Raw genomic sequence first — 57,671 nt, forward strand, 5'->3', positions numbered from 1 at the left:
GCGGAAGTATTAGGAATTTCAAAAGTTGGAGTGCATGATGATTTCTTTACAATTGGTGGACATTCATTAAAAGTATTACGAGTCTTAACATTGTTAAAAGAAGATTTCTCACATTTAACAATTCAAGATTTCTTTAAAGAAAGAACGATATATGGATTAGCTCGAATTGAGCGAGAAGTAAAAGTAGAGAAAGAAGAAGTATTTCGTGAATATAAAGTGATTCACGAACCAGATACTATCACGTATGCAAACGTTTTGGAAGAAAACCAGATTTCAAATGTCTTTTTAACAGGAGCTACTGGTTATTTAGGATCACACATATTATATGAATTGTTGAGAGATACATCTGCTACTATTTATTGTTTAGTAAGACCAACTAAAGATGTGCAGCAAAGAATTATAGATACATTAACAGGCTACTTTAATGATATATGTGAAGAATGGTTACAGCGTATACAGGCCGTAGCTGGTGATCTTGGAGAAGAGTATCTTGGGATGAGCGAAGAAGAATTTATGTTCATCAGTTCTAAGATGGATACGATAATTCATTGCGGTGCAGATGTAAGACATTTTGGAGATGTAAAACAATTTGAAAATATAAATGTCCAAGGAACTAGCCGTATGCTAACATTAGCGGAGAAAGGTGCTACATTCCATTTTATTTCTACAATTGGTATCCCGTTAGAATTAGCGGTAGATCAATGGGATACATACATGAAAACTGGTGATTTTAATTACAGTGTAGACTTAGAGAATGTATATTCAAATAGTAAACTACAAGCGGAAAACATTGTTCGTGAAGCAATGAAAAATGGTTTGCGTGGAAATATTTATCGTGCAGGTAATTTAGCATGTCATTCAGAAACAGGTTCGTTCCAACAAAATATTGAAGGAAACGCATTTTATCGTCTTATTAAAACAATGCTATTAATTGGGAAAGCACCAAATGTGAAGTGGAAAGTTGATTTCACACCAATTGATTTTGCTAGTAAATCAATTGTATCGTATTTGCAAGATGCGCAAATTATAGGAGAGACGTTACATATTTGTCATCCACATCAAATTGAGTTTGAACAATTTATACAGCTAATTGGAGAGTGTGGATACAATCTTGAAATGGTTCCACTTTCAGAATATGTAAATACCGGACTTGCATTAGCGAAGGGAAATGAAGTAATAGCAGAGTTAATTGCTTCTCAAGTTGCAGGAGATGGAGCGCAGCAATCTGAAATTGTAATGGGTACGCGTAGAACGAATAAATGGATTAAGAAAAAAGAATTGATAGTACCAGCAATTAATAAAGAATTTATTCAGCAGTTATTAGCTCATGGTGAAAAAGTTGGTTATTTTCCAAAAATAATGAAATGATTATGCATGCTTTTGTTTGTTCAATAAAATAAATCATGCTACAATGAAAACGAATTAAGGACCGGGGAGCCAATTGGCTGAGAGGATGTAAGTAAACATCGACCCTCAACCTGATCTGGATAATGCCAGCGTAGGGAGTTACTTAAAGTGATGTAGCATATGTTATTCTGTAATAACTTGCATACAAGGCTTTCCTACGCAGTAGGAAAGCCTTTTCTTATTTTTGAAATTTATTTTTATAAGGGGGATTTTATTATGTCACAACAAGTTACAATGTCATTTTCAGTAGTACCACAAGCAAAAACGAAAGATGTATATTCTGTTGTCGATAAAGCAATTGAAGTTGTGCAACAATCGGGAGTTCGTTATGAAGTAGGGGCAATGGAAACAACTTTGGAAGGAGAATTAGATGTACTTCTTGATGTCGTTAAACGTGCGCAACAAGCTTGCGTCGATGCTGGAGCAGAAGAAGTGATTACTTCTATTAAAATCCATTATCGTCCAAGCACTGGTGTAACGATAGATGAAAAGGTTTGGAAGTACCGTGATGAATATGCAAAACCAGAAGCAATCTAAACTTATTACAACTATTTGGCTTATCCTTCTCATTGCGATATGGGAAGGATCTGTTTCATTATTTAAAATCGAACCGTGGATTTTACCAAAGCCTTCTGCCATTGTTCAAGAATTAATTGGGATGAAAGATTTACTATTACCAAATACGATGCAAACACTGCAGGAAGTTATAATTGGACTATTTTTTGCAATTTTATTGGGGACGAGCATCGCAATTATTATGGACGTTATACCGTTATTTCGTATTTTAATAAATCCATTGCTTGTTATTTCGCAAACAATTCCAATTGTTGTACTTGCACCGCTATTTATTATTTGGTTTGGATATGGGATGTTGCCGAAAGTAATGGTCGTAATACTCGTTTGTTTCTTCCCAATTGCGCTTAGTATTTTAGAAGGTTTTCAAACAGTAGATAAAAACATGCTGAAACTGTTACAAACAATGAAGGCGACAAAATGGCAAGTTTACCAGAAAGTAAAATTTCCAGCAGTACTTCCATACTTTTTCTCAGGTTTAAAAATTGCAGTTACATATAGCGTAATGGGGGCAATTATCGGAGAATGGCTCGGTGCAAGTGAAGGATTAGGCGTTATGCTTACGAGGGCTACAAAATCCTTTTTGACTGCCCGAGTATTTGGGGTTGCAGCAATCATCGTTATGGTGACATTATGCCTGTATTTTATCGTAGAGTTTATGGCAAGAATAACAGCACCATGGATATATAGAAAGGACGGCAGAAAATGAAAAAAGGTTTGAAAGTTATGTTAGCTGCCTTAGTAGCGGTAGGTGTGGCTGGATGTAATCCGGCGAAGAAAGAAGAAAGTGCAAGTAAAGATCAAAAAGTAAAAGTAGTATTAGATTGGTTTCCAAATACGAATCATACTGGCTTGTATGTAGCGCAAACGAAAGATTATTACAAAAAGCAAGGATTAGATGTAGAAATTATTCAACCAGGTGACAATGTAACAGCAGAGCAAATGATAGCATCAGGAAAAGCAGACTTCGCAATAAGCGCACAAGAAAATGTAACGTTAGCTCGTGTAGAAGGAATTCCTGTTGTATCTGTAGGAGCGATTATTCAGCATAACACTTCAGCGTTTGCATCGCTTAAGAAAGATAATATGACGTCACCGAAAGATTTTGAAGGTAAACGTTACGGCGGCTGGGGAGGACCAGCGGAAGAAGCGACATTAAAGACGATTATGGATAAACATCAAGCTGATTTTAATAAAGTTGAAAAAATCATCTTAGGACAAACAGATTTCTTTAAATCAATTGGCCGTGATGCAGATTTTGAATGGATTTATTACGGTTGGGATGGGATTGAAGCGAAGCGTCAAGGAAAAGAGTTAAATACGATTATGGTGAAGGACTTAGATCCAGCGCTTGATTTCTATAGTCCTGTTATTATTACGAGTGAAAAACATACGAAGCAAGATAAAGACTTTGTGAAAAAGTTTATGAGTGCAACGACAGAAGGTTATAATTTTGCAATTAAGGAACCGAAAGAAGCTGCTGATATTTTAATTAAAGCTGTTCCAGATGTAAATAAAGATTTAGTTCAAGAAAGCCAAAAATGGTTAAGTACGAAGTATCAAGATGATGCTAAAGCATGGGGAGTACAGAAGGAAGAAATTTGGACGAATTACATGAATTTCTTATATGACAACAAAGTTATTAAAAAGAAAATCGATGTAAAAGATGCTTTTACAAATGAATTCCTTCCAAGTGAAAAATGAGCGGATTACAAATAAAAAATATAGTGAAATCTTTCGACGGAAAGAATGTATTAGAGAATATTAGTGCCTCTATACAAGAGGGAGAGTTTGTTTCCTTTGTAGGACCGAGTGGTTGCGGGAAAAGCACATTATTAAACATGATTGCAAATGTTGAAAAACCAACAAGCGGGAACGTAACGTATAACGATAAGCAAGTACAAGAGCAAGATGTTGTTAGTTATATGCCACAACAAGATTTATTACTACCGTGGCGATCAGCTTTGCAAAATATCGTTCTTCCGTTAGAAATTGAAGGAAAGCCGAAAAAACAAAGGCTGACAGAAGGAATGGAAGCATTAAAGCAGTTCGAACTAGATGAATATGCAGACCATTATCCAGATGAATTATCTGGTGGTATGCGTCAAAGAATTAGTTTTCTGCGCACATATTTATGTGAAAAGCCAATTATGCTGCTTGATGAGCCTTTTGGTAAATTAGATGCATTTACAAAAATGGAAGTACATAGCTGGCTTTTAAACTCTTGGCATCAAGAAAAGCAAACAATCGTTATGGTGACACATGACTTAGATGAGGCAATCTTGCTTTCAGATCGCGTATTTATTTTATCTCAAAGACCAGCGTCAATAGTTGGCGAGGTACAAGTGAAATTACCTAGGCCGAGAACGATGGATATGTTAACATCACTCGAATTAAAAAAGGATAAAGAAGAGATTTTAAGTGTGTTAGCTCCTTATATGAAAAAATAGAAAAAGCTGATGTTTTAATTTTAGACGAACCGACTAATCATTTGGATGTAGAAACTAAGATGGCTTTACAGGAAGCGTTACAACAATACAAAGGAACGGTTTTAATTGTCTCACATGAACCTTCTTTCTATGAATCGTGGATAACAAAAGTATGGAATATAGAAGATTGGAATGCTGAACAATATGAATAAAGAAAAGGCATTAGCTTTTATGAGCTAATGCCTTTTCTTTGTGATTAACATGATTTTCGAGAACTCTTACATGAGAATTGTATGAAGAAGCACTCTTATGGTGCGCTTATAAGCGTGCTTTTTCTTTTGTTATATTTATAATAATACGAAAGCCTTTCCCTAACAGGTGACTATCTTTCTTTATATATATAGATAGTTCAAAATGGAATAAAAATAATTCCTTTATGTAAAGGATAATATGGATATTATAGGAAGACAATAGAAATTAAAGGAAATTCATGTAAAATTCAAATGAACTTCATATAAACTTCATATTAAAAATTAAATATAATTATAATAGGTTATTGTGATATTTTTGATTTTTCATAAAATTAAAAGTTTGAATTTAGGAGGTATTGCTCAAACCTAAATTCAAACTTTATTGAAGTAATTAATGGATATTACGTCTAGTTTTCGCTAATGACGGCATTTAAAAGTTCGGCAGGATTACCTGTTCCTGCACCGCCAATTGTAATAGATCCACCAGAAGGAATTTCACCATTCCATCCTGCGTTCGTAATTACATAATGATTATTTGTTTTACTACTAATTTTAGAATCCCAAACTTGTGTTAAATTGCCGCTATAATCAAATTCTAATTTCCAATTTTTAATAGGAGTCGTTCCATTATTTTTGATTATAATCGAGAAGTTATAACCGCTGCCCCAATTTGAAGTGACTGAAAATGTAGCAGTACCATTTCCATCAGGAGGTGTCGTATTAGCTTCATCCGTTTTGACAGTAAGAGCGGTAGGTTGTGATTTATTTCCAGCAGCATCTTTGGCAATTACCGAAAATTTGTATTCCGTATTAGGTTTTAAGTTTTTAATTGTAATGCTATTTGTTGTTGTACTCCATTTCTCTTCTCCAGCAGTAATTTCATATTCCGTAACTCCTACGTTATCAGTAGATACAGTCCAGTTTAATTGAACTGAGTTTGAACTTTTATTCGTAACTACAATGTTTTTAACATTCGTTGGTGGCTCAGTATCTTTTTGACTAATAGGTCCACCAAGTAATTCTTTTACTAGCGTATCAAGTAATTTTGGACCACTGCAACTATATTTTGGACTTGTACGGCAATCTCCGCTTAGTTCCCAAAACATTGCTCCACTTAAACCTTTCGTCTTTATATAGTCTGTTTTGTATTTCATAGATTCATTGTCATCGTAGCTAATAAATGTGCCTGTAGTTGCATTATATAAGTAAGGTACTTTAGCTGTGTCATTCCAGTAGCGTACAAAACCATTTTTATTAACGTAATTGGCTGCTAAATCACCGTAATCATACACACCTGTGTCACCGGTAGAGTAATCATCCCAAGTACCTTTAGAAGCAAGTTTCCCATCACTACCTGGTTTGCAAGGTTGATATTGTCCGTTATTTTCTTTGCCACAACTTTTCCAGCCACGTCCGTAAAAGGGTACGCCTAATACTAGTTTATCGACTGGAACACCTTCATTTGTATAAACATTTATAGCACCATCTACGTAAAAATTCGTATTTGCTGCTGGGTCATTTGGATCCTTATATAGAGCTGCATTATGATTAGAAGTAGCTTCCCATCCGCCGTGGAAATCATATGTCATAATATTAATCCAATCGAGTATTTGAGAAATTTTCTTTAGTTCTGTATGATCAGCGTAGCGTTGACTTGCACCTGAAGCGATTGTTAGTAAATATTGTTTGCCATCTTCAGCACCTGCTTTATTCAAAGCATTTCGGACGTCTTGAAGAAGGAGAGTGAAATTTTGTTTATCTTCAGGACGATAACTACCACCAGGAATCGTTTCAACGCCCGGATATTCCCAGTCTAAATCTACGCCATCAAACCCATATGCGCGAAGAAAAGCTACTGTAGATTCAGCAAATACTTTTCTTGTTTTTTCATCAGCGGCCATATCAGAAAAGCGGTTAGACCAAGTCCAGCCACCAACGGAAATAATTGTTTTTAAGTGAGGATATTTAGCTTTTAATCGTTTTAGTTCCCCGAAATTTCCGCAACGGGCATATTTATCGCAATCTTCCCAAGTTGTCCCTGAGCCAGGATACGATTTGGTAACATCAGCCCATGGTTCCCCGAGTACGAGAGTACCATTAGGAACCTCTTTATTTTGCAATGGTACACCAGATTCTTTACAGTTCCACGTTTGTTTATTTGGATTATCAGGATGAGTAGAAGGGTTTCCATGTTTTCCATTCCAACAAATATCCGCGAAAGCATAGTTAAGGTGAGTAAGTTTTGATGCATCAATGTCAGCAACTTGATAATTACGTCCGTAAACGCCCCACGAAGGAAAGTACCCAACAATTTTTTGACTTTGCTTTGGTGAATCTGCTAATGCGAGATTTGGAGTAATAAAATTTGTGAGAAAAAGAGGTAAGAAAAGTAGTAGGGATAGTAATAGCAGTGTGAATTTTTGAGACCTCATAGCCATTTCTCCTTTCAAAATAAAAGATATATTTAAAGGCATACGCCAATAAATCAAAATGAATCTAGACGTGTGAAACGTCTAGATAAAATGATCAGACATCACGAAGTCTATACAAGGGAGCTGGGGGTGATTAAATCGTAACAAATGTAAGATTTAGTGTAAACGCTTTATTAAGTTGAAAAAGACTTTCTCAATACAAAAAGGCTTAAATACAAACTATATATGAAAACGAAAAATCGGTATGGGAGGAAAAAGCTCATTATAAATAAATTTGAGAAAAAATTGTATGGAGCCAATTATTAAAGACGTAGAAAGATAAGGAAATATCATGTAAAATAATAGTAAAAATATGTAAAGGAGGGAATAGTGTGGATGTGTTTTTGAACATTGCTGAAGAAAAAATTCGACAAGCAATACGGAATGGTGATCTTGATTATCTTCCGGGAAAAGGAAAACCACTACAATTAGAAGATCTTTCAATGGTACCTCCAGAACTTAGAATGAGTTATAAAATTTTAAAAAATGCGGGAATGATTCCACCAGAAATGGAACTACAAAAAGATATATTAAAAATAGAGGATCTAATTGCTTGCTGTTATGATGAAGAAGAGAGAAAGAAATTACGAGAAGAGTTAACAGCAAAAACGCTTCGTTTTCAGCAGGTAATGGAAAAGAGAAAGATTAAAGATAGTTCAGCTTTTCGTATGTATCAAGACAAAGTATTTCGTAAATTACGCTAAGAGGGATAAGATGACTACATTTAAAACGATAGAAGAATTAGTGAACTATATCGAAGAACAACAATTGGTACTTCTGTTTATTAAAACGGAAAATTGTGGTGTTTGTGATGTTATGCTAAGAAAAGTAAATTGCGTATTAGAGAATTATGATTACGTAGAGAAAATAGAGATATTACTACAAGACATGCAAGAGATTGCGGGGCGATATGGAGTATTTACAGGGCCAACAATTTTATTATTTCATAATGGAAAAGAAATTTTTCGTGAATCACGCTTCATTTCACTTGAAAATCTAGAGAGAATCATTCAATTATTCGAGGAATAGGGGAGGCTTTTATATGGGATTTATTATTGTCATACTATTATTTGTTGTAGTTGGAATAATCGTAACAGCAGTTCGATCGAACAAAAAGAAGGTGAACTTGGCGAAACAAAATAACATACATAATTCATCTAACAGCTCATCACCATTATTTTTCTTTGCTGGATCGGATAATGATAGCTCGCATGATGGCGGTTCACATGATTGTGGAGGGTCTTTTGGGGGAGATAGCGGGGGAAGCTGCGGTGGCGGTGGTGATTGATGAAAATGCGCCTTATATAGGCGTATTTCTTTTTAAACAAACGTTTGATTAGTTGGCTTACATATGCATAAACACAGTTAAACAAACGTTTGATTAATATTTTTAACATACTAAGGGGAATGGAAATGAAAAGGGAACCGAAAGTGAAAAATAAGGGGAAAATAGTGTTATTTTTATTAGCTGCGGGAGGCGTGTTTTTTGTTAAATTAGCATTTAAGTTTGGAACCATACATATGATTCGAACTTGGTTTGAAAGTACGTTTTCTTAAATAAGGAATATAGCCTCTTGCGATAGAGGTTTTTGATTTGTTATTATTAAACTGAACGGTCGGTTTAAAGAGGTGTGAATATGAGAAGAAGCGCAGAAGAGATAAAGAAAGAAATTGCATATAAAGCAGAAAGTCTATTTTCACAGAAGGGCTACGCAGCTACATCTATGGAAGAGATTTGTGAAATTACAGAGCGAAGTAAAGGAAGTATTTATTATCACTTTAAAAGTAAAGAAGAATTATTTTTATTTGTAGTGAAACAGCATACGTATGATTGGATTGAAAAATGGAATGAAAAAGAGAAGTTGTATAGCACTAGTACTGAAAAACTATATGGTCTCGCGAAATATCATGTAGAGGACATACAGCAACCAATTTCAAATGCAATAGAGGAATTCTCTATGAGTCAAGTTGTAAGTAAAGAGATTTTGGAGGAACTATTAGCTTTAACTAGAGAATCATATGTTATGTTTGAGAAATTAATTGAAGCAGGTATACAGTCTGGAGAGTTCCGTGAAGATAATACTCGTGATCTTATGTATATTGTGAATGGATTATTATCAGGGCTTGGAGTACTTTACTACGAGCTAGATTATAAAGAGTTGAAGCGTATTTATAAAAAGGCAATAGATGTATTGTTAAAAGGAATGGCAGCTGAATAATAGGTCAGTTGCTTTTCTTACAAAATAAAATAGACCGAACGGTCGGTTTGTAAAAGGGGGATGAAAATGAACGCTTTATTTAAAAACCGAGCATTTATGCTCGTTATGGCATCTGATATTTTACAACAATTTGCAATTTGGATCAGAAATATGGCTCTTTTATATTTCATAATGGAGCGAACGAATAATGATCCGGTTTCTGTTTCTTTGTTATCAGTTATGGAATATGCACCTATTTTTATTTTCTCGTTTATCGGTGGTGCGCTAGCTGATCGCTGGAATCCGAAAAGAACAATGGTCGCTGGAGATGTATTAAGTGTACTGTCTATTATAGGAATTGTCCTGTTGTTAAAGCTGGATTATTGGCAGGCTATATTTTTTGCAACACTCATTTCCGCGATTGTAGGCCAGTTTTCTCAGCCCTCATCTTCGCGCATATTTAAGCGCTATGTAAAAGAAGAAGAGGTAGCAAATGCAATTGCATTTAACCAAACATTACAGTCATTATTTCTGATTTTTGGACCAGTGTTAGGATCGCTTGTGTATACACAACTTGGTTTATTTACGTCACTATATAGCTTAATCATTTTATTTTTGTTATCTGCTATCGCCCTTTCATTTTTACCAAAATGGGTTGAAAAAGAGCAAGTGGCGAGAGATTCATTAAAAAATGATATAAAAGAAGGTTGGAAGTATGTTCTTCATACGAAAAATTTACGTATGATTACGATCACTTTCACCATTATAGGCTTAGCTGTTGGATTAACAACTCCATTAGAGGTGTTTCTTGTAATAGAACGCCTTGGAATGGAAAAGGAAGCAGTTCAATATTTAGCTGCAGCTGATGGAATAGGTATGTTAATTGGTGGTATTGTTGCTGCAATTTTCGCTTCAAAAGTGAATCCGAAAAAAATGTTTGTATTCGGTATGGGCATATTAGCAATGTCATTTTTAGTAGAAGGGCTATCTACATCATTTTGGATTACTAGTTTCATGAGGTTTGGAACAGGTATTTGTTTAGCTTGTGTTAATATTGTTGTCGGTACGCTTATGATTCAACTTGTACCAGAAAATATGGTTGGAAGAGTAAATGGGACGATTTTACCACTGTTTATGGGGGCAATGCTAATTGGAACTTCACTAGCTGGAGGATTAAAGGAACTAACTTCACTAGTTACTGTGTTTTGTATAGCAATGGCACTTATTTTATTAGCGATAGGGCCAGTTCTACGTATGCAAATAAAAAAAGAAGATGTTGCTAATAAAGAGGCACTAACAAATTCGTTAGCTTCGAAATAACTATTGTAAGGGAGCAATATTGCTCCCTTTTTCTTTGAGGAACTTTTGACAACTATATGAGCCAATTATATACTGATGTTGTAAAAACGATTTTACAGGTTAGGAGCAATGGTGTGAAAAATCAAATCTATGAATTACGTACTGAAAATAATATTTCACAAGGCGCATTAGCTGATAAATGTAAGGTTTCTAGACAAACGATAAATGCAATTGAGAATAATAAATATGATCCAAGTTTAGCGTTAGCATTCCGTTTAGCTGAAGTATTAGGAACAACTGTTGATAAATTATTTTTGTACAAGCAGTAGAGTCGTTCATTATAAGTCGCACCTTTAAAAATAAAAAAGATCCTCTTCTTATGAGAAGAGGATCTTTTCTTATAGCGTTTTAGTCTTTGGACTAGGTGGTGTAACGGATGTATTATTTTCTGGAACTCTAGTTAGTAAAAATCCTCCGATAATAAACAGAACAATAATACTAAGAACACCAGCGTTTGTTTTTCCTGTTAATTGGGTTGTAACACCGACTAATACTGGACCCATAATCGCGGCAAACTTGCCAAATATATTATAAAATCCGAAGAATTCATTTGCAGATTCTTTAGGTACTAGTTTTGCAAAGTATGAACGACTTAGTGCTTGAATACCACCTTGAGATGTAGCAACTAACATTGCTAAAATCCAAAAATCAAGTGTCGTTTTTAAGAAATAAGCATATGTGCAAATAATGATATAAATAATGATACCGACATATAACATTTTTTTACCAGTAAATGTTTCAGATAGTTTTCCATATAGTAAAGCAAATGGACAAGCGACAATTTGTGTTACAAATAATATGATTAATAGATTCGTTGCACTAATACCGAGATCGGTTCCGTAAGCGGTAGACATAGTAATAATCGTATCGACTCCGTCAATATAGAAAAAGTAAGCGATTAGAAACATAAATACAGTTTTATATTCTTTAATATTTTTAAAAGTATCAGCAAGGCGTTTGAAGCTCATTCTAATAGGTCTTGGATGACGTTCAATATAGTGCGTTTGCTCTACGTTTTTTAGCATTGGAATTGTAAATAATCCCCACCAAAGAGCTGTTATTGCAAAGGAAATTTGACTAGCAATGCCGACCGATAAGGGAATAGTTCCTTTTTGGGAAAGAATAATAAGAGCGATACAACCGATAAAAGGAATTGTACTCCCGATATAACCTAATGCAAATCCTCTTGTAGAAATTCGGTCCATTCTATCTTCAGAAGTGACGTCTACTAAAAATGCATCATAGAAAATGTTTGCTCCAGCAAAGCCGATTAAGGCTAGCATATAGCACCCTAGCAATAAGTACCACTGAGAGGTTGGAACGACTGCTAACATACTTGTAAATACGATACCGAGTCCAAAGAAGAATGTGAAAAAACGTTTTTTAAATCCTTTATAATCAGCAACTGTGCCAAGAATAGGAGCAAGTATAGAAATTAAAAGTGTTGCGAATGAGTTTGCATATCCCCAATATGCTGTTGAAGTTGCCCCGGATAGTCCAGCTTCTTTTGCAGCTGCTTTAAAGTAAATTGGAAATAATGCAGTTGTAATGACGAGCGAGTATACAGAGTTCGCCCAATCGTATAATATCCAGCTTTTTTCTTGTCTGGACATTTTTTTCATATAATGTTCCCCCTTAAATTTGTTTTACTAACAGTGTACAAAAATAAAAATTATAAAAAGAGAAACAATGATGAATTTTACATAACTTTTACATATATACACAGTTCTTTACAATTGGAGTAAATCCTCTACAATTGCTCCGTCTGTTTCACCTAAGTGTAAACCGAGTAGTCTAGCGATAGTTGGACCTTCATCAATAAGTCTCATATACGGTATGGTAATGCCGCTTTTTATTCCTTTCCCAGCAGCGATAAAAATTGTTTCATAGTTAGGTTTTGTTGGAGAGTATCCATGCGTACCAAATGTATATTTTTTACTAGGCGTAACATCTTTTTCGGTAATTTCTTTTATAAAATCTCCTGTATAGTTTTCAGTGAAATAATACCCTTCTCGTGCTTCTAACATGAATAAACAATTACCGTCTGCACCGCAGTCTTTGGCAGCTTCATCATGAAGTATAAATTCAATTCCGTTTTGTTTATTTTGAAGTAGTTCTTCAAGGAGTAGTTGTACCTCCCGAATTGTATCCGTATCATTTTTGTCCTTTACATATACATAGGCAGAGCCGTCGCAACTTTGGCAATAGGCTTTCCAGTCTACTAATTTTCCTTTTTTATTAAGAGATATAAGTCCTCTTTGATGGAATAGCACATTTAATTGGATGGATTTGTTTTCACTTAAAGCGCTATGATCACCAAGGGCAATAATTGTACTTTCTTCGTATAGGTCACTGTCTTTTAAAGTTTGAATAATTTTCCCGAGCCGCTCATCATGTCTATGAATTGCAGCAATTGTTTCGTTAGATTCAAATCCATGATAATGTCTTTGCGTGTCTAAATCAGTGAAATGTACGAACATAACATTAGGCTTTTTCGTCTGAATGGTGTGTACAGCAGAGGCGAGGACGAAATCATCCAGCTCTGGTTGTGATAAACCATTTCTTATATGGCCGAAACGACGATTTAAATCTAATTGGTATAGTGGGCTACCGCTAAATAAGGAAACTAACACTTGGTTTTGCCACGGTCTATTGGGGAAAATTTCTGGTAAATTGTAATCAATGTTTGCTCTCCCAGTAACAGGCCATAGAAGGGCAGCTGTCGTTAAATTTGCTTTGCGCGCTTCATCATACAATGTTGTTCCTTTTATTGATTTTCGATACCAATGCCAATCAGGTGATTCACGCCCTGGTTGAAGTAACGTATTGCTAACAACACCGTGCTTGTTAGGGTAATTACCGGTTACGATTGTTGAGTGGCTTGGATATGTTACAGAAGGATAAATTGGTTCTACTTTTTCGACAACCGTGCCCTTTTTTATTAGAGATTGGAAATGAGGTAGTTTTTGTAGTATAGGAAAATCTAAAGCTGATAAACAGTCGAATGATAAAATAATGACATGGTTTGTTAATGCTTTATCCATAAAGTTCCCTCCTGATTATATAAAACCTATTCTTATATATTACTATTAATACCTAGTAATAAAAATATATTTTTAGGTGAAAATTTATTATTTATTTTCAGAAAAATTAAACATATAATTAAGTATAAGGGAATCTATGGAAGGAGGAAACACTATGGATTGGTTAGATGGATTTGGTATCTTTTACATCATTGGCGGAGTCACGATTATCCTTGTATTTGCTATTTCATATTTACTAAAGAAACGGTTTCCAGACAAACAGTTCGATATTATATTTGCACTTAGTTTAATACTTCTTTGCTTAGCGTCCTTTCCCGTTACAATGATTGTTATTGGTGGGTGGGAAGGAATGGGATATGGATTTATTGGTTTCTTCGTCCTACTTGGTACACTTATCGGTATGATTGCGCATCAACTTGTGAAAATTACGCGGAAAAGCTACGTATAAAACTGCAAAAAATGAAAAGAATATATAAAAATAAGAAAATTAGCTATTGTTTTAAAAAAGAATTTGTATTATGATAATCAACAAATTTATTTCGTTATAACGATGAAAAAGGACTAGTACATGTTCAACCTTTTTAGCAGAGAGAGAATCCGTCAGGCTGAAAGATTCTTAAAAAGGCAATATGGAACCTGCCTTTGAGTTCTGCATATGCAGCGGGAATTTCCCGTTATCAAAAAGAGAGCATGCGCAATTTTTGTGCATGAATCAGGGTGGTAACGCCGACAAAGCTCGGTCCCTATTTAGGGACGCGGGCTTTTTTGTATTTTCTAGAAGGAGGAAGACTGACTATGGCAAAAGAACAAGTGCAAGCCATTACGAAGATGGAAGAGGACTTTGCGCAGTGGTATACCGATATTGTAAAAAAAGCCGAACTTGTTGATTATTCAAGTGTAAAAGGATGCATGATTTTACGTCCGTATGGTTATGCCTTATGGGAGAATATGCAGAAGGTGATGGATGAGAAGTTAAAAGAAACTGGCCATGAAAATGTATATATGCCAATGTTTATCCCAGAGAGTTTATTGCAAAAAGAGAAGGATCATGTTGAAGGATTTGCTCCTGAAGTAGCATGGGTTACGCATGGCGGAGATGAAAAGTTAGCGGAAAGACTTTGTGTACGTCCTACATCTGAAACTTTATTCTGTGAGCACTTTTCAAAAATTGTGCAATCCTATAATGATTTGCCAAAGTTATATAATCAGTGGTGTTCAGTAGTTCGTTGGGAGAAGACAACTAGGCCATTCCTTCGTACGACTGAATTTTTATGGCAAGAGGGTCATACAATCCATGAAACGGCAGAAGAATCGCAGGCTGAAACATTAAATATTTTAAACTTATATGCTTCTTTCTGTGAGGATTATTTAGCAATACCAGTTATTAAAGGACAAAAAACAGAAAAAGAGAAGTTTGCTGGAGCAAAGGCAACTTATACAATTGAAAGTTTAATGCATGATGGAAAAGCACTTCAAACAGGAACCTCTCATAACTTTGGAACGAATTTCTCTAAAGCATTTGATATTAAGTTTTTAGATCGTAACGGTAAGTGGCAATATGTGCACCAAACATCTTGGGGTGTATCAACAAGAATGATAGGCGGGCTAATAATGGTTCATAGTGATAATAATGGACTTGTAATGCCACCAAAAGTCGCTCCAGTGCAAGTTGTTATTGTACCAATTGCTCAGCATAAAGAAGGAGTTTTAGCAAAAGCAACAGAGTTACAAGCACATATTCAAAAGGTTGCACGAGTAAAAATAGATGCTAGTAATAAAACACCAGGCTGGAAATTTAATGAGTATGAAATGAAGGGGATTCCAATTCGATTAGAAGTTGGCCCTAAAGATATTGAAAAGAATCAAGTTGTACTTGTAAGAAGAGATACGAAGGAAAAAGAGTTTGTACCAATGGATCAATTAGAAGAACGTATTCCAGCATTACTTGAAGAAATTCATATTGCTTTATTTAATAAAGCAAAAGCATTTCGCGATGAGAATACGTATGTTGCGACAAATTTCGAAGAGATGAAAAAAATAGCTGACAAAAAGCAAGGCTTTATTAAGGCAATGTGGTGCGGGGAATTAGCTTGTGAAGAAAAACTAAAAGAAGAAGTTGGCGTATCTTCACGTTGTATGCCTTTTGAGCAAGAGCATTTAGCTGAAGAATGTATTTGTTGTGGTAAAGAAGCTAAACAAATGGTGTATTGGGGAAAAGCGTATTAATACTTTTTCTGATAGGTGATAAAAGGACTTTGGGCTGCATAATAAAATGTAATCCAAAGTCCTTTTTAGTTTTATACAGTATTTCATGTACTTTTTAGATGGAAGGATGTTGTTCTTATTTTACGTTTTTACGACGAATAAACAGTAACATACCAATTAGGAATGTTGAAAGCCCCATTAAAATAGATATAGGGTAATGCGTTGCAGTATTAGGTAATTTATCACCTTGTTTTTTCGTATTACCTTTTACATTACCCCCTTGAGAACCGTTGCCCTCCTGAGAATTGCTATCGCCTTTAACACGATTGCCACCTTGAGAGCCATTACCCCCTTGAGAACTGCTATCACCTTTAACACGATTGCCGCCTTGAGAGCCATTGCCGCCAGAACCGTTACCGCCAGAACCGTTACCGCCAGAACCATTGCCACCAGAGCCATTGCCGCCAGAACCGTTACCGCCAGAACCGTTGCCACCAGAGCCATTGCCGCCAGAACCATTACCGCCAGAACCGTTGTCACCAGAGCCACTGCCGCCAGAGCCGTTGCCACCAGAACCATTGCCACCAGAACCATTGCCACCAGAGCCACTGCCACCAGAACCGTTACCGCCAGAACCATTGCCACCAGAACCGTTACCGCCAGAACCGTTGTCACCAGAGCCACTGCCGCCAGAGCCACTGCCACCAGAACCAGTATCGTCCTGAGAGCCGTTATTTCCTGGAGGTATATTATTATCCTTTGAGTTTCCTTCTGCAAAATGATCGCTATTTTGTACAATAGCGTTTGTTAATGGTTGGAAGTTTTCAGTTGCAGCATTACCGATATTTAAACCGCTAAAAAAAGATAAAGAGAGTGTTGATGCTAAAATGAAGATTTTCGTCATGGTTTTCCTCCTAAGAGATTAATGTTCCATCTAAAATACATCCCTTTGTAATATTTCTTAGGAAAAAGAGTTTTATGCAAAAAAAACTATATATAGAAAAAGGTGGTGTATTTGTCAAAGCAGAAAAGAGTTAATGTAGATTTCCTACAAATAGTAGAGGGGGAGAATTTACATTCATAACGGTAGAGGAAGTGGCAGCAGATGAAAGAGTATATAGCGTTTGATATTGGCGGTACGCAAATTAAGTATGGTATTGTTTCAGAAATAGGGAGAGTATTAAAGCGTCAAACAGTTGCAACAGAAATTCATTTAGGCGGAGAACAAATTATTCAAAAACTTATATATGTATCCAAAAAAATAATGAATGAACATACTATTGCCGGAATCGGTATTAGCACTGCGGGAATTGTTGATATTAATAAAGGAATTGTGACGGGAGGTGCGGATCATATTCTGGGATATAGTACTATTCCTATTATTGATAGATTGCAAGAGATATTAAAAGTTCCAGTATCGATTGACAATGATGTGAATTGTGCAGCGTTTGGAGAAAAGTGGAATGGTAGTGGAAGAGAGAAAGATAACTTTATTATGCTCACCCTTGGAACAGGGATTGGGGGAGCAATTTTTATAGATGGAAAATTGTACCGAGGACATTCATTTAGTGCTGGTGAATGGGGGAATATGTTAATAGAAGGAAAAACGTTTGAAGAGGTTGCTTCGATTGCAGGATTAATTCGACTTGTAAGCAAATATAAAGGCAAAGGCAAGTGGAATGGGAAAAGAATTTTCGAGTTGTATGATAAAGGAGATCGGGAAGTTGCTCAAGCAGTTGGGATTTTCTTTAAACATTTGGCAATCGGAATTAGTAATCTTGCTTATATTTTTAATCCAGAAACGATTATTATTGGTGGAGGAATTACCGATAGAGGAAATGAGTTTTTAAAAGAAGTAAAAGAAGAGGTCAGTAAATACTTAAATCAAGAGATTTATAATAATTGTGAGATTGAACTTGCGCAAAACGGTAATTGTGCAGGAATGATTGGTGCTATTTACCACTTCTTACATCATCATAAGTAAATTATATGAATGTTTTCATATAACTGAGAATTTATCCTTTTTATCGCTAGGTAAATAATGCTACAATATAAGAGAAGAATACAATATTTTCCGATTTGGAAAATGCTTTGTAGAAAGGGAGAAACTTCATGCCTATTATTTTAGAAAAAGGTCAAAAGATCGATTTAACGAAAGGACAACCAAAAGTAGCAAAACTACAGGTTGGCTTAGGCTGGGATCCAATTGGGCAATCAGGTGGATTTCTGTCTTCATTATTTGGAAGTAAACCAAATGTAGATTGTGATGCATCTGTTGTTATGTTAGAAGGAGATCGTTTTTTAAACAAAAATGATTTAGTTTACTTCGGAAATAAACTTTCTACTTGTGGTAGTATTATTCATTCAGGAGATAATTTAACAGGTGAAGGCGCTGGTGATGACGAAACAATTTTCGTAGAATTACATAAAGTTCCAAGCCGTATTAATCGTTTAGTATTCGTTGTAAATATTTATGACTGTGTAAATCGTCGTCAAGATTTCGGGATGATTCGTAATGCATATATTCGTATTCAAAACCCGCAAACTGGTGAAGAATTAGCACGCTATAATTTATCGGATAATTATGCTGGCAAAACAACTCTAATTGCAGGTGAAATGTATCGTCACGGAAGTGAATGGAAGTTTTCAGCAGTTGGAGAAGGCACGCAAGATAAAAACTTAAGTGAGATTGTATCACGTTATCAATAAAATAACCGAGGAGGAATTGTATATGGCATCAATTTCATTGAAAAAGGGACAAAAGGTAGACTTAACAAAAACGAATCCAGGTCTTTCGAAAGTTCTTGTAGGACTTGGTTGGGACACGAATCGTTATGACGGACAAAACGATTTCGACTTAGATGTTAGTATTTTCTTAGTAGGCGCGAATGGTAAAGTTTCAGGAGCTGAAGATTTCGTTTTCTATAATAATCCAAAAGGTGCGAATGGTGCTGTAGAGCATTTAGGAGATAACCGCACTGGTGAAGGTGAAGGCGATGACGAAGCGATTAAAGTAGATTTGAAAAATGTTCCTGCTCACATCGAACGTATTTGTTTCACAATTACAATTTATGATGGAGAAGGCCGTAGCCAAAACTTCGGACAAGTTTCTAATTCTTTCGTACGTATTCTTGATGAAGAAAAGAATGCAGAATTAATTCGTTACGATTTAGGAGAAGATTTCTCTATTGAAACAGCCGTAGTAGTAGGTGAATTATATCGTCATGCAGGTGATTGGAAATTCAATGCAATCGGAAGTGGATTCCAAGGTGGATTAGCGTCTCTATGTAATAACTTTGGTTTAGATGTAGAGTAATAGATTTGATTTATATATCCATCGGTGAAATGTATGTTTACTGATGGATATATTTTTAAAGATAAAAATATAGAGGTGAATATAGATGGTTATTCAATTACAAAAAGGCCAGAAAATCGATTTAGGTAAGACAAGCCCTGGTTTAACAAAAGCAGTAATTGGTCTTGGATGGGATATTAAATCTTATGACGGCGGAGCCGATTTCGATTTAGATGCATCTGCCTTTTTATTAGATGCAAACGGAAAATGTACGAAGGAAACTGATTTTATCTTCTATAATAATTTACAGTCTCCTTGTGGATCTGTTTTACATACAGGAGATAACCGTACAGGTGAAGGTGAAGGTGACGATGAGCAACTTGTTGTGGACTTGAAGAAAGTTCCAGCAGATGTGCACAGAATTGCTATTACAGTTACGATTTATGATGCAGAAGGCCGTAGTCAAAACTTTGGGCAAGTAGGAAATGCGTTTGTTCGTTTAGCGAATGAAGAAACGAGTGAAGAAGTTCTTCGTTTTGATTTAGGGGAAGATTTCTCCATCGAAACAGCAGTTGTCTTTTGTGAATTATACCGTCATAATGGACAGTGGAAGTTTAATGCAGTAGGAAGTGGATTCCAAGGTGGTTTAGGTGCGCTTGTAAGAGCGTATGGCTTGGATGCATAGAAAGGAAACGATATTCGTTTCCTTTTTTTGACCTTTCTATAAATCTAGCAAAGAATAGGGGATAAAGGTAAGATGAGTATTTTGCAAGGAATCCTTGATACGTATGCTCAGTTTTTCGACTTGGACATGTGGATTAAAGTGTTGCAGGATCCAGTATCTTGGGGATTAATTGGTACACTTGTTGTACTTGAAGGATTATTATCTGCTGATAACGCACTTGTGTTAGCGGTAATGGTAAAACATCTTCCGGAAGAAAAACGTAAAAAAGCATTATTCTATGGACTTATTGGAGCTTATGTGTTCCGCTTTATTGCGATTGGAATCGGAATGTTCTTAATTAAATTATGGTGGGTAAAACTTCTTGGTGCACTTTACCTTGCTTGGTTATCAGTAAAATACTTTATTGATAAGCGTAAAGGTGCAAGTGAAGAAGACGAAGCTCACGGTATGAATCAAAATAGTATTCTCTTTAGAATGTTTGGTGTCTTCTGGGGAACAGTTGCGATGGTTGAATTAATGGATATCGCATTCTCTGTAGATAGCGTACTTGCTGCATTTGGTGTATCTAATGAAGTTTGGATTTTACTATTAGGCGGAATGCTAGGTATTTTAATGATGCGTGGTATTGCTGGTGTATTCTTAAAATTGTTAGAGCGTATTCCAGAGCTTGAAACGACAGCATACATTTTAATCTTAATTATTGCAGCAAAAATGTTACTGTCTTTAATCGAGATTGAGATTAGTCATACACTATTCTTTATTATTTTAGTTGTAGCATTTGGAGCAACATTTATACTTCACTACATGAAGAATTCTGGACAAGCTAGAGAAGAAGTTGCAGCTACTAAAGAAGACAATAAATAATTGAAATGGGTTTGCTCGTTTTGCGAGCGCCCATTTTTTATAACCAAAAATAGTTTATAATAGAAGAAGGACTTAGAAAAAACGTAAATGTTTTTGGAGGTGAACTGTTGTGTTTTCACGTTTTACACTTCAACCATATGCATTAAAAGATGAATCAGATTTAAAGCAATTTGAAACGCTTTTAGAAAAACGCCCACAATATGAGCTGACAGAGAATGAGATGAAATTTAGTTATATAGCATGTCGAATCCTTGGTGTTCCTAATGATGTAGATGAATATTTTAATGAACTGTTTGATTATAGTGAAGCGAAAGGAATCGAAGTTTTACACGAACAAAATTTAAACAAAGTGATTGATTCGGAAAAGCTTCGTCATATTCAAGAAGTGTTCGGATTACATCAAGAAGCACCAAATGGTCTGACAGTAAATAGGCTAGTTGCACACTTATCTGGGAAACAACTTTTACCGAAAGTAGACAATCCTGATTTACAGCATTACATACATACGACGTTTATTTCACTATTGAAATTATATGAGAAGCAACATAATCAGTCGTTAAAGACAGAAGGCTTCCGTCGTTTCTTAATCGACATAATTAAACTAAGCGAAAATTACGTAGCGAAGTGGTTCTCTACGATTAATTATAAGAAACAAATGCCGCGTATCATTTGGTACGGTGATGCACAGGAAAGCCGTATATATTTCTTATACTTTCTTATTATGCTCGGTTGTGATGTGCTTTATTATCACCCAGAAGGAAAAGATGGATTTGAAAATATTGATGAAGAGGGAAGAACTTTTGTTGTATCTCATTCAAGTCGCATTTCGCTTGAACCATTCCCTGATCGTCGCCGTGAGCGTGTTGCAACAGTAGCGTATCAAGCTTCGAAAGAAATTGAACAAGTACTTCACCACGATAATTCACTGCTGTACAAGCCGTGGCAATTCCGTTCCTATACGCCTGTAGCTCGTACACTAAAAACAACATATGATGAACTCTTTTTAATTACGAAAGAAAAGGCGTTTGTACGCCCGACATTCTTTGTTGAAAATAAACACATTTATATTCCTTCTTTATTTGCGAAAATATCAGGCGTTTCAAAGAATGATAAAGAATATTTTCAACGATTAAAGGCTGTTACATCATTTGATAACAGTTTATTAATTAATACATTCCCATTTACGAAAGAGCAAAAAGCAAACTTCCAATATCATTATCGAGATGCATTGGACCGAGCTGGGAAATTGCATCCTGATCTAATTATGAATAGCCATTGGTGGCCGCATAAGCGTTTACCGGAAGGTTTACAGCATGGAATTGCAGAAGCGATTATCCATACGTGTGAAAGTGAAATGTGTAAACCAATTGCGAAAGAGACGAAACAAGATGTAGCGCTATATGTTTTCGCGCAACTTTCTCAAATACCACCGAATATTTTAGAACAGCTTGAGAAATTTGATTATTCACAAGATGTACCGAAAATTGTTATATTTAATAATGAGAAGAGTGGAGAGTTAACTCGTTCTGATGCTGTTTTATTACTATTTTTGAATCAAATTGGAGTAGATGTATTTCATTTCAATCCAACGGGAAGAAACGATATTGAACCGTATATTGAAGCGGGGGCATTTGATTCACATTGGCTTGAAGAGGTTAATTTCGATCTTGAGTTTCATGGTTCATCAGCCTATAAAAATTTATCACAAACAATAAAAGGACTATTTCGTCCATTTTTATAAGGAAAGGGAGAATACCATATGAATAACCCAGTCGTACTAGATCCGAAAACAGAATTAAATGAACAAACAGCACAAGATGTTCGCTTACAACTTAGACAAGATGCGGATGTACAACGTATTTATAATGCGGTAGATATTAAAGATCAATTAGAATTAATTGAACTTGGAAAAGAACCTTCTATGGAAATTTCACGTTTTGCTGATCAAATTTTACATACAATGTCATTATCAAAGATAGAAGATTCTGGTGAATTATTAAAACAGCTTGGTAAAATTATGGACCGATTCGATAGTAAAGACTTTGCGGAAGAGAAAAGCGGTTTCTTTTCACGTATGTTTAAAAAAGCGGATAAAATGATTGAACAAATTTTTAGCAAGTATCAAACGATGGGCCGTGAAATTGATAAAGTTTATGTGGAAATTACGAAGTACCAAGATGAGATGAAAAAATCAATTGGTACGTTAGATGGCTTGTATGAGCAAAACTTAAAATATTATCTAGACTTAGAGAAGTACGTAGTAGCAGGAGAAATGTTATTAGAGCGTTTAAATACAGAGTTAGTTCCGATGTATGAAGAGCGTGTACGTAATAATGATCAATTAGCAGGTATTGAATTAGAGTCGCTTAAAAACTCTGTTGAAATTTTAGAACAGCGTATTGACGATTTAGAAAAAGCACGTATGGTTGCGTTACTTACAGCACCACAAATTCGTATGATTCAACGTGGTAATAATAAATTAATTGGTAAAATTAATACAGCATTTATTACAACGATTCCTATCTTTAAAAATGGTATCATTCAAGCGGTAAATGCCAAGCGTCAAAAGCTTGTTGCGGATTCTATGGCTGAACTGGATCGCCGTACAAATGAATTACTTAAGAAAAATGCACAAAATATCGCAACGCAAAGTGTAGAAGTAGCGAGATTATCAGGTTCTTCTAGTATTAAGATGGAAACACTTGAGGAAACTTGGAACATTATTTCAAGAGGTATGCAAGAAACACAACAAATTGAAGAGCAAAACAAACGTGAGCGTGAAGAAAGCCGCAAACGTATGGCTACATTAACAGAGAACATCAAAAAAGAATTACAAGGATAAAGTGAAACTTTAATCAGTGGGGTTTTGTTTATCCCCACTAATTATTAGCCTTCACCAATTGGACATTTATGGGCAGTTAATCCACCACCTAACTTCTTTGCTCAAACTGAATTTTGAGGTGGGAGTTTTACTGCACGGAAAATAGTAGGATAAATGAAAAGGCAATGAGGACTATTCCTCATTGCCTTTTAGTTTCTCTTCACTAATTTAATAATCTCATTCACAATAAGTGGAATGATACTTAATAAGAGAACAAATCCCCAATCTCGCATCGTTAATGCATGTACACCGAATATATTTGCAAGGGGCGGGATGGAGATGATACAAACTTGCATAAGAACACCGATAAGAAGGGAGAAAACTAAATATTTATTTGTAAAGATCCCAATTGAAAAAATTGATTTCGTTCTTGAACGCAAGTTAAATGAATGAACGAGCTGAGAAAAACTAAGAACGACAAATGCCATCGTTTGAGCATGTAATAGAGCATCGTCATCAATTCGCTCTGGGAAAAGAGGGAATAAATTTGTATCTCCAGTATAGAATTTTGCTCCGGCGATAAAAGCTATTAGCGTTAAAAGTCCAATGATAACTCCATTGAAAATCAGGAAAGGAACGCTGCCACTAAATAAGCTTTCTTTCGCATGTCGTGGTTTTTCCTTCATCACATCTGGATCTTCAGGATCAACCCCAAGTGATAATGCAGGCAGTGTATCTGTAATTAAATTCACCCACAAAATATGAATAGGTCGTAGTGGTGTTGCCCAGCCGAGTAAAATCGCTAAAAATAAAGCGATAATTTCTCCGAAGTTACAAGAGAGTAGGAAGAGAATTGATTTTTTTATGTTACGATAAATATTTCTACCTTCTTCAACGGCTTTCACAATAGATGAGAAATTATCATCTGTTAACACGACATCTGCTGCCCCTTTTGCAACGTCTGTTCCTGTAATGCCCATCGCTACGCCAACATCAGCTTGCTTTAAAGATGGAGCGTCATTGACACCATCACCAGTCATAGAAACGATATTTCCTTTCGCGCGTAATGCTTTTACAATTTTCACTTTATGCTCTGGAGAGACTCTAGCGAATACATTTAAATGATTAATTTTGCTAGCTAGTTCTGTATCAGAAATGTTATCTAATTCAGTTCCAATCATAATTTCCGATATTTCTTCAGCAATGCCAAGTTCTTTGGCAATTGCAAAGGCGGTATCTTTATGGTCACCAGTAATCATAACTGTGCGAATACCGGCTTTTTTACATTCTTTAATTGAATCTTTCACTTCAGTTCGTGGTGGATCAATCATACCGACAAGACCAATAAAGATAAGATTTTTTTCAAGATGATTTATATCCACATCGTTTGAATCGTATTGTTTAAATGCGAATGAAAGTACTCTTAAAGCTTCTTGAGACATTGATCCGGCAGCTTTTAATATTTGATTTTTATCAGAATCAGTTAAAATCTCGATTTTGCCGTTTTTAAAAATATGGGTACATCGGGGTAAGAGCTTATCAATAGCGCCTTTCGTCATGCTATAGTAGCTTTCATCGTATGTATGTACAGTTGACATCATTTTACGATCTGAATCGAAAGGTACTTCGTTAACACGTTCATGTATTTTTTCTAAATGATCTTTTTGCATATTAAAGGTGGTTCCGGCAACGAGAAGAGCAATTTCAGTCGGGTCTCCCGTTTGTGATTCGTTATTGTAAGACGCATCATTACATAGCACCATATTTTCTAACAATAGACGTTGCGCATCATTATTTACATTTAAACTCTCTAAGCGATCGTATGTGTTATCACTATAAAAGTGAGTAACGGTCATTTTATTTTGCGTTAACGTACCTGTTTTATCTGAACAAATAATTGTGACAGAACCGAGGGCTTCAACAGCTGGTAGTTTCCGAATGATAACGTTTTGTTTAATCATACGTTGCACACCAATTGCAAGAACGATGGAAACGATAGCTGGCAAACCTTCTGGAATAGCTGCAACGGCTAAACTAATTGCAGTCATAAACATTTCTAGTGTATCTCGTCCTTGTAAAAAGCCTATGAGAAACATCACGATACAAATAGCTACAGCAACAAAGCCTAAATACTTTCCGACTTGTGCTAAGCTTTTTTGAAGTGGTGTCATATCATCGTCAGCTTCATGTAAAAGGGTAGCAATCTTACCAATTTGTGAGTTCATTCCAGTTTCAACAGCAACACCGACGCCTCGTCCATATGTAACAAGAGTAGACATAAAGGCCATATTCTTTTGATCACCGAGTGGTACTTGCTCATCACTTTGCATGGAAGGGTGGTAGATTGCATCTTTATCAACAGGGACAGATTCACCAGTTAGAGCAGATTCTTCAACTTTTAAATTTGCGGTTTCGATCAGGCGTAAATCGCATGGGATATATCGTCCGGCGTCGAGCATAACGATATCACCTGGAACGACGTGCTCAGATGGAATTTCTTTTAGTCCACCATCTCGCTTGACGATAGCTTTAGGTGTCGCCATCTTTTTCAATGCCTCTAAGGCTTGTTCTGCTTTCGATTCTTGGACGACACCGATAACAGCATTTAAAACTACAACGAGCGCAATGATACTTGCATCTGCCCATTCACCTACAAAGGCAGAAATAAGGGCTGCAATAATAAGGACATATACGAGGACGTCATTAATTTGGGCGAAAATACGCTGCAATAAAGTGCGTTTTTGTTTTGTAGCTAATTCATTAGAACCGTATTGCTTTAAACGTTCACTTACAATTTCATCTGTTAAACCGTGTTGTTCGTTTGTTTCTAGGTCAATTAATGTTTGATCTTTCGTCTTACTGTACCAATTGCTCATAAGTAAGCACCTCCAGTAAAAACAGTTAGCAATGGTAGTGTTGCTATTATTTGTGAGTAGTATGTATGGAGAAAAAATCTAAGGTGAGGTTCTACTTCTATTGTACAATATTTTACAGTTGGTTGAGGGAAAGAGAAGAGTTGTCATGAATTTGTTGGAAATAAAAAAGAGCCTCATATAAGAGAGGCTTTTTTACTTTTTAATTAATGTACCTAATTCTTCTGTAATAGCTTGCATTTCACTAATGCTGAATGTTTCACGTTTCATAACATGATCATAAATGTCACGTAAATCTTCGTACATTTCTTCGTTAAAACTAGCAGCTCTCATCGCTCCAGCATTAACCATACGTAATTTTTCTTTAATAGCTTCGACCATGTATTCAACGTTTTCTTCTGACTTTACGGATAAATCCACCGAAGTGTCCCCCTTTAAAATAACATAAGGCTATCTTAACATTTTTTATCATTTTCGTTAATGAATCTTTTCAATCCCATTAAATTAGTAGGGATTTCCTTTATATTTAATAATTGGTTGTTTATACTATAAGTATATATTAAGAAATGCACCAAGAAGGGAAGAAACAAAAATATGGTTCAAGTATTGTTTGTTTGTCTTGGGAACATTTGCCGTTCTCCGATGGCAGAAGCGATTTTTCGAAATCTTGTCGTAAAAGAGGGACTTGAAGAGAAAATTGTCATTGATTCTGCAGGAACTGGAGATTGGCATGTTGGCCATCCGCCACATAAAGGAACACAAAAAATTTTAAAAGAAAATGCAGTCACTTTTGAAGGAATTAAAGCAAGGCAAGTAGAAAAAGAAGACTTAACAAAGTTTGATTATATTATTGCCATGGACAACAAGAATATAGCAGATTTAAAAAGTTTAGGTAAAACTGGAGGCTATATTGGTAGGCTGTCCGATTTTGTTCCAGACGGTGGCTGGACAGACGTTCCCGACCCTTACTATACAGGGAATTTCCAAGAAGTATATGACCTTGTAACAGAAGGGTGTGCAAAGCTATTAGCTTTCATTCGAAATGAACAAGGAATATGAGGAAGCTTAGAAAGAAATACTTTCTAACATAAGAAATGAAAGGGTGAAGGAATATGGCAAAGAAAAATAATATTGCTCGAAACATTGCGATTGGTGTAGCTGCAGGTGTAGCTGTATCTATGTTGAAGAAAGAAAATCGTGAAAAAGTAAAAAATACTGCAGAAAAAGCAAAAACAAAGATGATTGAAATTGGCGAAAATGCAAAGATCAAAGAAAAAGTGCAAACTGTTACAGATAAAGGACGCGAACTTGCTGATTTCAATGTGGTAAAAGCGAAAGTAGCAGAAATTAAAAAATTAACGCCATCTGTTGTAGAGACGTTAAAAGAAACGAAAGAAATTTTTAGTAAGAAAAAAGTTGAGCCAGAAGAAAAGCCAGAAACGATTGAAATTCAAGCTGTATCTCCAAAGGTAGATGAGTTGAAAGTAGAAGAAGAGCCAATAGTTGCTGAAGATGGTGGTATGAAAGAAGCGCGTGAATTATTTATGAAAGACTCAAATGCAGTGGAAAAAAAAACTGAAGCGTACATTGAGTTAAAGCAAGATAAAGAAGAGAAGAAAAGCGTTTAAACATATATGAGAAAAATTTTAGAAAAAGTGAGAAGAAATCGTACTTATTCGTTTGGTAAAGATTTATATGACCGGACGATGCGCGATGATGTAGCGGGCTTGGCAGCACAGCTCGCTTATTTCTTCTTGCTTGCAATTTTTCCTGGGCTCGTTTTCTTAATTACGCTTCTTGGATTTATTCCCATTCAAACAGAGGATGTGCTTAGTTTATTAGAGGTTTATGTACCAGATGATGCAATGAACTTAATTGAGGTAAATGTAGATAAAGTTGTAAACCAGCAAAATGGTGGTTTATTATCATTTGGTTTATTATCCATGTTATGGTTTGCCTCAAATGGTGTTAATGCGGTTATGAATGCTTTTAACCGCGCTTATGACGTGAAAGAAACACGTTCTTTTATTACAACAAGAGCGTTATCAATTGTGTTTACATTAGCTATTATTTTTATGATTGTCTTTGCGTTAATTGTTCCGGTATTCGGACAAGTTATTGGAGCAGCAGTGTTTAAAGCACTCGGTTTATCAGATAGTTTTTCTTTCGTATGGAGCATTACACGATTAGTAGCGAGTTTCTTCGTGCTATTTGCTTTGTTTAGTTTCTTATATACATTTGCACCAGATCGAAAGTTAAAAAGAAGAGAAGTTATTTCAGGGGCGTTATTTGCTACTGTAGGATGGATTGTGGTATCGTACTCATTTGCTTATTATGTAGATAAGTTTGCGAATTACGCCAATACATATGGTGGTCTCGGTGGTATCATTATTTTAATGTTATGGTTTTACTTAACTGGATGGGTAATTTTACTTGGCGGTGAAATTAATGGTTTACTCCACCATTATAGAACCGGTGACAATAATTCCCGTAATGAATAATGAGCTCTTGTTCCATAATAAAAAGGAACAGGGGGGATATTTCATGAGTAATAATAAAAAGAACCATAATAATAAAAGTAATAATAAACAAAAGAGCAGTTCGCATCCAAAGCATAAAACGAGTAGCAGTGCGAACGGTCATAATAGCTATCATTAAAAAAAACGGGTCCTCTATGAGGGACCCGTTTTATTTGCTTCCTTTTAATAATCGTAAGCCATTCAAAATGACAAGAATCGTACTTCCTTCATGGCCAATAACACCGAATGGAAGAGCTAAAAATTGCAAGAAGTTTGAACAAATTAGCATGGCAATAACGGCTAGCGAAAAGATTACGTTTTGCTTCACAATACGATTCATTCGTTTTGATAGACGGATTGCTTGAGAAAGACGAGATAGTTCGTTCTTCATCAGTACAACATCCGCAGTTTCTAAAGCTACATCTGTTCCTTCTCCCATTGCGACACCAATGCTAGCAGTAGCTAGTGCAGGTGCATCATTTATACCGTCTCCGACCATTGCTACTGTACCGTATTTTTCTTTTAACTTTTTAATCGTTTCAACTTTTGTTTCTGGTAAGCATGATGCGTAATATTCCTTTATATTACTTTCAGAGGCAATTGCTTTTGCCGTTTCTTCATTATCTCCAGTAATCATAATTGCTTCGACACCAATGCTTTGTAAATCACGAATAGCAGCTATTGTTTCTTGGCGAAGCGTATCTTTTAAAGCGATAAGTCCAAGAATGCCTCCCTCATCACTAATATAAACGACAGTTTTACCTTCCTTTTCAAGTGAGGCAGAAATACCATTATGAAATGTGTTTGTTTCTTCACCGATAAAATCAGCTTTACCTATTTTATAAGCGTTGTTTTCGAATATTCCTTTTAGCCCAAAACCAGTTACATCTTCAACCTTTTCTGGTTTTTTTAATGTAATGTCGTACGCATGTTGTGCATATTTAACAATAGATTCAGCCAAAGGATGTGTAGAGTGACTTTCAATTGATGCTGTAATAGAAAGTACTTCTTTTTCTGTCATATTTTCTCGAACATATATATCTGTTACGGTAGGTTTTCCTTCTGTTAATGTTCCTGTTTTATCAAAGGCGATTGCTTTTACTGAAGCGAGGCGTTCTAAATGTATGCCACCTTTAAAGAGAATTCCATTTCTTGCTCCGTTAGAAATTGCAGATAACGTTGCTGGTGTAATGGCAGCAACGAGTGCACAAGGAGATGCGACTACAAGTAAGATCATAGCGCGATAAAACGTTTCATTCCAGCTCCAGTCAAGTAAGAAATGAGGAACGAACATCATAAGCGCAACAACGAGTAGTACACCTTTTACGTATGTTCCTTCAAACTTTTCGATGAATAGTTGTGATGGTGATTTTTCACTTTGTGCACTTTGTACGAGACGGATAATTTTTTGGAATAATGTTTGATCGCTCGGCTTCGTAATTTTAACTTCGATAGCACCACGTAAATTTACAGTACCTGCAAATACTTCATCGCCATGTCTTTTCTCATTTGGAATAGGTTCTCCCGTGATTGCTGCTTCATCGATATTTGTTTCACCGTTATGAATCGTACCGTCAGCAGGAACACGTTCACCTGGTTTAATTAAAATAATGTCGTTAATTTGTAACTCTCCAACAGGAATACGTTCCTCTGTTCCGTTGGAAATGCGTAATGCTTCTTCGGGTTGTAAGTCAAGAAGAGCGGAAATTTCTTTTTGGCTCTTACTTAATGTATAAGATTCCATAGCACCGCTGAGCGCAAAGATGAAGATTAAAATAGCCCCTTCTGCCCAGTAGCCAATAATTGCAGCACCGATAGCTGCAAAGAGCATTAGCATTTCAACATTTAGCTCTTTTTCTTCAATCGTATCTTCAATTCCTTCTTTCGCTTTTGCATATCCACCAACTATATAAGCAAGGATATAGCAAGTAATACCTGCATTCATTGCATCGTTCTTTGTGAATAGCCAGCCAGCTAAAATAAAAATACCAGATGCCAATGCAAATACAAGTTCATAATGTTTTTTTAATGTGTCCCATAAAGAGGGATGAGAAATTGTTTCTTTTGCGTGTAACGTTTTTACTTCTGAGTTCATTACTACTCGCTCCTTCCGAATTCTTATTGAGAAAAATAATCAAAATCGAAACCCCTATAAAACGACGAAAGCTGCCATCCATAATGGATAGCAGCATTTCTGTTGAATCTGTTTTTAATAGTTATTATGTTGTAATTATTCTATAGTATATCATATGTTTTTATGAGATGGTACGGTTTTGTTTCAAGTATAAACGGAAAACTTGTGTTTTCGCAATTCCTTTGGTATATATGAATATTGTTCATAAAAAGGTCGGAAAGGAAGACAACAAGTGAAGACAGAGAAATTTTTTACCCATCCGATTGGCGTATTTATTGCTGCAATAGTAGCAACTTTTTTATGGGGAAGCGCATTTCCTTTTATTAAGTTAAGTTATGCTGAACTTGGAATTCAACCACAAGAAGTTGGAGAACAAATATTATTTGCCGGTTATCGTTTCTTGTTATCTGGAGTCATACTCTTATTATTCTTTAAAGTGTTAGGAAAAGATATGAGCTTCAAAAAAGGAACGGGGAAACAGTTAATACAAATTGGTTTATTCCAAACGTTTCTTCAATATATCTGTTTTTACATTGGAATGAGTTATAGTTCAGGAATTGAAGGAGCTATCATTTCAGGGACATCATCATTCTTTCAAATTTTACTCGCCCATTTTTTATATAAAGATGATGCTCTCAATATAAGAAAAATAATTGGGGTATCGATTGGTTTTTGTGGCGTCGTTTTAGTAAATGTGCCGAGTGATGGTAGCTTATCATTTCATTTTGGAATCGGAAGCTTATTACTTCTTAGTGCAGCAATGCTGTATTCATATGGAAACATATTAGCAAAAGAAGGTAGTAAAACATTAGATGTTGGCTATATGACAGCATACCAAATGATGTTTGGTTCTATAGGATTATTATGTATAGGGGCTTTACAAGTTGGAGTCATGCCATTTACATTTAGTCTACATGCACTACTTATGCTGATTTATTTATCTTTCTTATCTGCAGCTGGTTTTTGCATTTGGAATACAATTATGAAGTACAATAAGGTTGGAAAAGTATCTATGTATATGTTCTTTATACCCGTATTTGGTGTGTTATTATCGAGCATGATTTTAGGTGAAGCAATTCATTCATTTGTGTTACTCGGTTTAGCATGTGTAGCCGCGGGAATTATTGTGGTAAATCGGACGCCAGCTAAGCAAAAAATAGAGAAAGAAAAACAAGTAGCATAGAAAGCAGAAAAGCGATTACAATGGAAGAACAGTACTGTTCTTCTTTTTTTATAGAAAAAGGATAATAGACTAAGTGTAACGAAAAAAGATACAAAAAGCATTTATTGAGGAGAACATATTATGAATCTACTTTACGTGGTGTTAATTGGGCAAATACTTCTTTTTTTAATTGGTGCAATTTATGCAATGCGGCAGACAAAAAGAACGAAAGATAATATGCCGTTACCTTTAGCAATCCGTCTTATTCTTAGTTTTTCTTTAACAGGTAGTGCAATTTGGATATGGTTACAAGATCCATCTGTAGAGTATAGTACGTGGGTTGCACTTGGTATGACTTTATCGACTGTGGGAGATTTGTTTATGGCTGGGCTGATTCCAATTGGTCACAGGTTAATTGGAGGGATGGTTACTTTCGCTCTTGCTCATTGTTTTTACGTAAAAGCATTTTTGCAAACAGGAATTTCGTGGAATGGTTTTTGGATTGGTTTACTCGTATATGGGCTCTTTCTAATTGTAGGATGGTTCTTCTTTATCCGAAATGATAAACAGGATAAATTGTTTACGATAGGAGCTCTAATTTACGGATTGTGGGTTGGAGGAATGGCTTGCTTTGCATTCGCCTTATATTATGAAAATACAGGAATATGGTGGATACCAGCGTTTGGTGGTTTACTGTTTGTGATTTCTGATTTTATTATTGGCGTGACAGATATCGGAGGGCGTAAATTGAAGTATGAGCCACTTTGGATTTGGTTTACATATGTAGCTGCTCAAATGTGTATTGTATATGTGGGATTATAAAAAGATACTCTCAAAATAGTGGATAGACTATTTTGAGAGTATCTTTTTTGCTTGTTTAATTTGATCAGTATTACCATTTTTAAATTTCTAATATTATAATTTTATAATTCAGAATTTTGTAGAAAAATATCGGTTGTATTATTTATAATAAAAGTAAAAAGATGATGAGATGGTGAAATGATGCAAAAGAAAAAACGTTGGCGTGAATTCTTTGGAACTATTGCAATTGCATGTTTATTGGTGTTTTTGGCGAAAATTTTTGTGTTTTTCCCTACGACTGTAAAAGGAGCATCTATGAGGCCAACGTTGCAAGATGGAGATAAGGTAATTGTTAATAAGTTAGCAAAACAATTTGAAAGCTATGGGAGAGAAGACATTATTGTTGTGAAAACAGATAATTTTTATGTCAAAAGAGTGATTGGATTATCTGGAGATATAATTGAGATGAGAAATGATCAATTATATGTAAATTCTGAAGTGAAAGATGAAGAGTATTTGGATAGTAATAAAAAACAAGCAGAAAAAAAACTTATGAATTTAACAGAGGACTTTGGACCGATTACAGTTCCTAAAAATAAGATTTTTGTTATGGGAGATAATCGCTTAATAAGTAAAGATAGTAGAAATGGTTTAGGTTTTATTGATAGAGAAGATGTGTTAGGAAAGTTAGCAGGCATTTATTATCCGTTTGAACATATGAAAATAATAAAGTAAAAAACCAAGCAAATTTTAGTTTGCTTGGTTTTTTTGTTAAACAGTAGGAGATTCGTTAGATACGAACATATTTTCATGTTTCTTTGTAGTACTTAAAACGAATTTATGTTGTAGCAATTGTAGTTTAAATAACGCCAAAGGATCATGATATGTTTCTGGATTGCTTCTTAGCGTTGCTAATGTTTGCTCGTCTTCCTTTATCTCAAGTTGAGCTGCATCTACATTTTGTTTCAATATATTAAGTGGATCTTTGAAGAACATCATGATATCACGTTCTAATGCACCTTCAAATACTTCAAATTGAAGGAAGAATTGTTTTGAAATTGTGTGAGCAATTTCTGTATAGTCTTCTGTTTCAATATATTGTTTATATTTGTTGGCGAGCATAGATTGGTTTTTTTGCATATTACCAAATAATTTTCCGGCACTTTTTAAGAAAAACTGTGTCGGTGTAAAGCGTAATAAAATATTGATGTTCGTTACTGTAATTCGATTTGTCATTCGTACAACATCTCGATTCCAATCATCTAATAATTTGAAATCGCAAGGAAGTTTCATACGTTCTTCTTTATATAATTTATTAAACGTTTCACTCATTTCATCTAAATAAGCTTGAGCTTGAATAAATTCATTATGTGCTGTTTCAATCCATTCTTGAATAGACCCAGTAAATTTAGGAAGAAGTACCTGTTGTACATGCTTTTGAACTCGTTCATTCATTGCAGCATTTAATTCTTCATGAACTAGTTTGAAATCACTATCTTCTTGAACAAGATCAGAGCAGCTCTGTAATAATTCAGGGATTTGAGAATGTATATCTCGTGTAATTTCTTCTTTCGTTAAAAGATAGGATTCGGTAATAGAGCGAATTTTATCTTTTTCAAGAGCAGTAAGGTTATTAATAAATCCAGTAAGTTTCACTGAGATGTGTTTATTCCAGCGTACGGATTTTACTAATGTATTTTCTAATTCCACACGTTCATTTATGAGATAAGCAATTGTCTTTTGCGTAAACCATATTAGCTTTTCTATACGTTCTTTTTCTATATCGCGTTTTGCAAGATTAGAAAGAATAGATTCTGTTACATCTCCAAGTTGCTGGCTACTCTCTTGCGAAGGAGAGTATGGGAAGAATTGTGCATCTGGAAAATGTACTTTAAGTTTACTAATTAGTTTTTCATTAGTAGTCGTATTATTTGTGTGTGATACGAAGTGAATTTGTAAGTTTGGTACTTGTTCACGTAAATAAATTAACGTATCAATTTCTTGACTATGCAATGGTGAAGAAGAATTTAATACGTATACAAGGCTATCTGCTGCTTGTAAGTATTCAAAGTATGCATTGTTTTTATCCAATTGTTCTTGAATGGATGGTGTAATAAGAAATGTAAACTTATTTTTTCTTAAAAACCTACTTGGTAGCTTAATTTCTATACATTTTTTCTCAAGTTCTGACTGAGCAGATGTAGCCGTTATTTGATGGAATTCATCAAGGTTAGGGATATTTCTTATATCTAACTCGGTAAATTCTGTTATTTCAGTTTGACTAGCGTCTTTAAATAGAATAGGAGTTGTTAAAGTTTCAGTTAAGATGTTCTCTCCTAATATTGAATTAACAAATGATGTTTTATCATGGTCACTAGTTCCAGCTATTAGTATTGGTGTGACATTTAAATCACATAGTTCATGGACGAGTAGCGTAAATTGATGACTTAAATCTACATCATTTTTCTCAGCCCATACAGCGATTGTTTCGAATAAATGAGAAACTGTTTCCATATTTACATCTGCTTCAGCTGATGTATTAGAAAGTAAGGATCCAGCACTTTTTACGAGTAATGATTCTAAAGTTGTAGGTGAGACTTCATTCCATGCTAACACTGCTGCAGAGACAACTAGAGAATCTTTTGCTTTCGTTAAACTGAACCAATTTGTTAATAGATTTGGTACAAGTCCGTTTAATTCATGCATAAAATGATTTCCGGTAATTAATGCAAAGTATGTTTCTTGGTAGCGAGTAGAAATTTCATTCCAATCGTCATTATTGTCTGTTTCAATATGCAAGAATAAATGATTAATACTTTGAATCCAAGGAAGGTATAAGGATTCATGTTGATAGCTATTCCAAAGAGCAATAACAAGTTCTTTAAATTGAGCTTGATCAACAGCATATAGAGCTTTTAAAGACTCATAGAAATATTCAGGCTTAATGTTTTTTGTAAATCCTTTGTTTATGTAAGTTATTAACGTATCAAACCAGTGTAAAGATTGTGTTCGGATACCTTCTTGAACAGCTAGTTCGATAGCGTTGTTCCAATCTTCTTGTTTTTCATAGAAAGAACGTGCAATTGCAGTAATATTTGGGTAATCCGGTTGGAATGCAACAGCTTCACTAATCGTCTTAAAAGCGAGTCCTAAACGATCTTGTTCGATATAAAGAGAAAGAAGTTGTAAGGAAACCTCCATCGTAAGAGTCGTATCTTCCGTTTGAATAGATTGATAAATTTCTTCTGCCTTTGGTAAGAATCCTAGTTCAAAATAAGCATCTGCAATATTTTTTGTCGCCCAAAGTGCAAGAGCATTATTTACTTTTTCCCATTTAAATATAGCTGCTTCAAAATCTTTATTTTGATAATAAAATTCACCTTGAGCAAATCGAATATTAGAAATGTTGGAGAATTCATTTTTAGATTCATTTATATATGCTTCACCGAGTATTTCCGATGCAGGAGTAGAAGTTTCTTCTGTTAAAAATGTTTTATAGTAAACTTTTTGAATAAATTGATTTTCAATGGTCATGTTCGTTCCCCCCTGTATAATTTAGAAAAATGATGTTGTATGTAAAAGGGTGTATGTTCTTTTAATAGGTAGAAGTTGCATTATATAGACCAAACTATGTTTTTGCTAGATATATCATTTTTCTTGAGAGTTAAACCGTTGCGAAAAGTAACTTTCCTTTATTGTAACAAAAAAACACGCATATGAATTTTTATTTTTTATCGGGTTATTTGCGGGCAATAAGAATCTAATCTCAAAATTGGTGAATGTAAGTGAGTTATGTGGAGTCGGGATGTCTGTAAAAGCAAGATTGGCATAGGTTAATAATTAGTAGAGGATGAACAAAACTCCCACTGAGTAAAGTTTTCCTTTATCTCTGTTAAAGGAAAGAATAGAAGTAGAGTTCATTATAAAAACAATGTATAGTGAATATGTATACCATGTTTGCCTTAAAGATAGAAAGGGTACAATGTGGAATAACGACCGTGCATAGGATGTGTCTTCCGAATGGAACAACATATTGGCGAGTTAATCGCGCATTATGGCTATTTTGGAATTGTTATAGCTTTGGCTGGTGGGATTGTCGGATTACCGATACCAGACGAGTTTTTATTGACCTTTGTTGGTTATAATGTTTCAAAAGGAGTTATGTCAGGAACTGCTGCTTTTTTAAGTGGGATGGCTGGTGCGATGTTAGGGATCACGTTAAGCTACATATTAGGTTTAAAACTTGGGCTCCCTGTTTTAAAGAAATATGGGCCGAAAATTAGAATTAAAGAACATCACATTGAAAAAACACATATTTTATTTGAAAAATATGGGCCATTTCTTTTAATGATTGGTTATTTTATACCGGGCGTACGTCATTTAACAGCATATTTTGCTGGGGTATCAAATTTGACACTTTGGCGTTTTTGTTTGTACGCTTACGGTGGTGCGCTCATTTGGATAAGTGTTTTTATTGGGCTTGGCTGGAAATTAGGCGAGAAGTGGCGCTTCGTTGAGTATAGTTTACATCATTATGGAATATGGATTTTATTAATTTCAGCAGTTGTTACATGTGTTGTATGGTTGTACATAAAGAAAAAGAAAAACCGCTAATAGCGGTTTTTTTAGCTGAAAGCAATAAATAATACACCAGCTGTAATAAAGACTACACCAACGCCGGTCATAAAGTTTAACTTTTCACCGAGGATAATCATAGCGAGAATGATAGAAAATACGACGCTTAATTTATCGACAGGAGCTACTTGTGAAACCTTTCCTGTTTTGAGGGCAAGAAAATAAAATAGCCATGAAGAAGCACCTGCAATCCCACTTAATGTGATAAATAGCAGTGCTTTTTTATTTAGCAGTACGTCGCCGATATTTTGAAATTTACCTTGTATGATAATAACGCCTATCATAAATAATGCCATAATAATAGATCGAATTGTTGTTGCAACGTTTGCATCGATGCCGTCTAAACCAAACTTTCCAAAAATCGATACAAGGGCAGCAGCAATTGCTGATAATAGTGCAAATAAGAGCCACGAACTCATAGTAAAATTCCTCCAATCTTACAGTATTATACATGAAAATGATTCTCATGTATAAAGTTGAAGCAATTGAGCTTTATAGGAAGCACGACTTCAACTTAACTTCTTGCTCCACCTGAATTTTAAGGTGGGAGTTTTACTGCCTGTAAATAGTGGGCTAAATAACGAAATAATCCCCACCTTATATTTTTAATAAGGTGGGGATTATTATACTACTCTGCAATTTCCTCATATAAAAAGTACGTTACATTATAAATATGTTCTACTTCATCGTCTGTCATAAACAATAATTCTTCACGCTCAATCCCTTTTTTCTTTTCAATAAACTCAATCATATTTTTGCGTTCTTCTCTCTTCATCAATTTTATTTCTCCTCTCAATCTGTTTTAATACAGTTTATTTAAGTTACTGCTATTATATAACAGAATCTTTGGAAAGTTCCACCTATTTTATTATTTTTTTTAAAAGAACTTTTCGACAAAACAAGCCCACCTAAGGGGGGGCTTGTTTTATTTTATAGTCGTAAAAACTCAGGCTCCGTCGTACCCGCACCATCGATGTAATAAATTGTGTCGGGATTGATTTTGATCAATACGTAATTAGGGTCTTCAGGACCGAGTAACCAACGTTTTAAGCTATTATTCCAAAACTTGTTTTTTAATGTTGAGTCTTCCTCGATTGAAGCTAACCCTTCAACTTCAATATAATCTTCATCTAATTTTTTTCCTTCTCGTCCGAGTAGTACATGGACATTAGGATTTTGTTCAATATCTGTTATCTTTTTTGATTGTCGATCTGTTGCAACATATAGTACAAAATCTTCATGGAAAAACATCATAAAGGCGCTATGAGGTTTCTCATTTCGTACTGTAGATAATACACCAGTACGTTGACCTTGAATAATAGTTGCGATTTTTTCTTTTAAGTGCATAATTTTAACCCCTTTTCACAATTTATAATTCTGTCTGTTTAAACAAGATAATTTAAATATCTTTCATACTGTTTTCTTCAATCCGATTTTTTAAACGTAATTGTGATGAAATCGGACAAGTTAGGAGAAGAATAATAATAATATTGAGGAGAAATACATACGATGGAAGGATGAAAAGCATGTTTAATAAAATATTTCTTATAGTAGCGCTTATAGGTGTACCACTATCTGTACTTGGAAAAACACTTCATTGGCCAGAAACAATTATGTTCGCTGTGTATTGTATTACGATTATCGCATTAGCTGGTTTTATGGGGAGAGCAACAGAGAGTCTAGCAATTGTTTCTGGTCCTAGAATAGGCGGATTATTAAATGCTACTTTCGGTAATGCTGTTGAACTTATCATTTCAATTTTTGCACTTCAAGCAGGGTTAATTGAAGTGGTGTTAGCTTCTTTAACCGGTTCTGTACTTGGAAATTTATTATTGGTAGGAGGGTTATCTTTCTTTGTTGGAGGTCTTAAATACAAAAGACAAAGTTTTAATGTATATGATGCAAGGCATAATTCAGCTTTATTAATATTTGCTGTTGTTGTGGCCTTTGTTATTCCAGAGATCTTTTCAATGAAGATGGACGCTGGCAAGACGTATCAATTAAGTATAGGTGTTTCTATTATTATGATTATCATGTACCTTGCTGCATTACTATTTAAGTTAGTTACGCACCGTGGTGTATATCAACATAAAAGTGACGAAGTAGCGCATGAAGAAGAGCCAGAGTGGTCAAAAGGGAAGGCGCTCCTTATTTTAGCGATAGCAACACTGGCAGTAGCTTATGTGTCAGAGGCACTCGTACATACTTTTGAAACTGTTGCAAAGTCATTTGGTTGGTCAGAGTTATTTATAGGGGTTATTATCGTTGCAATTGTTGGGAATGCAGCGGAACATGCGTCTGCAATTATTATGGCTTATAAAAATAAAGTAAATATTGCAGTCGAAATTGCAATAGGCTCTACATTACAAATCGCCATGTTTGTTGCTCCTGTATTAGTATTGCTATCTATGTTCTTCGCGCAAAGGATGCCTTTAGTATTTACCATACCAGAACTTGTGTCTATGATTACAGCCGTTTTCTTAACGATTGCGATTTCCAATGATGGAGATACAAACTGGTTTGAAGGTGGCACTTTACTAGCGGCGTATGTCATTATGGGAATTGGTTTTTATTTATTATGAAAAATAGGCATAACAATTGCGCTCAGAGAAAACAATAAACGAAGTAGTATATATACCTACATAGGAAGGAGCCAGACAGGTGAAACGAGTATACAGCATATGTCTTTCAACTATGGTCTCGTTTATTTTATTATTTCCTAACATGAGTTTTGCAAAGACAACAGTAGGAACAAAAATGCCTTCATCTGTTTTAAATATTTCAAAAGACAATACATTTCCAAATGATGCGCAAGATTTGCCACGTTTACAACCAAGTAAATTTGCTCAAGAGCTATTGAAAACGGCTAATATTAAAATTGAAAATCCAGACTTAATTCGGATGTTTAATGAAACGACAATTTCAAATGCTCCGCTTGCAGTAGGGTATCGGGCAAAAATTTATTTAGGTCAATGGGCTTTACATTATGAATCAGTAGACACATCGATTAATTGGGAATATAAACAAGTGAATCGAAATGTGTATGATAATCGCGGAGGAGACCGTTTGTATCCACTTCGCTATAAGCAAGAAACACAAAAGACGGTTGAAGGCGATTTAACAGCAGATATGAAAGATGCTGCAGATGTGAAAAAAATGATGCTTCTCAAAGCGCTTGAAAAAGTACAATTGCCCCTTTCGTTTAAAACAACTATTGGTTATGGTACTGGACATGAGCGTGTGTATAATATTAGTCCGAGTCAACTCGGATATTTATACGCTTATACACCAGCAGTAAATGAAAAGGGAAAAGTAACATTTGGAGAAGTGTATCTTGTATTAAAGGGAAATCAAAAAAGACTTGTTGTGAAAAATATTACTTCTCAAGGAATTGGAGCGGCTATTCCAATTCATGATCATTTGTATTTTAAATTCATTTCTTCTTCCCACTCGCAATAACATGAAAAAACGTCAGCTTATAAGCTGACGTTTTTTCATAATGTAATGTTTGCTGTTTTTGATAAGAAATCTTCTGTCGGATAGTAGCTGTTTTTTACAAGAACATTTGGTCCAAGACATTTTACTGCAGGACAGTGACAGCTTAATGATTTTGCTGTTTTTGAAGCGCTCCATTTTTCATACGCTTCTTGTAATGTGTTTGTTTGTATGTTTCCTAGAAGTGGAACATCACCAAAATCAGTAACGATAATATTACCATCAAAAATATTTACATTTAAGCGTGAACGACCATCTGGATCGTTACGAACAGTTACATTTTTGCTCTCTTGCAATTTTTTAAATGTAGCTATGTCTTTTTCGTCATCGCTACAAGCATAGAAAGGTAAAGTTCCAAATAGCATCCATGCATTTTCATCGCGAATTTCTAGTAAATGTTCAATCGCATCACGAATTTCAGCTTTTGTTAAAATCTCTAGATTACTCGCGAAGTCACTTGGATACATTGGATGAACTTCATGACGTTTACAGCCCATCTCTTCGACGATTTGGCGGTGAATATGTTCAATATGTGGTAGAGTTCTTTTGTTTAGCATTGTTTCGGCCGATACAAGTACACCTGCATCTGATAGAGCCTTACTATTTGTAATCATTCTTTCGAATAATTTTGCACGTTGTTCGTAAGTAGGCTTACGCTCCATCATTGCAAATCCGCCTTCAACGAAGTCATCAATTGTTCCCCAGTTATGAGAGATATGCAATACGTCTAAATAAGGAATAATCTGTTCGTAACGTGCTAAATCTATAGTTAAGTTAGAGTTGATTTGAGTGCGAACGCCTCGTTCATGGGCATATTTTAAGAGTGGTGTTACATAGTTGTCGACGGATTTTTTTGAAAGCATAGGTTCTCCGCCAGTAATACTTAAAGAACGTAAATGAGGAATCTCATCTAATCGTTTTAATAAAAGATCCATCGGAAGCGGATTTGGGTCTTTCGGCTGTAACGTGTAACCAACAGCGCAATGCTCACAGCGCATATTGCATAACGTCGTCGTTGTAAATTCAACATTTGTTAATAGTAGTTTGCCGTACTCTTCAAGGTCCATATACGCTTCCCATGGATCGTAAGAAGGAGTAATCGGCTTCATTTTTTGTGATATCGTCATATGAAATACTCCTTTGACTATTGAAATAACAATTTGTCCATTCTCTATAATAGAAGAATATGTGCTTTTTATAAAGTGAAACTTTTTAGCATGAAAAGAGAGAGGGCTTACATTATAGTGGATGACTGTGACAAAATTGATGAAATTTCATGCCCATAGCAATCGTTTTTGCGGTATAATAAAAGCAACTCGAATTAAAAGGAGAGTGCCTTCATGGGAAAAGCAATTCAAGATAAAGATACACAATTAGTATATTTAAAAGAACGTTTAAATATGTTCATTGAAGTAATTGATACAATTGAACCTGAAGAAGTAGAATTAGAAGATGTAGATCGTCTTCTTGCAATGTTAGATGAATTAGAATTAAAATGTGAGCAATTTAAAAAAGACGAATAATATATTAAAAAGGCTACCAATTCCAATTTGGTAGCCTTTTTCTGTTCGGGTAATAGAAGGACGATAGAAAAAGAGGTATAATCAAGTTGTGAAAAATTTCATTTATGCTCTAATAGCGTGAAACAAATAAATAGCTAAAGAGCATAACAATTGAATTTTCAGCTCATAACGTTTTGGTAGCGTTCACAATTGAGGGGGAAGTAACAATGGAAAAGCTTCAAGAAAGCATGTATCAACTAATTGTTGAAACGTCAACGAACTTACCGAAAGATGTTCGTCGTGCGATTCAACAAGCGAAAGAGCGAGAAAATGCAGGGACTCGTTCTGCGATGGCACTTGGCACAATTACAAATAATATTAAAATGGCTGATGATAACATCTCGCCGATTTGCCAAGATACAGGGATGCCAACGTTTAAAATTTATACACCAGTTGGTGTGAATCAATTAAAGTTGAAGGAAGCTATCTATAATGCGCTTGAGCGGGCGACAAAAGATGGTAAACTTCGTCCCAATTCTGTTGATTCTCTTTTTGGAGATAATAGTGGAAATAATTTAGGACCAGGTACACCGGTGATTAAGTTTGAACAATGGGAAAAAGATTATATTGATGCACGTTTAATCCTAAAAGGTGGTGGCTGTGAGAATAAAAATATTCAATATAGCTTACCATGTGAACTAGAAGGACTTGGACGAGCTGGCCGTGATTTAGAAGGGATTCGTAAATGCCTTCTTCATGCAGTATATCAAGCACAAGGGCAAGGATGTAGCGCTGGTGTAATTGGTGTTGGTATCGGGGGAGACCGCACATCAGGTTATGAATTAGCAAAAAATCAATTATTCCGTACATTAGATGATGTCAATCCAGTACCAGAGTTACAACATCTTGAAGAGTACGTATTAGAAAATGCGAATAAGCTGGGCATTGGTACGATGGGATTTGGCGGAGAAACAACTTTACTTGGTTGTAAAATTGGCGTCTATAATCGTTTGCCAGCTAGTTTCTATGTATCTGTTGCGTATAATTGCTGGGCATATCGTCGCCTTGGTGTGAAAATCCATCCTGAAACAGGAGACATTATGGATTGGCTATATCAAGAAGGTGAAGATACACTTCAGCATGAAGTACAAGAAAAAACAGAGCAACGTGAGATTGTATTACAAGCACCAATTACAGAAGAGCAAATTCGTGAACTTCGCGTTGGTGATGTTGTAACAATTAATGGCATGATGTATACAGGTCGTGACGCAATCCATAAGCATTTAATGGATAATGATTGTCCAGTAGATTTAAATGGACAAATTATTTACCACTGTGGTCCAGTTGTTGTGAAAGATGAAAATGACAATTGGCAAATTAAAGCGGCAGGTCCAACGACAAGTATTCGTGAAGAACCGTACCAAGGCGATATTATGAAGAAATTCGGTATTCGCGCTGTCATTGGAAAAGGCGGTATGGGTGCGAAAACATTAGCGGCTTTAGAAGAACACGGCGGCGTATATTTAAACGCAATCGGTGGTGCAGCGCAATATTATGCTGAATGTATTAAAGAAGTGAAAGATGTTGATTTCTTACAATTTGGTATTCCGGAAGCAATGTGGCATTTACGTATCGACGGGTTTAAAGCAGTTGTAACGATGGACTCTCATGGTAATAGCTTACATGCAGATGTTGATAAAACATCACTTGAAAAATTAGCTAGCTTTAAAGAGCCAGTATTTAAGTAAATAAAAAATGCATCTCGAATGATTCGAGATGCATTTTTTTGGTATATATAGAAAAACATGTTCAGCATGAAAGAATGTGTAGCAACAGAAACTACAAGTACGATTATATATGGAAAGGAGACTATTTATGAAATATAAATGGTTATATATCGGTCTCATTTTTTCAATTATGATGGCACTTGTTCCAGTTTCAGCACTGGCTTATACAAATACTCCACATAACTGGGGAATCCCGCGTCCTAAAAATGAAACAGTACCAGATGCAGGAAAGCTATATACAGATTTATTACAAAAAAATGGCGGGTTTTATTTAGGAGATACGAAGAAAAAAGATATTTATTTAACATTTGATAATGGATATGAGAATGGATACACAGGGAAAATATTAGATGTATTAAAAGAGAAAAAAGTACCAGCAACTTTCTTTGTAACGGGGCATTACATTAAAACGCAAAAAGATTTATTGTTAAGAATGAAGGATGAAGGACATATTATTGGAAACCATTCTTGGAGTCATCCTGATTTTACAGCGGTAAATGATGAGAAACTTCGTGAAGAATTAACGAGTGTAACGGAAGAAATTAAAAAAGTAACTGGGCAAAAAGAAGTGAAATATGTACGTCCTCCGCGCGGTGTATTTAGTGAAAGAACGTTAGCTCTTACGAAAGAAATGGGCTATTATAATGTATTTTGGTCACTTGCATTTTTGGATTGGAAAGTGGATCAGCAAAGAGGATGGCAATATGCGCATAATAATGTAATGACGATGATTCATCCAGGATCTATTTTATTACTTCATGCAATATCAAAAGATAATGCAGAAGCACTTGCGAAAATCATTGATGATTTGCGCGAGAAAGGGTATCATTTTAAAAGTCTAGATGACTTAGTAAAAGGCAATCAACCGTAAGCATGTATGCTTACGGTTTTCTCATGCTATAATGATGTGTAAAAAGGATGGGGAAACGTATGTGGAGCGAACATGTTACGTTAGAGTATCCGTATCATTTTGAAGAAGTATTAAAACGTTTATCTTTTGATCCTCTTAACGTCATTCAATTAGATGAGAAAGTTATTTATATCCCGCTTTGTATAGACGAGGAACAGGTTGTTGTTCGCTTACAAGGGATTGGTACTGTTCAAAATCCACAGTTTTGGATTTCTAGTCAGACAGGAGATCCAGAGAAAGTCATGAAACGAATGAGGGCCATTTTTCATTGGAATGAACCGTTTCAAGATATACAAAATCATTTTTTAAACACATCATTACGTCCACTATTTGAAACATATGCTTATACTCCAATTATTTTAGAATTTGATTATTTTGCTTGTCTGCTTCGCTGTATCATTCACCAACAAATAAATTTGAAATTTGCTATTGTGTTAACAGAACAATTTGTGAAACGGTATGGAACAGAGAAGAACGGTGTATTCTTTTTCCCCACTCCGGAAATAGTAGCAAATATTTCAATAGAAGAATTGAGAGAGCAGAAGTTTAGTCAGCGAAAGGCTGAATATATAGTAGGATTAGGTCGAAGTATTGTCAGTGGTACATTAAATTTAGCGAGTATAGAAAATGGGACGGAAGAAGACATTTCAGCACAATTGTTGCCAATTAGGGGAATTGGTGCATGGACAGTGCAAAACTTTTTAATGTTTGGGCTTGGACGGAAAAATATGTTCCCGAAAGCGGACATTGGGATTCGGCGTGCAGTGCAAGGTATATTTCAATTAGATGATAAACCTGATGATGCATTTTTAGAAAAAGTGAAACAAGAGTGTGAACCATACTGCAGTTATGCAGCGTTATATTTATGGAAAAGTATAGAGTAGAGGTGTAATAATGATACAAAAGCAACATGAGAGTAAGTTGGAAGTTGGTCAAACGTTTCCTGTGACAATTAAACGTCTTGGGATTAACGGAGAAGGCGTTGGTTATTTTAAGAGACAAGTTGTTTTTATTCCAGGGGCATTACCAGGAGAAGAAGTTGTTGCAGAAACAACGAAAATTCAGCGGGGCTTCGCTGAAGCGAAAGTGAAAAAAGTTCGTAAAGCTTCACCGCATCGTGTGAAAGCACCGTGTCCAGTATATGAGGAGTGTGGTGGTTGTCAGCTGCAACATTTAGATTATAAAGAACAATTGAATCAAAAGCGTGATATCGTTGTACAAGCATTTGAGAAGTACATGAAAAATAGTATGGAAGAGAAAATTCGCCCAACGCTTGGCATGGAAAATCCATGGCATTATCGTAATAAGAGTCAATTACAAGTGGGGCGTAAAGACGAAAAGGTTATTACAGGGCTATATAAACAAAACTCACATCAGTTAATTGATATCGCTCACTGTATGATTCAACATAAAGCAACGAATGAAGCGACAAAAGTTGTAAGACGTATTTTAGAAAAATTAAATGTTTCTATTTACAATGAGAAAGAACAAAAAGGTTTAGTACGCACAATTGTAACACGTACTGCAGTTCAAACAGGGGAAGTACAAGTTACACTTATTACAACAAAAGAAGAATTACCAAATAAAGAACAATTTATTGCAGAAGTACAAAAACAGATGCCAGCGGTTAAATCAATTATGCAAAATGTAAACTGGCGTAAAACATCTGTTATTTTTGGCGACAAAACATTTAAATTAGCTGGAAAAGAAGTCATTCAAGAAACACTTGGCGATTTATCATTTGAATTATCAGCACGTGCATTCTTCCAGTTGAATCCAGAGCAAACAGTTGTTTTGTATAATGAAGCGAAAAAAGCAGCTGCGTTAACAGGAAACGAGAAGATTGTGGATGCGTACTGTGGTGTTGGTACAATCGGTCTTTGGCTTGCAAATGATGCAGCGGAAGTACGTGGTATGGATGTAATTCCAGAAGCAATTGCAGATGCAAGAAAAAATGCAAAGCGTCACGGATTTACAAATACGAAATATGAAGCAGGTAAAGCTGAACAATGGTTACCGAAATGGGTAAAAGAAGGATGGCGTCCAGATGTAATTGTTGTCGACCCACCACGTACAGGTTGCGATGATAAATTACTGGAAACAATTTTAAAAGTGAAGCCGAAACAAGTTGTGTACGTGTCTTGTAATCCTTCTTCATTAGCACGTGATGTACAAGCATTAATGAAGAGCTATGAAGTGGAGTATGTGCAACCAGTTGATATGTTCCCGCATACAGCTCACGTAGAAAATGTAGTGAAGCTTGTTAGAAAGTAAAGTTTATTAATATTCCCTCATGGTATGAGGGAATATTTTCTATGAAGGAGAATATTATGCATAATTATAAATTAACGATTCAGTACGACGGCGCACGTTTTAAAGGATGGCAACGTCTCGGTAATAACGATAATACAATTCAAGGAAAAATCGAAAGTGTCATATCTGAAATGGTCGGAAAAGAAATTGAAATTATCGGTTGTAGTAGAACAGACGCTGGTGTACATGCTTTGAATCAAGTTGCTAACTTTCAAAGTGATGAGAAGTTAGTAGAACATAAAGTGAAAAAATATTTAAATCAATATTTACCTAACGATATTAGCATTACGAATGTGGAAGAAGTACATGATCGTTTCCATGCTCGTTACAATTCTAAAGCAAAAACATATCTGTATAAAATTTGGAATGAAGAGCATACAAATCCATTTATGCGTAAATACAGCATGCATGTGAATAAAAAATTAAATGTGAAAAGCATGAAAGCAGCTGCAAAACATTTAGTTGGTTCACATGACTTTACTGCTTTTTCAAATGCGAAATCAAAGAAAAAATCCATGGTTCGAGAAGTATATACACTTGATGTGATGGAAGAGGCAGGGTTTGTACAAATTAGAGTAAGTGGTAACGGCTTCCTTCATAATATGGTAAGAAAAATTGTCGGGGCATTAATTGAAGTTGGATTAGGACAATTAGATGCTGAAGCAATTCCAAACATTTTAGAGGAAAAGCAGCGCAATCAAATTAATTGTCTTGCTGAGGCAAGTGGGTTGTATTTAGAGAATGTTGAGTTTTAATGGCAAATAAAAAAATCGGGCTAAGTAGCTCGATTTTTTTAGTATTAAGAAGATTTTTCGTTTTTTATACGTATCTTCAAATTCCAAAAAGCAGCAAGCATAATAGCTGCAAAGGAGCCAAAAATTGTTCCTAATAGCTTTGCATAAGGAGAGCTGCTTACATCGGCATTAATGAATAACATCATACAGAGCATGGCAGGGAAAAAGTATAAGTATTGTAATAACTTTAATTTTTTATCATTACTCATATATATAGCCCCTTTCTAGCATGTTATATGTTTATTATAACATATTTTACCAATTTATTTTTACACTTGGAGACATGTTTATTTCATATGTGTAAATGCAGTTTTTTAATTCGATATTGTAAGTTTTGCCTACTTAATCCTAAAAATTTTGCAGCTTGTGAGATGTTGCCATGATTCTCTTTAAGAATTTGGTTAATGTAGTTCTTTTCCATTTTTTCTATTGTGTGTTTTAAAGTTTTAGGTGCATCAGTATTGTGAGTAGTTAGTGCATGTTGCATATTGAATTCTGTTTTTATTCGTTCGCGAAAGCGAGTAGGAAGATGAAACGCTGTAATGATGGTTTCATCTTCTATCAGGTTCATGGAACCTTCAATTATATGTTCCAACTCCCGTACGTTTCCAGGCCAATCGTATGCATAGAAAAATTCTCTTACATTTACATCTACATCGGTTACGTTGAGCCCGAATTGAGTATTATATTTTTCAATAAAGTGCTGAACAAGAGCTGGAATATCTTCTTTTCTTTCACGTAAAGGCGGAAGACATAAAGTAACGACGCTTAATCGGTAATATAAGTCTTCTCTTAATCGATTATGTGCGATGGCTTCAAAGGGATCTTCATTGATAGTTGCTATAATGCGAACATCAATTTCTTTTTCGTGTGTACCTCCGATTCTTCGTATTGTTTTTTCTTGTATAGCCCGCAGCAACTTAGCTTGAAGTATTGGGCTTAATGAATTGATTTCATCTAATAACAAAGTTCCTCCGTTTGCTTCTTCGAATAAGCCTGATTTATCTATTGCTCCTGTAAAGGCACCTCGATTTGTGCCAAATAGTAGGCTTTCCATTAAGGTATCAGGTATAGCGGCACAGTTTTGTGAAATAAAGGGTTTTGTTGAACGCTGACTTTCATTATGGATGCTTTGTGCAAATAGTTCTTTACCAGTGCCTGTTTCTCCTACTAGAAGTATGGAGGAAGATGTACGAATTACTCTTTTTCCTTCTGTAATGATTGATTGAATGGCTTCAGAATCACCAATTATGTGATCAAAGGTAAATTTAGTGCTTTGTTTTCGAGAAGGACCTATTTTTATCGTTTGCTTTAAGTTACTAATTTCTTTTGATATTTCAATAGCGCCTTTAATTTTTCCATTTTCTATTATAGGGAAAGTATCGTTAATCGTTGTAATTTCTTGTCCTTTATTGTTAAAATACGTTTGTTTTATATTTTTCTTTGTTTTTCCAAATTTTAATGCCTCTATAAGAGTACTATTTTTATTTTCCTCAAATGCGAATACTTCTAAAGGACTTTTATATAGCACATCTGAGCGCTCCATTGATTCAATTTCCATCATTTTGCGGTTATAGATAATCGTCTTACTTTCCTCATTAATAATATGAATTCCGATGTCGAGTTCATTGAGTAAAGTTTCATATAGCATATTCATTTCAATGATCTGTTTTAAATTAATTTCTTCTGTACGCATAGATTATCTTCTCCTCATTCCACCCTATGAAGACTGACTTTTTATAATTTTATTAAAATTCTTATAAAATCGCAAAAATTTTTTGCTATTTTCCTTTTAAAATCTCTGAAATGATAGAAAAATTTTGCGGTTATGAAGTTTTTTTTTGAGAAACCTTCATTTTAAATAGGAATTGGAGATTGGTACGCATTTTGCATAAATAATAATTGATATATCTAAAGGAGGGATATGCAACGTTTCAGTACCAACTAATAAGAAGGAGGAGTGTATAAAGTGAAGACGGTTATAGAATGCGTGTATAGTCCTTGTTACGGGAAAGTAGAGAAGTTATTTGTTACGGAAAGTTCTTACGTATATGAGTGGGAGAAATTAGCATTAATTGAAACAATAGATAAACAGAAAGTAGAAATTAAGATAGGGATCAGTGGTTATATTGAATCATTAGAAGTAGTAGAAGGACAAGCTATTGCTGATCAAAAGTTATTAATAACAGTAAGGGATGACCTTTTAGTAACAGGCAGTGATTAATGTAAGTGACGTGTATTTTTGCTCTTTTAAATCATTATTTTTACGGTGAATAATTTTAAAAACGCTTACATTAAATGGGTTTACAAAGTGAAAAGGGGGGATTTATATGATGAATCAAAATCAAGGATTAAAAAGAGAATTGAAAAGCAGGCACATATTTATGATTGCACTTGGAGGCGTTATTGGTACCGGTCTTTTTTTAGGATCTGGGTATACAATTCATGAAGCTGGGCCTGGAGGAGCGATTGTAGCATATCTTGTTGGAGGATTTGTTATGTATTTAACGATGCTCTGTCTTGGAGAGTTAGCTGTTGCAATGCCTGACGCAGGATCTTATCAAACGTATGCTACGAAGCATATTTCCCCTGCAGCGGGTTATGTAGTTGGATGGATGTCATGGTTAAACTGGTCAGCTACGATAGGGATTGAACTAATTGCAGTTAGTATTTTAATGAAGCGATGGTTTCCAGATGTACCTTCATGGATTTGGTGCGTAGTGTTTGCGTTACTCCTCTTTGCTATTAATGCGTTATCTTCAAGAAGTTTTGCGGAAGTTGAATTTTGGTTTGCAAGTATTAAAGTAATTACGATCATTGCATTTATTATTTTGGGCGGGGCAGCAATGTTTGGTTTTCTAGATATGAAAGGAAATGAACCAGCACCGATGTTCTCTAGTTTTACTGATTATGGTGGATTGTTCCCAAATGGATTATCAGCTATTTTAATTACGATGATTGCAGTTAATTTTTCTTTCCAAGGAACGGAACTAGTCGGTATTGCAGCAGGTGAGAGTGAAAATCCAGAGAAAACAATCCCGAAGGCAATTAACAATACAGTTTGGCGTATACTTGTTTTCTTTGTACTATCTATTTTTATTCTTGCTGGACTATTCCCTTGGCAACAAGCAGGAGTAATAGAAAGTCCATTTGTAGTTGTATTTGATAAAATTGGTATTCCTTATGCAGCAGATATTATAAATTTTGTTATCATTACAGCGGTTCTATCCGTTGCGAATTCAGGATTATATGCAACTTCTCGTATGCTATGGTCTATGTCTAATCAAGGAATGATTAGTCCGATTTTTGGTAAGTTATCTAAAAACGGTGTTCCTATTTATGCATTGATTGTAAGTACAATTGTAGGTTGCCTTTCATTACTATCAGGTATTTATGCGGAAGATACAGTTTATTTATGGCTACTTTCTATTGCTGGGTTCGGGGCGATATTAGTTTGGGCATCTATTGCTCTATCTAACTTATTAGCTAGGAGGTCATACATAAAGCAGGGCGGGGATGTGAAAGAATTGAAATTTAAAACACCTCTGTATCCATTCGTACCACTGCTTGCACTAGTATTAAATGTAACAGTAATTATTGGTATGGCCTTTATTCCAGAGCAAAGAATGGCATTGTATTGCGGAATTCCATTTATGATTGTTTGTTTACTGTTTTACCGTGCGACAAGAAATAAGGCACGTAAAGTAGAACATATTGAAAAGACAAATACGACGGAAGTAGAGAGCTTCTAATATGAATTAATTTGGAGACTGTAAGATTTGTAAACAGTCTCTTTTTTTGTGAAAATAAAGTTGGAAACATACTACGTATGTAAAGGGGAATTAGCGATGAATAAAAAAGTTTCACAGCTATTAGAGCAGATTGATTTACGAAAAGATGAGTTACTAGAGCTTACAAAGAATTTAATTCGTTTTGAAACACCAGCACCGCCGGCGAGAAATACAAATGAGGCACAACAATTTGTTGCAGAGTTTCTAAGAGAACAAAATTTTAGTGTTGATAAATGGGATGTATATCCTAATGATCCGAACGTTGTTGGTGTGAAAAAAGGGGCAAAAAGTGACTCATATAAAAGTCTTATTATTAATGGACATATGGATGTAGCTGAAGTATCGGCAGATGAGGCGTGGGAAACAAATCCGTTTGAGCCATTTATAAAAGATGGTTGGTTAGTTGGACGTGGTGCAGCTGATATGAAAGGGGGACTAGCTGGAGCGCTATTTGCTATTCAGCTATTACAAGAAGCTGGTATTGAATTACCTGGAGATTTAATCTTTCAATCCGTAATTGGAGAAGAAGTTGGAGAAGCTGGTACACTTCAATGCTGCAAAAGAGGTTATGATGCTGATTTTGCAGTCGTAGTGGATACGAGTAATTTACATATGCAAGGACAGGGCGGCGTAATTACTGGCTGGATTACTGTGAAAAGCCCTCAAACGTTTCATGATGCAACGCGTAGGCAAATGATTCATGCTGGAGGACGTTTATTTGGAGCGAGTGCAATTGAAAAAATGATGAAAATTGTGCAAAGTTTACAAGAATTAGAGCGTCATTGGGCAGTTATGAAAACATATGAAGGCTATCCGTCTGGAACAACAACAATTAATCCAGCTGTTATTGAGGGTGGAAGACATGCAGCTTTTATTGCGGATGAGTGCCGGTTATGGATAACAGTGCACTTTTATCCGAATGAAACACATGAACAAATAATAAAAGAAATTGAAGAGTATATCGGTAAAGTAGCAGCTGCCGATCCATGGCTAAGTGAAAATCCACCACAATTTAAGTGGGGCGGAGAATCAATGATTGTGGATCGTGGCGAAATTTTCCCTTCTTTAGAAATAGATAGTGAACATACAGCTGTAAAAACGCTTAGCTCAGTACATGAATCAATTCTTTCTAAAAACGCAATTTTAGATATGTCTGCAACGGTAACGGATGGTGGTTGGTTTAGTGAATTTCATATTCCGGCTGTTATTTACGGACCAGGCACATTAGAGGAAGCTCATTCAATAAATGAGAAAGTAGAAGTAGAGCAGTTAATTGAATTTACAAAAGTAATAACAGCATTTATATATGAATGGTGTCATATGAAAAAATAGATTAGTATGTTGAAATCGTACAGGTATGTATACTTGTACGATTTTTTAGTGAACTATTTCAGAGTTAAATAGAAACAACTGAAATAGTTCTTTATTTTTCTATGTCTTTCGTTTTAGTTCCATTAATTTCTCTTTTGCTAATTCAACAGCAATCGCATCATCTAAATAGCCAATTGGAAAGAGATAGTCGGGAATAATATCTGTCGATAAAATGAAATACAGTAATGCGCCACCAAGAACTGCACGCTCTTCTTTTGGAATCGTTTCATTGCAAAATTGTTGATACATATCTGTTAATTGTTCAATGAAAGGGCCAGCACTATCAATTTGTTCTAACTTGCTCGCGAAACTTTCATGAATGCGCTTTTCACCTTCTGTTGTTTGAGCATATCGTTCATAGTTTTCAAGTTCTTGTTTTACGCGGGTTGTTGTGTAGTCGAAATCGAATAAGTTAGAGGATTGCAGAGTTTGCTGAATTGTATCAAGAGATGTGTACATATCCGTCTTTTCTTTATTAATGTGAGGAGAATCAGGATACATTTCATCAAATAACAATTGGGGTGGAACTTGCAGACATTCTGCGAATTTTTGTAGGTGTTTTTGTTTTGGCGGTTGTTTACCATTCATAATTCTTGAGATTGTTGCGGGATCAATATTTGTAAGCATTCCGAGTTGGCGCATAGATAAGGCACGTTCTTTTAAAAGTTTTTTTATTAATCTACTAAGCCGCTCATTTGGATTTTCTTTAGGCATAGCGAAGGCACTCCTTTTTATTGTTGAAAAAATGTTGAGCATTTATTACATGTATATGAAACAGACAGGCACAGTTGCTCAACATTTTCATAAGATGCATGGAAAAGTGAGGAAAAGGGGTGGCTATTTATGAGTACGGCAGGTCTATTTTCAATTTTTTTAATCGGGATTGCTTCTAATTTAGATAATGCAGGTGTTGGGATTGCATATGGCATTCGTAAAATTAGAATTTCGTGGTTCAACAATTTTATCATCGCATTTTTTGGGTTTTTATTTACTTTATTAGCTGGATTTTTTGGGAACTGGATCGCGTTATTTATTTCAGAGTTTACAGCAAACCTGATTGGAGCAATCGTTTTAGGGATAATCGGGGTGTTTATTTTGTGCCAGCCTTTCTTGGGGCAAAGAAATACCGTAGGCTCTAAAGATGGTAATGTACTTATGGGAATTTTACGTGATCCAGAAAAAGCAGATTTTGATGGTTCTAAAACAATTAGTTTTTCAGAAGCAATTGTATTAGGGATTGCGTTGTCTATTAATAATATTGCAGGTGGATTTGATGCTGGGATAACAAATTTGAACCTTTGGCTTACAGCAACTATTTCAGGGGTGTTTAGTTTTATTTGTATTAGTGGCTTTGCGTATGTAGGGAAACGATTTTTAGCAGAATACTTAGGAAAGTGGGCGACAGTTATCGCAGGAGTGTTATTAATTCTTATTGGGATTGATCAGTTGTTGTAAGGAGAGTAGAAAACAAGGTTCGAGTATTTCCTTGGAAATACAGCAAGGGATTGCATATATCGACGTACTTTTCTCCATACTAATACGGATTTCTTTTAAGAAAGGGGGATTTGTATGGGACGCGGGAAAGCATTTGATCATAAGAAAAAAGGGCATGATCATCAACCACCTAAAGGTGCGTTCATTCATAAAGATGTAAATGAACATACTTTGGAAGAGGAAGAGCTACCAGTAAATATTGAGGCGTATAAAAATAGTTTACAAAAACATTAAAAGCACCTACATAGGTGCTTTTTTACCGTATATCTTCAATTAATTGTTCCGATTCTTCATGCATACTGTACTCACTTAATACTTGAATGCAAAGCCATTTTAATTCCTCAATCGTATGCTCAAGTTCTTCAGGAAGCACGTGATAAATGTCTTCAAGTCCCATCCCGAAATGAATAAGTTCAAGTACTTGATCATCGATGTTCCGATCCATTAATAATTCAAGTACTTCTAAATTGAATATGTATCGGTGAGCTTCGTCGAGTGAAACAACTTTTAACTTCAAGCTTTCTACAATACTCAATATAAAAAGAAGGATTGTTTTTTCAAGAACAGGTTGTTTTCCCATTTGAAATATTAGTTTCATCTTTCACACCTCCACATATAGCGCTAGGTTGTACTATATTATTCAGGAGGGGGGAACAAATATGCATGATATAGAGAAACTTTCAGCACTGTTTTTATAAGAAGATTGATAACTGACAAAATTGAGGTTTTGGCGAAATAAAAAATCCTGCTAGTATAGCAGGATAACTCGCGATTAAAAAATGCTCCAACCTTCTTGAGCAGAAAGAAGTTCAAGAATTTTAAAACCAGCAATACTATTTCCGTTTGCATCTAAAGCTGGTCCGAAAATACCGATTCCCATGTCTCCTTTTACGCAGCCAAAAATACCACCGGCTACACCACTTTTTGCAGGAATACCAACACGAATTGCAAATTCACCAGATTCGTTATACATACCACATGTGACCATAAATGTTTTGCAAATTTTTGTAATATGTTTAGGGATGATTTGTTTCTTTTTATATGGATCATATCCATCCATTGCAAAAATTAAGCCGATACGTGCTAAATCGATGCAGTTTACTTCAACTGCGCATTGACGAGTATATAAATCCATAAGTTCTTCAATATCACAATCGATAATTCCGTTTTGTTTCATATAATAACAAAGTGAACGGTTTAGATAAGCTGTCTCTAGTTCTGAATCGGCAACTTTAGAGGAATAATTAATAGTAGGATTATCTGTTATTTCACGTACAAAGTGAAGAATACGTTCCATTTTTTCCTCGTTATCTTTTCCTGCTAACATGCTTGTAATAGCTAATGCTCCTGCATTTATCATTGGATTAAGGGGTTTGGACGGACTTGTCGTTTCTAACTTAATAATAGAATTAAATGGGTCACCCGTTGGTTCCATTCCAACTTTAGAAAATACATATTCTTCACCACGGTCTAAAAGGGCAAGGGCAAGTGTAATTACTTTGGAAATACTTTGAAGAGTAAATAGTGTTTGTGAGTTGCCTGCATGGATATATTCTGTTTCTTTATGGAAAATGGCAATCCCTAAATCGTCTGGATTTGCATTTCCTAGTTCGGGGATATAAGTAGCAAGTTTGCCTTTTTTCGTATATGGTTTTACTTGTTCTAACAACTGTTGTAAGTTGTTTGTTTCAATGCACTGCATAGTACCAACGCTCCTATTTTGAATTAACTAAGTTTACTTTTCCCGATATGCTCGGAAATAAATAATAACATGAAAAAGTGGAATGATAAAACGAAAGTTCAATGTGATATAATAGGTCTTTCGTTTCGAGTATTCTGTATTTTAAAAAGGAGAATTTTCCTTTTATATAACAGTTTGGAAATAGGAGATTTATCCATAAAAAGTTCAGAAATAAAAACTACACATCTATACAACTATATGTTATTATGGTTATGTAATAGAAAGCGTTTTCTAAAGCGTACTTATAATGATAACGATTTCATAAATTTAATTAGGGGGAATTAAAATGTTGCAGTTTTTACAACGTATTGGTAAAGCGTTAATGCTTCCGATCGCAGTACTACCAGCAGCAGGATTATTGCTTCGTTTAGGGCAACCAGATGTATTTGATATTCCTGTTATGGCACAGGCCGGCGCAGCAGTTTTTGATAACTTAGCACTTATTTTTGCAATTGGTATTGCAATCGGTCTTTCAGTGGATGGTAGTGGTGCAGCAGGTCTTGCAGGTGCAATTGGTTATCTTGTTATGAAAAATAGTATTGATGCACTTAGCAAAGGGTATTCAACTGCTGAATTACAAGGTAAATTAGGTAAAGTCCAAGATTTAATAGGTAATAGCGCAAATGTAGATCCATCTAAGCTTGCAGATACAATGACACAAGTATCTAAGGCTGCTGAATTATCGACTAAAGTAGATATGAAAGTTTTAGGTGGTATTATTGTTGGTGTTATAGCAGGACTTCTTTA

At 35.2% G+C, this 57,671-nt stretch carries 59 protein-coding genes, 2 pseudogenes, 1 riboswitch and 1 other annotated feature (2 of these 63 running past the window's edge); of the genes and pseudogenes, 44 read left to right on the forward strand and 17 right to left on the reverse strand.

Annotated features, from left to right (window positions below; genetic code table 11):
* The 6 genes and pseudogenes from GBN91_RS22355 to GBN91_RS22380 form a co-directional block, all read left to right on the forward strand.
* Positions 1-1,368, forward strand: partial view of a non-ribosomal peptide synthetase family protein gene (locus GBN91_RS22355; RefSeq protein WP_152122373.1) — the end only. 2,214 nt of this gene lie to the left of the window's left edge; the window shows 1,368 of its 3,582 coding nt (coding positions 2,215-3,582); the start codon falls outside the window, past its left edge; it ends in the stop codon at positions 1,366-1,368.
* Between the two features lie 52 nt (positions 1,369-1,420).
* Positions 1,421-1,522, forward strand: a riboswitch (TPP riboswitch).
* Positions 1,523-1,623: 101 nt separating this feature from the next.
* Positions 1,624-1,944: an MTH1187 family thiamine-binding protein gene (locus tag GBN91_RS22360; RefSeq protein WP_000082906.1), complete on the forward strand. Its 321-nt coding sequence runs from the start codon at positions 1,624-1,626 to the stop codon at positions 1,942-1,944.
* Positions 1,916-2,689: an ABC transporter permease gene (locus GBN91_RS22365; protein ID WP_001057166.1), complete on the forward strand. Its 774-nt coding sequence runs from the start codon at positions 1,916-1,918 to the stop codon at positions 2,687-2,689. Before GBN91_RS22360 ends, GBN91_RS22365 begins: the two co-directional genes overlap by 29 nt.
* Positions 2,686-3,684, forward strand: a complete 999-nt coding sequence (locus GBN91_RS22370) for an ABC transporter substrate-binding protein (protein WP_000715573.1) — start codon at positions 2,686-2,688, stop codon at positions 3,682-3,684. The genes GBN91_RS22365 and GBN91_RS22370 overlap by 4 nt, the downstream gene beginning before the upstream one ends.
* Positions 3,681-4,430: an ABC transporter ATP-binding protein gene (locus GBN91_RS22375; RefSeq protein WP_000016084.1), complete on the forward strand. Its 750-nt coding sequence runs from the start codon at positions 3,681-3,683 to the stop codon at positions 4,428-4,430. The genes GBN91_RS22370 and GBN91_RS22375 overlap by 4 nt, the downstream gene beginning before the upstream one ends.
* Positions 4,427-4,621 (forward strand): annotated as a pseudogene (locus tag GBN91_RS22380) (P-loop NTPase family protein); the annotation flags it as partial. The gene GBN91_RS22375 and the pseudogene GBN91_RS22380, both read left to right, overlap by 4 nt.
* A gap of 446 nt (positions 4,622-5,067) precedes the next feature.
* Here GBN91_RS22380 and GBN91_RS22385 read toward each other — a convergent pair.
* Positions 5,068-7,092, reverse strand: coding sequence for a glycosyl hydrolase family 18 protein (locus tag GBN91_RS22385; protein WP_152122375.1), 2,025 nt, complete (start codon positions 7,090-7,092; stop codon positions 5,068-5,070).
* A 371-nt stretch (positions 7,093-7,463) separates the two neighbouring features.
* Between GBN91_RS22385 and GBN91_RS22395 the strand changes: the two genes are divergently transcribed.
* The 7 genes from GBN91_RS22395 to GBN91_RS22425 all read left to right on the forward strand — a co-directional run bounded on the left by GBN91_RS22395 (position 7,464) and on the right by GBN91_RS22425 (position 10,957).
* Positions 7,464-7,835 (forward strand): DnaJ family domain-containing protein, encoded by a 372-nt coding sequence (locus GBN91_RS22395; protein WP_000382375.1) that lies wholly within the window; start codon positions 7,464-7,466, stop codon positions 7,833-7,835.
* A 10-nt stretch (positions 7,836-7,845) separates the two neighbouring features.
* Positions 7,846-8,160, forward strand: a complete 315-nt coding sequence (locus GBN91_RS22400) for a thioredoxin family protein (RefSeq protein WP_152122376.1) — start codon at positions 7,846-7,848, stop codon at positions 8,158-8,160.
* Between the two features lie 13 nt (positions 8,161-8,173).
* The gene (locus tag GBN91_RS22405; protein WP_000505774.1) at positions 8,174-8,419 is read left to right on the forward strand and encodes a hypothetical protein; all 246 of its coding nucleotides are present in this window, start codon (positions 8,174-8,176) and stop codon (positions 8,417-8,419) included.
* 125 nt (positions 8,420-8,544) lie between these two features.
* Positions 8,545-8,688 (forward strand): hypothetical protein, encoded by a 144-nt coding sequence (locus tag GBN91_RS22410; protein ID WP_000817973.1) that lies wholly within the window; start codon positions 8,545-8,547, stop codon positions 8,686-8,688.
* 80 nt (positions 8,689-8,768) lie between these two features.
* A complete protein-coding gene (locus GBN91_RS22415) occupies positions 8,769-9,350 on the forward strand; it encodes a TetR/AcrR family transcriptional regulator (RefSeq protein WP_152122378.1) in 582 nt (193 codons plus the stop codon).
* 66 nt (positions 9,351-9,416) lie between these two features.
* Positions 9,417-10,649 (forward strand): MFS transporter, encoded by a 1,233-nt coding sequence (locus GBN91_RS22420; protein WP_102956415.1) that lies wholly within the window; start codon positions 9,417-9,419, stop codon positions 10,647-10,649.
* A 56-nt stretch (positions 10,650-10,705) separates the two neighbouring features.
* Positions 10,706-10,957: a helix-turn-helix transcriptional regulator gene (locus GBN91_RS22425; RefSeq protein ID WP_002023181.1), complete on the forward strand. Its 252-nt coding sequence runs from the start codon at positions 10,706-10,708 to the stop codon at positions 10,955-10,957.
* 69 nt (positions 10,958-11,026) lie between these two features.
* On the opposite strand, the gene GBN91_RS22430 is transcribed toward GBN91_RS22425, so the two are convergent.
* On the reverse strand, positions 11,027-12,310 hold the full coding sequence (locus GBN91_RS22430; RefSeq protein WP_000738812.1) for an MFS transporter: 1,284 nt from the start codon (positions 12,308-12,310) through the stop codon (positions 11,027-11,029).
* 108 nt (positions 12,311-12,418) lie between these two features.
* The gene (locus GBN91_RS22435; RefSeq protein ID WP_152122380.1) at positions 12,419-13,732 is read right to left on the reverse strand and encodes an alkaline phosphatase family protein; all 1,314 of its coding nucleotides are present in this window, start codon (positions 13,730-13,732) and stop codon (positions 12,419-12,421) included.
* A 154-nt stretch (positions 13,733-13,886) separates the two neighbouring features.
* On the opposite strand from GBN91_RS22435, the gene GBN91_RS22440 reads away from it, so the two are divergent.
* Both GBN91_RS22440 and proS read left to right on the forward strand, forming a co-directional pair.
* Positions 13,887-14,180 carry a YesK-like family protein gene (locus tag GBN91_RS22440; RefSeq protein WP_016121786.1) on the forward strand — a complete coding sequence of 98 codons (294 nt, stop codon included), beginning with the start codon at positions 13,887-13,889 and terminating at the stop codon, positions 14,178-14,180.
* Positions 14,181-14,273: 93 nt separating this feature from the next.
* Positions 14,274-14,480 (forward strand) — a binding site (T-box leader).
* 47 nt (positions 14,481-14,527) lie between these two features.
* Positions 14,528-15,958 carry a proline--tRNA ligase gene (gene proS, locus GBN91_RS22445; RefSeq protein ID WP_152122382.1) on the forward strand — a complete coding sequence of 477 codons (1,431 nt, stop codon included), beginning with the start codon at positions 14,528-14,530 and terminating at the stop codon, positions 15,956-15,958.
* A 115-nt stretch (positions 15,959-16,073) separates the two neighbouring features.
* Here the strand turns inward: proS and GBN91_RS22450 are convergent, their stop codons facing one another.
* Positions 16,074-16,841 carry an LPXTG cell wall anchor domain-containing protein gene (locus GBN91_RS22450; RefSeq protein ID WP_152122384.1) on the reverse strand — a complete coding sequence of 256 codons (768 nt, stop codon included), beginning with the start codon at positions 16,839-16,841 and terminating at the stop codon, positions 16,074-16,076.
* 201 nt (positions 16,842-17,042) lie between these two features.
* Between GBN91_RS22450 and GBN91_RS22455 the strand changes: the two genes are divergently transcribed.
* The 7 genes from GBN91_RS22455 to GBN91_RS22485 all read left to right on the forward strand — a co-directional run bounded on the left by GBN91_RS22455 (position 17,043) and on the right by GBN91_RS22485 (position 23,623).
* Positions 17,043-17,921 (forward strand): ROK family protein, encoded by an 879-nt coding sequence (locus GBN91_RS22455; RefSeq protein ID WP_152122386.1) that lies wholly within the window; start codon positions 17,043-17,045, stop codon positions 17,919-17,921.
* A 128-nt stretch (positions 17,922-18,049) separates the two neighbouring features.
* The gene (locus GBN91_RS22460) at positions 18,050-18,646 is read left to right on the forward strand and encodes a TerD family protein (RefSeq protein WP_001121586.1); all 597 of its coding nucleotides are present in this window, start codon (positions 18,050-18,052) and stop codon (positions 18,644-18,646) included.
* A gap of 22 nt (positions 18,647-18,668) precedes the next feature.
* Positions 18,669-19,253: a TerD family protein gene (locus GBN91_RS22465; RefSeq protein WP_000146726.1), complete on the forward strand. Its 585-nt coding sequence runs from the start codon at positions 18,669-18,671 to the stop codon at positions 19,251-19,253.
* Between the two features lie 85 nt (positions 19,254-19,338).
* Positions 19,339-19,917, forward strand: a complete 579-nt coding sequence (locus GBN91_RS22470; protein ID WP_000236643.1) for a TerD family protein — start codon at positions 19,339-19,341, stop codon at positions 19,915-19,917.
* Between the two features lie 72 nt (positions 19,918-19,989).
* Positions 19,990-20,781, forward strand: coding sequence for a TerC family protein (locus GBN91_RS22475; protein ID WP_000025704.1), 792 nt, complete (start codon positions 19,990-19,992; stop codon positions 20,779-20,781).
* Between the two features lie 109 nt (positions 20,782-20,890).
* The gene (locus GBN91_RS22480; RefSeq protein ID WP_000492859.1) at positions 20,891-22,522 is read left to right on the forward strand and encodes a YceG family protein; all 1,632 of its coding nucleotides are present in this window, start codon (positions 20,891-20,893) and stop codon (positions 22,520-22,522) included.
* A gap of 18 nt (positions 22,523-22,540) precedes the next feature.
* Positions 22,541-23,623 carry a toxic anion resistance protein gene (locus tag GBN91_RS22485; RefSeq protein WP_001064409.1) on the forward strand — a complete coding sequence of 361 codons (1,083 nt, stop codon included), beginning with the start codon at positions 22,541-22,543 and terminating at the stop codon, positions 23,621-23,623.
* 188 nt (positions 23,624-23,811) lie between these two features.
* Here the strand turns inward: GBN91_RS22485 and GBN91_RS22490 are convergent, their stop codons facing one another.
* Together GBN91_RS22490 and GBN91_RS22495 are read right to left on the reverse strand one after the other, a co-directional pair.
* The gene (locus GBN91_RS22490; RefSeq protein WP_152122388.1) at positions 23,812-26,478 is read right to left on the reverse strand and encodes a cation-translocating P-type ATPase; all 2,667 of its coding nucleotides are present in this window, start codon (positions 26,476-26,478) and stop codon (positions 23,812-23,814) included.
* A 192-nt stretch (positions 26,479-26,670) separates the two neighbouring features.
* The gene (locus tag GBN91_RS22495) at positions 26,671-26,895 is read right to left on the reverse strand and encodes a DUF1128 domain-containing protein (RefSeq protein ID WP_000366196.1); all 225 of its coding nucleotides are present in this window, start codon (positions 26,893-26,895) and stop codon (positions 26,671-26,673) included.
* A gap of 174 nt (positions 26,896-27,069) precedes the next feature.
* Here GBN91_RS22495 and GBN91_RS22500 point away from each other — a divergent pair, with 174 nt between their 5' ends.
* Genes GBN91_RS22500 through GBN91_RS22510 form a run of 3 tightly spaced genes read left to right on the forward strand, consistent with a single transcriptional unit; the run spans position 27,070 to position 28,976 of the window.
* A complete protein-coding gene (locus tag GBN91_RS22500; protein WP_000250916.1) occupies positions 27,070-27,534 on the forward strand; it encodes a low molecular weight protein-tyrosine-phosphatase in 465 nt (154 codons plus the stop codon).
* Positions 27,535-27,587: 53 nt separating this feature from the next.
* Entirely contained in the window at positions 27,588-28,103 is a 516-nt protein-coding gene (locus GBN91_RS22505; RefSeq protein WP_001085389.1) for a DUF4075 domain-containing protein, read from the forward strand.
* Between the two features lie 6 nt (positions 28,104-28,109).
* Positions 28,110-28,976, forward strand: a complete 867-nt coding sequence (locus GBN91_RS22510; protein ID WP_001226536.1) for a YihY/virulence factor BrkB family protein — start codon at positions 28,110-28,112, stop codon at positions 28,974-28,976.
* Between the two features lie 187 nt (positions 28,977-29,163).
* Here GBN91_RS22510 and GBN91_RS22515 read toward each other — a convergent pair whose 3' ends face one another.
* Positions 29,164-31,089, reverse strand: a complete 1,926-nt coding sequence (locus GBN91_RS22515; protein ID WP_152122389.1) for a heavy metal translocating P-type ATPase — start codon at positions 31,087-31,089, stop codon at positions 29,164-29,166.
* A 271-nt stretch (positions 31,090-31,360) separates the two neighbouring features.
* On the opposite strand from GBN91_RS22515, the gene GBN91_RS22520 reads away from it, so the two are divergent.
* From GBN91_RS22520 to lepB, 3 genes are all read left to right on the forward strand, one after another.
* Entirely contained in the window at positions 31,361-32,311 is a 951-nt protein-coding gene (locus GBN91_RS22520; protein ID WP_000845693.1) for a DMT family transporter, read from the forward strand.
* 120 nt (positions 32,312-32,431) lie between these two features.
* Positions 32,432-33,112 (forward strand): lysoplasmalogenase, encoded by a 681-nt coding sequence (locus GBN91_RS22525; protein ID WP_001051080.1) that lies wholly within the window; start codon positions 32,432-32,434, stop codon positions 33,110-33,112.
* Between the two features lie 177 nt (positions 33,113-33,289).
* Positions 33,290-33,826, forward strand: coding sequence for a signal peptidase I (gene lepB / locus GBN91_RS22530; RefSeq protein ID WP_000983310.1), 537 nt, complete (start codon positions 33,290-33,292; stop codon positions 33,824-33,826).
* A 36-nt stretch (positions 33,827-33,862) separates the two neighbouring features.
* Here lepB and GBN91_RS22535 read toward each other — a convergent pair whose 3' ends face one another.
* Positions 33,863-36,625 (reverse strand): tetratricopeptide repeat protein, encoded by a 2,763-nt coding sequence (locus GBN91_RS22535; protein ID WP_152122391.1) that lies wholly within the window; start codon positions 36,623-36,625, stop codon positions 33,863-33,865.
* 486 nt (positions 36,626-37,111) lie between these two features.
* On the opposite strand from GBN91_RS22535, the gene GBN91_RS22540 reads away from it, so the two are divergent.
* Positions 37,112-37,705, forward strand: coding sequence for a DedA family protein (locus GBN91_RS22540; protein ID WP_000434878.1), 594 nt, complete (start codon positions 37,112-37,114; stop codon positions 37,703-37,705).
* An 11-nt stretch (positions 37,706-37,716) separates the two neighbouring features.
* Here the strand turns inward: GBN91_RS22540 and GBN91_RS22545 are convergent, their stop codons facing one another.
* From GBN91_RS22545 to GBN91_RS22555, 3 genes are all read right to left on the reverse strand, one after another.
* Entirely contained in the window at positions 37,717-38,145 is a 429-nt protein-coding gene (locus tag GBN91_RS22545; RefSeq protein WP_000100295.1) for an EamA family transporter, read from the reverse strand.
* A 209-nt stretch (positions 38,146-38,354) separates the two neighbouring features.
* Positions 38,355-38,501, reverse strand: a complete 147-nt coding sequence (locus tag GBN91_RS22550) for a BH0509 family protein (RefSeq protein WP_026008701.1) — start codon at positions 38,499-38,501, stop codon at positions 38,355-38,357.
* Between the two features lie 155 nt (positions 38,502-38,656).
* Positions 38,657-39,073 (reverse strand): pyridoxamine 5'-phosphate oxidase family protein, encoded by a 417-nt coding sequence (locus GBN91_RS22555; protein ID WP_000550220.1) that lies wholly within the window; start codon positions 39,071-39,073, stop codon positions 38,657-38,659.
* Between the two features lie 179 nt (positions 39,074-39,252).
* Here GBN91_RS22555 and cax point away from each other — a divergent pair, with 179 nt between their 5' ends.
* A complete protein-coding gene (cax, locus tag GBN91_RS22560) occupies positions 39,253-40,308 on the forward strand; it encodes a calcium/proton exchanger (protein WP_000482133.1) in 1,056 nt (351 codons plus the stop codon).
* A gap of 79 nt (positions 40,309-40,387) precedes the next feature.
* Entirely contained in the window at positions 40,388-41,185 is a 798-nt protein-coding gene (locus GBN91_RS22565) for a YfkD famly protein (protein WP_002102695.1), read from the forward strand.
* Between the two features lie 35 nt (positions 41,186-41,220).
* Here GBN91_RS22565 and yfkAB read toward each other — a convergent pair whose 3' ends face one another.
* Positions 41,221-42,348 (reverse strand): radical SAM/CxCxxxxC motif protein YfkAB, encoded by a 1,128-nt coding sequence (gene yfkAB / locus GBN91_RS22570; RefSeq protein WP_152122393.1) that lies wholly within the window; start codon positions 42,346-42,348, stop codon positions 41,221-41,223.
* Positions 42,349-42,561: 213 nt separating this feature from the next.
* On the opposite strand from yfkAB, the gene GBN91_RS22575 reads away from it, so the two are divergent.
* The 6 genes from GBN91_RS22575 to truA all read left to right on the forward strand — a co-directional run bounded on the left by GBN91_RS22575 (position 42,562) and on the right by truA (position 48,488).
* A complete protein-coding gene (locus GBN91_RS22575; RefSeq protein ID WP_000513558.1) occupies positions 42,562-42,744 on the forward strand; it encodes an SE1561 family protein in 183 nt (60 codons plus the stop codon).
* 206 nt (positions 42,745-42,950) lie between these two features.
* A complete protein-coding gene (fumA, locus tag GBN91_RS22580; protein WP_000413523.1) occupies positions 42,951-44,471 on the forward strand; it encodes a class I fumarate hydratase in 1,521 nt (506 codons plus the stop codon).
* A gap of 127 nt (positions 44,472-44,598) precedes the next feature.
* Entirely contained in the window at positions 44,599-45,381 is a 783-nt protein-coding gene (gene pdaA, locus GBN91_RS22585) for a delta-lactam-biosynthetic de-N-acetylase (protein ID WP_000875956.1), read from the forward strand.
* 59 nt (positions 45,382-45,440) lie between these two features.
* Complete coding sequence (locus GBN91_RS22590; protein WP_152122395.1) at positions 45,441-46,304, forward strand: DNA-3-methyladenine glycosylase family protein; 864 nt, start codon at positions 45,441-45,443, stop codon at positions 46,302-46,304.
* Positions 46,305-46,314: 10 nt separating this feature from the next.
* The gene (rlmD, locus tag GBN91_RS22595) at positions 46,315-47,694 is read left to right on the forward strand and encodes a 23S rRNA (uracil(1939)-C(5))-methyltransferase RlmD (RefSeq protein ID WP_152122397.1); all 1,380 of its coding nucleotides are present in this window, start codon (positions 46,315-46,317) and stop codon (positions 47,692-47,694) included.
* A 56-nt stretch (positions 47,695-47,750) separates the two neighbouring features.
* Positions 47,751-48,488 (forward strand): tRNA pseudouridine(38-40) synthase TruA, encoded by a 738-nt coding sequence (truA, locus tag GBN91_RS22600; RefSeq protein WP_000553118.1) that lies wholly within the window; start codon positions 47,751-47,753, stop codon positions 48,486-48,488.
* Positions 48,489-48,532: 44 nt separating this feature from the next.
* Here the strand turns inward: truA and GBN91_RS22605 are convergent, their stop codons facing one another.
* Both GBN91_RS22605 and GBN91_RS22610 read right to left on the reverse strand, forming a co-directional pair.
* Positions 48,533-48,736 carry a hypothetical protein gene (locus GBN91_RS22605; protein WP_000063860.1) on the reverse strand — a complete coding sequence of 68 codons (204 nt, stop codon included), beginning with the start codon at positions 48,734-48,736 and terminating at the stop codon, positions 48,533-48,535.
* Positions 48,737-48,819: 83 nt separating this feature from the next.
* Positions 48,820-50,223 (reverse strand): sigma-54 interaction domain-containing protein, encoded by a 1,404-nt coding sequence (locus GBN91_RS22610; RefSeq protein WP_001258445.1) that lies wholly within the window; start codon positions 50,221-50,223, stop codon positions 48,820-48,822.
* Between the two features lie 273 nt (positions 50,224-50,496).
* On the opposite strand from GBN91_RS22610, the gene GBN91_RS22615 reads away from it, so the two are divergent.
* The 3 genes from GBN91_RS22615 to GBN91_RS22625 all read left to right on the forward strand — a co-directional run bounded on the left by GBN91_RS22615 (position 50,497) and on the right by GBN91_RS22625 (position 53,650).
* Positions 50,497-50,751 carry a biotin/lipoyl attachment domain-containing protein gene (locus GBN91_RS22615; protein ID WP_000859480.1) on the forward strand — a complete coding sequence of 85 codons (255 nt, stop codon included), beginning with the start codon at positions 50,497-50,499 and terminating at the stop codon, positions 50,749-50,751.
* Between the two features lie 106 nt (positions 50,752-50,857).
* Positions 50,858-52,279, forward strand: coding sequence for an amino acid permease (locus GBN91_RS22620; RefSeq protein ID WP_000981860.1), 1,422 nt, complete (start codon positions 50,858-50,860; stop codon positions 52,277-52,279).
* 48 nt (positions 52,280-52,327) lie between these two features.
* Entirely contained in the window at positions 52,328-53,650 is a 1,323-nt protein-coding gene (locus tag GBN91_RS22625) for an acetylornithine deacetylase (RefSeq protein ID WP_100617805.1), read from the forward strand.
* Positions 53,651-53,749: 99 nt separating this feature from the next.
* On the opposite strand, the gene GBN91_RS22630 is transcribed toward GBN91_RS22625, so the two are convergent.
* Positions 53,750-54,403, reverse strand: coding sequence for a helix-turn-helix domain-containing protein (locus GBN91_RS22630; RefSeq protein WP_001123718.1), 654 nt, complete (start codon positions 54,401-54,403; stop codon positions 53,750-53,752).
* A 129-nt stretch (positions 54,404-54,532) separates the two neighbouring features.
* Here GBN91_RS22630 and ytaF point away from each other — a divergent pair, with 129 nt between their 5' ends.
* On the forward strand, positions 54,533-55,144 hold the full coding sequence (gene ytaF / locus GBN91_RS22635) for a sporulation membrane protein YtaF (protein WP_000100724.1): 612 nt from the start codon (positions 54,533-54,535) through the stop codon (positions 55,142-55,144).
* A 114-nt stretch (positions 55,145-55,258) separates the two neighbouring features.
* The gene (locus GBN91_RS28980) at positions 55,259-55,417 is read left to right on the forward strand and encodes a hypothetical protein (RefSeq protein ID WP_193222127.1); all 159 of its coding nucleotides are present in this window, start codon (positions 55,259-55,261) and stop codon (positions 55,415-55,417) included.
* Between the two features lie 22 nt (positions 55,418-55,439).
* On the opposite strand, the gene GBN91_RS22640 is transcribed toward GBN91_RS28980, so the two are convergent.
* Together GBN91_RS22640 and glsA are read right to left on the reverse strand one after the other, a co-directional pair.
* Positions 55,440-55,781 (reverse strand): DUF3969 family protein, encoded by a 342-nt coding sequence (locus GBN91_RS22640; RefSeq protein WP_000766604.1) that lies wholly within the window; start codon positions 55,779-55,781, stop codon positions 55,440-55,442.
* Between the two features lie 174 nt (positions 55,782-55,955).
* On the reverse strand, positions 55,956-56,885 hold the full coding sequence (glsA, locus tag GBN91_RS22645) for a glutaminase A (protein ID WP_001149850.1): 930 nt from the start codon (positions 56,883-56,885) through the stop codon (positions 55,956-55,958).
* Between the two features lie 69 nt (positions 56,886-56,954).
* Here glsA and GBN91_RS29615 point away from each other — a divergent pair.
* Positions 56,955-57,069: pseudogene (locus GBN91_RS29615) on the forward strand (transcriptional regulator).
* 141 nt (positions 57,070-57,210) lie between these two features.
* Positions 57,211-57,671, forward strand: the 5' portion of a protein-coding gene (gene nagE, locus GBN91_RS22655) for an N-acetylglucosamine-specific PTS transporter subunit IIBC (RefSeq protein WP_000938900.1). 1,042 nt of this gene lie beyond the right edge of the window; only the first 461 of its 1,503 coding nucleotides appear in the window; its start codon is at positions 57,211-57,213; its stop codon lies beyond the right edge, outside the window.

The organism is Bacillus sp. B1-WWTP-T-0.5-Post-4, from assembly GCF_009183795.1.
GTDB lineage: Bacteria > Bacillota > Bacilli > Bacillales > Bacillaceae_G > Bacillus_A > Bacillus_A cereus.

Excerpts from the sequence above, each read along its gene's own strand:
- GBN91_RS22360 (WP_000082906.1), top strand. The coding sequence starts at position 1,624 with ATGTCACAACAAGTTACAATGTCATTTTCAGTAGTACCACAAGCAAAA.
- GBN91_RS22365 (WP_001057166.1), top strand. The coding sequence starts at position 1,916 with ATGAATATGCAAAACCAGAAGCAATCTAAACTTATTACAACTATTTGG.
- GBN91_RS22370 (WP_000715573.1), top strand. The coding sequence starts at position 2,686 with ATGAAAAAAGGTTTGAAAGTTATGTTAGCTGCCTTAGTAGCGGTAGGT.
- GBN91_RS22375 (WP_000016084.1), top strand. The coding sequence starts at position 3,681 with ATGAGCGGATTACAAATAAAAAATATAGTGAAATCTTTCGACGGAAAG.
- GBN91_RS22385 (WP_152122375.1), bottom strand. The coding sequence starts at position 7,092 with ATGAGGTCTCAAAAATTCACACTGCTATTACTATCCCTACTACTTTTC.
- GBN91_RS22400 (WP_152122376.1), top strand. The coding sequence starts at position 7,846 with ATGACTACATTTAAAACGATAGAAGAATTAGTGAACTATATCGAAGAA.
- GBN91_RS22405 (WP_000505774.1), top strand. The coding sequence starts at position 8,174 with ATGGGATTTATTATTGTCATACTATTATTTGTTGTAGTTGGAATAATC.
- GBN91_RS22410 (WP_000817973.1), top strand. The coding sequence starts at position 8,545 with ATGAAAAGGGAACCGAAAGTGAAAAATAAGGGGAAAATAGTGTTATTT.
- GBN91_RS22415 (WP_152122378.1), top strand. The coding sequence starts at position 8,769 with ATGAGAAGAAGCGCAGAAGAGATAAAGAAAGAAATTGCATATAAAGCA.
- GBN91_RS22420 (WP_102956415.1), top strand. The coding sequence starts at position 9,417 with ATGAACGCTTTATTTAAAAACCGAGCATTTATGCTCGTTATGGCATCT.
- GBN91_RS22425 (WP_002023181.1), top strand. The coding sequence starts at position 10,706 with ATGAGCCAATTATATACTGATGTTGTAAAAACGATTTTACAGGTTAGG.
- GBN91_RS22430 (WP_000738812.1), bottom strand. The coding sequence starts at position 12,310 with ATGAAAAAAATGTCCAGACAAGAAAAAAGCTGGATATTATACGATTGG.
- GBN91_RS22435 (WP_152122380.1), bottom strand. The coding sequence starts at position 13,732 with ATGGATAAAGCATTAACAAACCATGTCATTATTTTATCATTCGACTGT.
- GBN91_RS22440 (WP_016121786.1), top strand. The coding sequence starts at position 13,887 with ATGGATTGGTTAGATGGATTTGGTATCTTTTACATCATTGGCGGAGTC.
- proS (WP_152122382.1), top strand. The coding sequence starts at position 14,528 with ATGGCAAAAGAACAAGTGCAAGCCATTACGAAGATGGAAGAGGACTTT.
- GBN91_RS22450 (WP_152122384.1), bottom strand. The coding sequence starts at position 16,841 with ATGACGAAAATCTTCATTTTAGCATCAACACTCTCTTTATCTTTTTTT.
- GBN91_RS22455 (WP_152122386.1), top strand. The coding sequence starts at position 17,043 with ATGAAAGAGTATATAGCGTTTGATATTGGCGGTACGCAAATTAAGTAT.
- GBN91_RS22460 (WP_001121586.1), top strand. The coding sequence starts at position 18,050 with ATGCCTATTATTTTAGAAAAAGGTCAAAAGATCGATTTAACGAAAGGA.
- GBN91_RS22465 (WP_000146726.1), top strand. The coding sequence starts at position 18,669 with ATGGCATCAATTTCATTGAAAAAGGGACAAAAGGTAGACTTAACAAAA.
- GBN91_RS22470 (WP_000236643.1), top strand. The coding sequence starts at position 19,339 with ATGGTTATTCAATTACAAAAAGGCCAGAAAATCGATTTAGGTAAGACA.
- GBN91_RS22475 (WP_000025704.1), top strand. The coding sequence starts at position 19,990 with ATGAGTATTTTGCAAGGAATCCTTGATACGTATGCTCAGTTTTTCGAC.
- GBN91_RS22485 (WP_001064409.1), top strand. The coding sequence starts at position 22,541 with ATGAATAACCCAGTCGTACTAGATCCGAAAACAGAATTAAATGAACAA.
- GBN91_RS22490 (WP_152122388.1), bottom strand. The coding sequence starts at position 26,478 with ATGAGCAATTGGTACAGTAAGACGAAAGATCAAACATTAATTGACCTA.
- GBN91_RS22500 (WP_000250916.1), top strand. The coding sequence starts at position 27,070 with ATGGTTCAAGTATTGTTTGTTTGTCTTGGGAACATTTGCCGTTCTCCG.
- GBN91_RS22505 (WP_001085389.1), top strand. The coding sequence starts at position 27,588 with ATGGCAAAGAAAAATAATATTGCTCGAAACATTGCGATTGGTGTAGCT.
- GBN91_RS22510 (WP_001226536.1), top strand. The coding sequence starts at position 28,110 with ATGAGAAAAATTTTAGAAAAAGTGAGAAGAAATCGTACTTATTCGTTT.
- GBN91_RS22515 (WP_152122389.1), bottom strand. The coding sequence starts at position 31,089 with ATGAACTCAGAAGTAAAAACGTTACACGCAAAAGAAACAATTTCTCAT.
- GBN91_RS22525 (WP_001051080.1), top strand. The coding sequence starts at position 32,432 with ATGAATCTACTTTACGTGGTGTTAATTGGGCAAATACTTCTTTTTTTA.
- lepB (WP_000983310.1), top strand. The coding sequence starts at position 33,290 with ATGATGCAAAAGAAAAAACGTTGGCGTGAATTCTTTGGAACTATTGCA.
- GBN91_RS22535 (WP_152122391.1), bottom strand. The coding sequence starts at position 36,625 with ATGACCATTGAAAATCAATTTATTCAAAAAGTTTACTATAAAACATTT.
- GBN91_RS22540 (WP_000434878.1), top strand. The coding sequence starts at position 37,112 with ATGGAACAACATATTGGCGAGTTAATCGCGCATTATGGCTATTTTGGA.
- GBN91_RS22545 (WP_000100295.1), bottom strand. The coding sequence starts at position 38,145 with ATGAGTTCGTGGCTCTTATTTGCACTATTATCAGCAATTGCTGCTGCC.
- GBN91_RS22550 (WP_026008701.1), bottom strand. The coding sequence starts at position 38,501 with ATGAAGAGAGAAGAACGCAAAAATATGATTGAGTTTATTGAAAAGAAA.
- GBN91_RS22555 (WP_000550220.1), bottom strand. The coding sequence starts at position 39,073 with ATGCACTTAAAAGAAAAAATCGCAACTATTATTCAAGGTCAACGTACT.
- cax (WP_000482133.1), top strand. The coding sequence starts at position 39,253 with ATGTTTAATAAAATATTTCTTATAGTAGCGCTTATAGGTGTACCACTA.
- yfkAB (WP_152122393.1), bottom strand. The coding sequence starts at position 42,348 with ATGACGATATCACAAAAAATGAAGCCGATTACTCCTTCTTACGATCCA.
- GBN91_RS22575 (WP_000513558.1), top strand. The coding sequence starts at position 42,562 with ATGGGAAAAGCAATTCAAGATAAAGATACACAATTAGTATATTTAAAA.
- fumA (WP_000413523.1), top strand. The coding sequence starts at position 42,951 with ATGGAAAAGCTTCAAGAAAGCATGTATCAACTAATTGTTGAAACGTCA.
- pdaA (WP_000875956.1), top strand. The coding sequence starts at position 44,599 with ATGAAATATAAATGGTTATATATCGGTCTCATTTTTTCAATTATGATG.
- GBN91_RS22590 (WP_152122395.1), top strand. The coding sequence starts at position 45,441 with ATGTGGAGCGAACATGTTACGTTAGAGTATCCGTATCATTTTGAAGAA.
- rlmD (WP_152122397.1), top strand. The coding sequence starts at position 46,315 with ATGATACAAAAGCAACATGAGAGTAAGTTGGAAGTTGGTCAAACGTTT.
- truA (WP_000553118.1), top strand. The coding sequence starts at position 47,751 with ATGCATAATTATAAATTAACGATTCAGTACGACGGCGCACGTTTTAAA.
- GBN91_RS22605 (WP_000063860.1), bottom strand. The coding sequence starts at position 48,736 with ATGAGTAATGATAAAAAATTAAAGTTATTACAATACTTATACTTTTTC.
- GBN91_RS22610 (WP_001258445.1), bottom strand. The coding sequence starts at position 50,223 with ATGCGTACAGAAGAAATTAATTTAAAACAGATCATTGAAATGAATATG.
- GBN91_RS22620 (WP_000981860.1), top strand. The coding sequence starts at position 50,858 with ATGATGAATCAAAATCAAGGATTAAAAAGAGAATTGAAAAGCAGGCAC.
- GBN91_RS22630 (WP_001123718.1), bottom strand. The coding sequence starts at position 54,403 with ATGCCTAAAGAAAATCCAAATGAGCGGCTTAGTAGATTAATAAAAAAA.
- ytaF (WP_000100724.1), top strand. The coding sequence starts at position 54,533 with ATGAGTACGGCAGGTCTATTTTCAATTTTTTTAATCGGGATTGCTTCT.
- GBN91_RS28980 (WP_193222127.1), top strand. The coding sequence starts at position 55,259 with ATGGGACGCGGGAAAGCATTTGATCATAAGAAAAAAGGGCATGATCAT.
- GBN91_RS22640 (WP_000766604.1), bottom strand. The coding sequence starts at position 55,781 with ATGAAACTAATATTTCAAATGGGAAAACAACCTGTTCTTGAAAAAACA.
- glsA (WP_001149850.1), bottom strand. The coding sequence starts at position 56,885 with ATGCAGTGCATTGAAACAAACAACTTACAACAGTTGTTAGAACAAGTA.